The organism is Methylophaga sp. (genome assembly GCF_030651745.1).
In genome coordinates this window covers 1-56,743 of sequence record NZ_JAUSCC010000121.1, presented here as the reverse complement: position 1 = coordinate 56,743, position 56,743 = coordinate 1, and the positions used below count along the sequence as shown (strand labels likewise).

At 43.5% G+C, this 56,743-nt stretch carries 56 protein-coding genes; 33 read left to right on the top strand and 23 right to left on the bottom strand.

Annotated features, from left to right (window positions below):
• Positions 1-264: 264 nt before the first annotated feature.
• Both Q7V21_RS13995 and Q7V21_RS13990 read right to left on the bottom strand, forming a co-directional pair.
• Positions 265-1,293 (bottom strand): acyltransferase, encoded by a 1,029-nt coding sequence (locus Q7V21_RS13995; protein WP_304917881.1) that lies wholly within the window; start codon positions 1,291-1,293, stop codon positions 265-267.
• A gap of 102 nt (positions 1,294-1,395) precedes the next feature.
• Entirely contained in the window at positions 1,396-2,403 is a 1,008-nt protein-coding gene (locus tag Q7V21_RS13990; RefSeq protein ID WP_304917880.1) for a sensor domain-containing diguanylate cyclase, read from the bottom strand.
• Between the two features lie 206 nt (positions 2,404-2,609).
• Here Q7V21_RS13990 and Q7V21_RS13985 point away from each other — a divergent pair, with 206 nt between their 5' ends.
• A complete protein-coding gene (locus Q7V21_RS13985) occupies positions 2,610-3,575 on the top strand; it encodes a DUF3080 family protein (RefSeq protein WP_304917879.1) in 966 nt (321 codons plus the stop codon).
• A 50-nt stretch (positions 3,576-3,625) separates the two neighbouring features.
• Here Q7V21_RS13985 and Q7V21_RS13980 read toward each other — a convergent pair whose 3' ends face one another.
• The 4 genes from Q7V21_RS13980 to Q7V21_RS13965 all read right to left on the bottom strand — a co-directional run bounded on the left by Q7V21_RS13980 (position 3,626) and on the right by Q7V21_RS13965 (position 6,992).
• Positions 3,626-5,239 (bottom strand): methyl-accepting chemotaxis protein, encoded by a 1,614-nt coding sequence (locus tag Q7V21_RS13980; RefSeq protein WP_304917878.1) that lies wholly within the window; start codon positions 5,237-5,239, stop codon positions 3,626-3,628.
• A 343-nt stretch (positions 5,240-5,582) separates the two neighbouring features.
• Complete coding sequence (locus Q7V21_RS13975) at positions 5,583-5,984, bottom strand: helix-turn-helix domain-containing protein (protein WP_304917877.1); 402 nt, start codon at positions 5,982-5,984, stop codon at positions 5,583-5,585.
• Between the two features lie 84 nt (positions 5,985-6,068).
• Entirely contained in the window at positions 6,069-6,599 is a 531-nt protein-coding gene (locus Q7V21_RS13970; RefSeq protein ID WP_304917876.1) for an NADPH-dependent FMN reductase, read from the bottom strand.
• A 117-nt stretch (positions 6,600-6,716) separates the two neighbouring features.
• On the bottom strand, positions 6,717-6,992 hold the full coding sequence (locus tag Q7V21_RS13965) for a cupin domain-containing protein (protein WP_304917875.1): 276 nt from the start codon (positions 6,990-6,992) through the stop codon (positions 6,717-6,719).
• 263 nt (positions 6,993-7,255) lie between these two features.
• On the opposite strand from Q7V21_RS13965, the gene Q7V21_RS13960 reads away from it, so the two are divergent.
• Positions 7,256-9,475: a TonB-dependent siderophore receptor gene (locus tag Q7V21_RS13960; protein ID WP_304917874.1), complete on the top strand. Its 2,220-nt coding sequence runs from the start codon at positions 7,256-7,258 to the stop codon at positions 9,473-9,475.
• A 68-nt stretch (positions 9,476-9,543) separates the two neighbouring features.
• Here the strand turns inward: Q7V21_RS13960 and Q7V21_RS13955 are convergent, their stop codons facing one another.
• The gene (locus Q7V21_RS13955; RefSeq protein ID WP_304917873.1) at positions 9,544-11,226 is read right to left on the bottom strand and encodes an NAD-dependent malic enzyme; all 1,683 of its coding nucleotides are present in this window, start codon (positions 11,224-11,226) and stop codon (positions 9,544-9,546) included.
• Between the two features lie 234 nt (positions 11,227-11,460).
• Between Q7V21_RS13955 and Q7V21_RS13950 the strand changes: the two genes are divergently transcribed.
• The 5 genes from Q7V21_RS13950 (at position 11,461) to Q7V21_RS13930 (ending at position 17,473) form a co-directional block, all read left to right on the top strand.
• Positions 11,461-11,802 (top strand): DUF2845 domain-containing protein, encoded by a 342-nt coding sequence (locus Q7V21_RS13950; RefSeq protein WP_304917872.1) that lies wholly within the window; start codon positions 11,461-11,463, stop codon positions 11,800-11,802.
• A gap of 135 nt (positions 11,803-11,937) precedes the next feature.
• Positions 11,938-12,246, top strand: a complete 309-nt coding sequence (locus tag Q7V21_RS13945) for a hypothetical protein (RefSeq protein ID WP_304917871.1) — start codon at positions 11,938-11,940, stop codon at positions 12,244-12,246.
• Positions 12,247-12,496: 250 nt separating this feature from the next.
• Positions 12,497-13,570, top strand: coding sequence for an HlyD family secretion protein (locus tag Q7V21_RS13940; RefSeq protein WP_304917870.1), 1,074 nt, complete (start codon positions 12,497-12,499; stop codon positions 13,568-13,570).
• Entirely contained in the window at positions 13,570-16,350 is a 2,781-nt protein-coding gene (gene rbbA, locus Q7V21_RS13935; protein ID WP_370654070.1) for a ribosome-associated ATPase/putative transporter RbbA, read from the top strand. Before Q7V21_RS13940 ends, rbbA begins: the two co-directional genes overlap by 1 nt.
• A 1-nt stretch (position 16,351) precedes the next feature.
• Positions 16,352-17,473 (top strand): ABC transporter permease, encoded by a 1,122-nt coding sequence (locus Q7V21_RS13930; RefSeq protein ID WP_304917869.1) that lies wholly within the window; start codon positions 16,352-16,354, stop codon positions 17,471-17,473.
• Positions 17,474-17,505: 32 nt separating this feature from the next.
• On the opposite strand, the gene Q7V21_RS13925 is transcribed toward Q7V21_RS13930, so the two are convergent.
• Together Q7V21_RS13925 and Q7V21_RS13920 are read right to left on the bottom strand one after the other, a co-directional pair.
• Positions 17,506-18,168 carry an HAD family phosphatase gene (locus Q7V21_RS13925; RefSeq protein ID WP_304917868.1) on the bottom strand — a complete coding sequence of 221 codons (663 nt, stop codon included), beginning with the start codon at positions 18,166-18,168 and terminating at the stop codon, positions 17,506-17,508.
• A 112-nt stretch (positions 18,169-18,280) separates the two neighbouring features.
• A complete protein-coding gene (locus Q7V21_RS13920) occupies positions 18,281-18,922 on the bottom strand; it encodes an arylesterase (RefSeq protein WP_304917867.1) in 642 nt (213 codons plus the stop codon).
• Between the two features lie 28 nt (positions 18,923-18,950).
• Here Q7V21_RS13920 and Q7V21_RS13915 point away from each other — a divergent pair, with 28 nt between their 5' ends.
• Entirely contained in the window at positions 18,951-19,682 is a 732-nt protein-coding gene (locus Q7V21_RS13915) for an ABC transporter ATP-binding protein (protein ID WP_370654069.1), read from the top strand.
• Positions 19,679-22,162, top strand: coding sequence for an ABC transporter permease (locus tag Q7V21_RS13910; RefSeq protein ID WP_304917866.1), 2,484 nt, complete (start codon positions 19,679-19,681; stop codon positions 22,160-22,162). Before Q7V21_RS13915 ends, Q7V21_RS13910 begins: the two co-directional genes overlap by 4 nt.
• 11 nt (positions 22,163-22,173) lie before the next feature.
• Here Q7V21_RS13910 and Q7V21_RS13905 read toward each other — a convergent pair whose 3' ends face one another.
• The gene (locus Q7V21_RS13905) at positions 22,174-23,835 is read right to left on the bottom strand and encodes a SulP family inorganic anion transporter (RefSeq protein ID WP_304917865.1); all 1,662 of its coding nucleotides are present in this window, start codon (positions 23,833-23,835) and stop codon (positions 22,174-22,176) included.
• 188 nt (positions 23,836-24,023) lie between these two features.
• On the opposite strand from Q7V21_RS13905, the gene mtgA reads away from it, so the two are divergent.
• The 3 genes from mtgA to Q7V21_RS13890 all read left to right on the top strand — a co-directional run bounded on the left by mtgA (position 24,024) and on the right by Q7V21_RS13890 (position 25,458).
• On the top strand, positions 24,024-24,725 hold the full coding sequence (gene mtgA / locus Q7V21_RS13900) for a monofunctional biosynthetic peptidoglycan transglycosylase (RefSeq protein ID WP_304917864.1): 702 nt from the start codon (positions 24,024-24,026) through the stop codon (positions 24,723-24,725).
• 164 nt (positions 24,726-24,889) lie between these two features.
• Positions 24,890-25,057, top strand: coding sequence for a hypothetical protein (locus Q7V21_RS13895; protein ID WP_304917863.1), 168 nt, complete (start codon positions 24,890-24,892; stop codon positions 25,055-25,057).
• 170 nt (positions 25,058-25,227) lie between these two features.
• Positions 25,228-25,458: a DUF2789 domain-containing protein gene (locus Q7V21_RS13890; protein WP_304917862.1), complete on the top strand. Its 231-nt coding sequence runs from the start codon at positions 25,228-25,230 to the stop codon at positions 25,456-25,458.
• A 9-nt stretch (positions 25,459-25,467) separates the two neighbouring features.
• Here the strand turns inward: Q7V21_RS13890 and Q7V21_RS13885 are convergent, their stop codons facing one another.
• Positions 25,468-25,854: a YkvA family protein gene (locus tag Q7V21_RS13885; RefSeq protein WP_304917861.1), complete on the bottom strand. Its 387-nt coding sequence runs from the start codon at positions 25,852-25,854 to the stop codon at positions 25,468-25,470.
• 219 nt (positions 25,855-26,073) lie between these two features.
• On the opposite strand from Q7V21_RS13885, the gene Q7V21_RS13880 reads away from it, so the two are divergent.
• From Q7V21_RS13880 to Q7V21_RS13870, 3 genes are all read left to right on the top strand, one after another.
• Positions 26,074-27,369 carry a methyl-accepting chemotaxis protein gene (locus Q7V21_RS13880; RefSeq protein ID WP_370654071.1) on the top strand — a complete coding sequence of 432 codons (1,296 nt, stop codon included), beginning with the start codon at positions 26,074-26,076 and terminating at the stop codon, positions 27,367-27,369.
• A 103-nt stretch (positions 27,370-27,472) separates the two neighbouring features.
• Positions 27,473-28,504 (top strand): ABC transporter substrate-binding protein, encoded by a 1,032-nt coding sequence (locus tag Q7V21_RS13875; RefSeq protein WP_304917859.1) that lies wholly within the window; start codon positions 27,473-27,475, stop codon positions 28,502-28,504.
• Positions 28,501-30,789, top strand: coding sequence for an ATP-binding protein (locus Q7V21_RS13870; RefSeq protein WP_304917858.1), 2,289 nt, complete (start codon positions 28,501-28,503; stop codon positions 30,787-30,789). The genes Q7V21_RS13875 and Q7V21_RS13870 overlap by 4 nt, the downstream gene beginning before the upstream one ends.
• A gap of 17 nt (positions 30,790-30,806) precedes the next feature.
• Here the strand turns inward: Q7V21_RS13870 and Q7V21_RS13865 are convergent, their stop codons facing one another.
• On the bottom strand, positions 30,807-31,286 hold the full coding sequence (locus tag Q7V21_RS13865; RefSeq protein ID WP_304917857.1) for a phosphate-starvation-inducible PsiE family protein: 480 nt from the start codon (positions 31,284-31,286) through the stop codon (positions 30,807-30,809).
• Between the two features lie 432 nt (positions 31,287-31,718).
• On the opposite strand from Q7V21_RS13865, the gene Q7V21_RS13860 reads away from it, so the two are divergent.
• Positions 31,719-31,967, top strand: a complete 249-nt coding sequence (locus tag Q7V21_RS13860) for a hypothetical protein (RefSeq protein WP_304917856.1) — start codon at positions 31,719-31,721, stop codon at positions 31,965-31,967.
• A 305-nt stretch (positions 31,968-32,272) separates the two neighbouring features.
• On the opposite strand, the gene Q7V21_RS13855 is transcribed toward Q7V21_RS13860, so the two are convergent.
• The 3 genes from Q7V21_RS13855 to Q7V21_RS13845 are packed head-to-tail and all read right to left on the bottom strand — an operon-like array spanning position 32,273 to position 33,497.
• On the bottom strand, positions 32,273-32,731 hold the full coding sequence (locus Q7V21_RS13855) for a hypothetical protein (protein WP_304917855.1): 459 nt from the start codon (positions 32,729-32,731) through the stop codon (positions 32,273-32,275).
• Between the two features lie 34 nt (positions 32,732-32,765).
• Complete coding sequence (locus Q7V21_RS13850) at positions 32,766-33,122, bottom strand: hypothetical protein (protein ID WP_304917854.1); 357 nt, start codon at positions 33,120-33,122, stop codon at positions 32,766-32,768.
• Positions 33,123-33,158: 36 nt separating this feature from the next.
• On the bottom strand, positions 33,159-33,497 hold the full coding sequence (locus Q7V21_RS13845) for a hypothetical protein (protein ID WP_304917853.1): 339 nt from the start codon (positions 33,495-33,497) through the stop codon (positions 33,159-33,161).
• Between the two features lie 88 nt (positions 33,498-33,585).
• On the opposite strand from Q7V21_RS13845, the gene Q7V21_RS13840 reads away from it, so the two are divergent.
• Complete coding sequence (locus tag Q7V21_RS13840) at positions 33,586-33,858, top strand: hypothetical protein (RefSeq protein WP_304917852.1); 273 nt, start codon at positions 33,586-33,588, stop codon at positions 33,856-33,858.
• Positions 33,859-33,939: 81 nt separating this feature from the next.
• Complete coding sequence (locus tag Q7V21_RS13835) at positions 33,940-34,218, top strand: hypothetical protein (protein ID WP_304917851.1); 279 nt, start codon at positions 33,940-33,942, stop codon at positions 34,216-34,218.
• A 77-nt stretch (positions 34,219-34,295) separates the two neighbouring features.
• Here the strand turns inward: Q7V21_RS13835 and Q7V21_RS13830 are convergent, their stop codons facing one another.
• Complete coding sequence (locus Q7V21_RS13830; protein WP_304917850.1) at positions 34,296-34,451, bottom strand: hypothetical protein; 156 nt, start codon at positions 34,449-34,451, stop codon at positions 34,296-34,298.
• A gap of 196 nt (positions 34,452-34,647) precedes the next feature.
• Here Q7V21_RS13830 and Q7V21_RS13825 point away from each other — a divergent pair, with 196 nt between their 5' ends.
• Both Q7V21_RS13825 and fae read left to right on the top strand, forming a co-directional pair.
• Positions 34,648-35,556, top strand: a complete 909-nt coding sequence (locus Q7V21_RS13825) for a neutral zinc metallopeptidase (protein ID WP_304917849.1) — start codon at positions 34,648-34,650, stop codon at positions 35,554-35,556.
• Positions 35,557-35,701: 145 nt separating this feature from the next.
• Entirely contained in the window at positions 35,702-36,253 is a 552-nt protein-coding gene (fae, locus tag Q7V21_RS13820) for a formaldehyde-activating enzyme (protein WP_304917848.1), read from the top strand.
• Between the two features lie 51 nt (positions 36,254-36,304).
• Here fae and Q7V21_RS13815 read toward each other — a convergent pair whose 3' ends face one another.
• The 4 genes from Q7V21_RS13815 to Q7V21_RS13800 all read right to left on the bottom strand — a co-directional run bounded on the left by Q7V21_RS13815 (position 36,305) and on the right by Q7V21_RS13800 (position 40,001).
• On the bottom strand, positions 36,305-37,162 hold the full coding sequence (locus tag Q7V21_RS13815; protein WP_304917847.1) for an SdiA-regulated domain-containing protein: 858 nt from the start codon (positions 37,160-37,162) through the stop codon (positions 36,305-36,307).
• A gap of 15 nt (positions 37,163-37,177) precedes the next feature.
• On the bottom strand, positions 37,178-37,957 hold the full coding sequence (locus Q7V21_RS13810) for a hypothetical protein (protein ID WP_304917846.1): 780 nt from the start codon (positions 37,955-37,957) through the stop codon (positions 37,178-37,180).
• 142 nt (positions 37,958-38,099) lie between these two features.
• A complete protein-coding gene (dacB, locus tag Q7V21_RS13805) occupies positions 38,100-39,506 on the bottom strand; it encodes a D-alanyl-D-alanine carboxypeptidase/D-alanyl-D-alanine-endopeptidase (RefSeq protein WP_304917845.1) in 1,407 nt (468 codons plus the stop codon).
• A gap of 123 nt (positions 39,507-39,629) precedes the next feature.
• The gene (locus Q7V21_RS13800) at positions 39,630-40,001 is read right to left on the bottom strand and encodes a hypothetical protein (RefSeq protein WP_304917844.1); all 372 of its coding nucleotides are present in this window, start codon (positions 39,999-40,001) and stop codon (positions 39,630-39,632) included.
• A gap of 858 nt (positions 40,002-40,859) precedes the next feature.
• Between Q7V21_RS13800 and gnd the strand changes: the two genes are divergently transcribed.
• Positions 40,860-42,320, top strand: a complete 1,461-nt coding sequence (gene gnd / locus Q7V21_RS13795) for a decarboxylating NADP(+)-dependent phosphogluconate dehydrogenase (protein WP_304917843.1) — start codon at positions 40,860-40,862, stop codon at positions 42,318-42,320.
• Between the two features lie 78 nt (positions 42,321-42,398).
• On the opposite strand, the gene Q7V21_RS13790 is transcribed toward gnd, so the two are convergent.
• Entirely contained in the window at positions 42,399-43,076 is a 678-nt protein-coding gene (locus tag Q7V21_RS13790) for a response regulator (protein WP_304917842.1), read from the bottom strand.
• 10 nt (positions 43,077-43,086) lie between these two features.
• Positions 43,087-44,583, bottom strand: coding sequence for an ATP-binding protein (locus tag Q7V21_RS13785; RefSeq protein WP_304917841.1), 1,497 nt, complete (start codon positions 44,581-44,583; stop codon positions 43,087-43,089).
• A 244-nt stretch (positions 44,584-44,827) separates the two neighbouring features.
• Here Q7V21_RS13785 and Q7V21_RS13780 point away from each other — a divergent pair, with 244 nt between their 5' ends.
• From Q7V21_RS13780 to Q7V21_RS13725, 12 genes are all read left to right on the top strand, one after another.
• Positions 44,828-46,273: a TrkH family potassium uptake protein gene (locus tag Q7V21_RS13780; protein WP_304917840.1), complete on the top strand. Its 1,446-nt coding sequence runs from the start codon at positions 44,828-44,830 to the stop codon at positions 46,271-46,273.
• Positions 46,274-46,289: 16 nt separating this feature from the next.
• The gene (trkA, locus tag Q7V21_RS13775) at positions 46,290-47,663 is read left to right on the top strand and encodes a Trk system potassium transporter TrkA (RefSeq protein WP_304917839.1); all 1,374 of its coding nucleotides are present in this window, start codon (positions 46,290-46,292) and stop codon (positions 47,661-47,663) included.
• Between the two features lie 60 nt (positions 47,664-47,723).
• A complete protein-coding gene (locus Q7V21_RS13770; RefSeq protein ID WP_304917838.1) occupies positions 47,724-48,056 on the top strand; it encodes a LysE family translocator in 333 nt (110 codons plus the stop codon).
• A 99-nt stretch (positions 48,057-48,155) separates the two neighbouring features.
• Positions 48,156-48,935, top strand: a complete 780-nt coding sequence (locus tag Q7V21_RS13765; RefSeq protein ID WP_304917837.1) for a hypothetical protein — start codon at positions 48,156-48,158, stop codon at positions 48,933-48,935.
• A gap of 9 nt (positions 48,936-48,944) precedes the next feature.
• Positions 48,945-51,059, top strand: coding sequence for a TonB-dependent receptor (locus tag Q7V21_RS13760; protein ID WP_304917836.1), 2,115 nt, complete (start codon positions 48,945-48,947; stop codon positions 51,057-51,059).
• A 1-nt stretch (position 51,060) separates the two neighbouring features.
• Positions 51,061-52,032, top strand: a complete 972-nt coding sequence (locus tag Q7V21_RS13755; RefSeq protein WP_304917835.1) for an ABC transporter substrate-binding protein — start codon at positions 51,061-51,063, stop codon at positions 52,030-52,032.
• Complete coding sequence (locus Q7V21_RS13750; RefSeq protein ID WP_304917834.1) at positions 52,032-53,054, top strand: iron ABC transporter permease; 1,023 nt, start codon at positions 52,032-52,034, stop codon at positions 53,052-53,054. The genes Q7V21_RS13755 and Q7V21_RS13750 overlap by 1 nt, the downstream gene beginning before the upstream one ends.
• Positions 53,051-53,833, top strand: coding sequence for an ABC transporter ATP-binding protein (locus tag Q7V21_RS13745; protein WP_304917833.1), 783 nt, complete (start codon positions 53,051-53,053; stop codon positions 53,831-53,833). The genes Q7V21_RS13750 and Q7V21_RS13745 overlap by 4 nt, the downstream gene beginning before the upstream one ends.
• A gap of 118 nt (positions 53,834-53,951) precedes the next feature.
• Complete coding sequence (locus Q7V21_RS13740) at positions 53,952-54,392, top strand: hypothetical protein (RefSeq protein ID WP_304917832.1); 441 nt, start codon at positions 53,952-53,954, stop codon at positions 54,390-54,392.
• Between the two features lie 7 nt (positions 54,393-54,399).
• Positions 54,400-54,585, top strand: coding sequence for a DUF1289 domain-containing protein (locus tag Q7V21_RS13735; protein ID WP_304917831.1), 186 nt, complete (start codon positions 54,400-54,402; stop codon positions 54,583-54,585).
• Positions 54,586-54,664: 79 nt separating this feature from the next.
• Entirely contained in the window at positions 54,665-55,072 is a 408-nt protein-coding gene (hisI, locus tag Q7V21_RS13730) for a phosphoribosyl-AMP cyclohydrolase (RefSeq protein WP_304917830.1), read from the top strand.
• Between the two features lie 24 nt (positions 55,073-55,096).
• Positions 55,097-56,104: a GTP-binding protein gene (locus Q7V21_RS13725; protein ID WP_304917829.1), complete on the top strand. Its 1,008-nt coding sequence runs from the start codon at positions 55,097-55,099 to the stop codon at positions 56,102-56,104.
• Between the two features lie 77 nt (positions 56,105-56,181).
• Here Q7V21_RS13725 and Q7V21_RS13720 read toward each other — a convergent pair.
• Positions 56,182-56,743 (bottom strand): His/Gly/Thr/Pro-type tRNA ligase C-terminal domain-containing protein (locus Q7V21_RS13720; protein ID WP_304917828.1); only part of this gene is annotated, 562 nt, incomplete at its 5' end.

The window sequence follows — 56,743 nt, the reverse complement described above, 5'->3', positions numbered from 1 at the left end:
ATCTAAAAATGCCCTAAATCGGGCGGGTATGCTGTAAGTGGAGCGGGTATTTTGAAAACAGGACGAGTACTCTTTGGATCTAACATTAAAGCGGAAACATCGAACTTGAAAACAAATATCTGTCGTACTTGCAAGCACAATCGACTATATAGAGATTATTTGTAAACGTCAAAGCTTATTTTAGTAATAATCACAATATTACCCTCAATAGCAAAGCTATCAGGCTTAAATTAAGCATTAACAAGCATTTTCAAAACGATCTGCTTAATTTGTAGCAGGCAATGGTGGTGATTTTTGACGTCTTTCACGAAACCATCGTAATGCCGGTTTTTCGACATAATAATGCATCAATGTTGCCAATATAAAAGACGCTGCAAGCGCAATAACAACCCCGGTCAAACCAGATAAACCATAAGCATAACTGTGGTCTATGATGCCGTAACCGATATTTTGATGTACCAGATACAAGGAATACGACAGGCTGCCCAGCCACAAAGTGGCTTTGTTGACGATAAAGTTCAGGTAGCCGCTTATTGCCAACCCAAATACGGCATAACAGCTTAAAACAAAGATATTAAAAGGAGCCGGGTAGGCGATAATCGCGTGACTCATCGATAACGCAAGGAAGAAAACTTCGACTGCAGCCAAACTACCAATCTTATGCCAGCGATATAACAATATTCCGCTGATAAATAATGGAGCATAACTGGTAAATAATAAGTCCGTGGCAATAAACGAAAGTGCAGGGGATAAACTTTCCAGATTAATCACACCTATATAACTCAAGATTATCCAGCCAAATAACACTGTGCGTAATTGTTGCCAGTTTTTTAATGTATAAAACAGGATAGCCATCCAGGCGTAAAACGTCACCTCAATCACCAAACTCCAATAAGCACCATCAACATGCGCATGATTAAGGTAACTATGTAACAAGGTAAAGTTTAATAATGCCGAACTTAAAGGCACGGCTCGGTCATCTGGGCCCAGTGCCTGCACAGAGAGGAAGGTAAGAATAATGCCAACCCACAACGCGGGTAATAGACGAAACGCACGTGCTAATGCGAACTTGGCTGCATTTTCAGTACGTTCCAATGTCATGAAAATAACAAAACCACTTAGCATAAAGAATAGATGTACCCCGTAACGACCAAATTCGAGAAAACCTGGCGGGGTAAAGCCATGACCGTATAGTTCGTTGTAATAAGGTAGATAATGAAAAAGAACTACGCCTAAAGCTGCTATGCCTCTTAATGCATCAAGTGCTTGAAGCCGGTTTGTGGCCGGTGTCATACATCGCTCCTGCTGTAAAAGTGCTAACGAGTATAACGCCTGATAATTAACTCAGTCTTAACATAGGCTATAAAAACAGGAATTAGTATTGTTTGAGAAAAATTAGGCAACAACACAGTTTTTGCCTTTATGTTTGGCAATGTAAAGATTTCTATCGGCGCGACTGAGCAGAGCAAAAATACCATCATCTTGTTCACAATATTCCGTCAGCCCGATGCTGACAGTAAATTTAACGTTCTCACCACTGACCAGCGGCAGTGATAGTGTTTCAACACACTCACGCATACGCTCCGCTAAGGTCAAGGCAGAAGCCAATTCAGTTTCCGGTAAAATCATGGCGAATTCTTCACCACCGATTCGACCAAAAATATCGTAAGAGCGCTTAGACTGCATAATGCATTCGCTGAATAATTTGATAGCTTCATCGCCTGTATTATGACCATGTAAGTCATTTATCCGTTTAAAGTCATCAATATCAAACATCAGCAGACACAAGGTTCGATTATGACGTGATGTGCGTTGTAGCTCGGTTTCTGCCTGGGCAATAAATGCCCGGCGATTCCACAGACCGGTTAAGTCATCGGTATTGGCTAAATATTCCAGTGTTTTTGCTACTTCTTCCAATTCGAAATTCTTTTCCAGAATATCCAGGTTGGCTTCAAAGATATTGCGTAGCTGCACCATCATCTTAATTTGCAGTTCACTGTAATAATGGGTTTTGGTATCCAGCACGCATAATGTTCCAAATGGGTCTCCATTCGGCCAGATAACAGGTACACCGAGATAATTGACCATACCTAAACTGTGATCGTATTTATCTTTCCATTGTGGATTTTCATTTGCATTGGCGACAAACAGCGTTTGTTGCTGACGAATAACATATTCGCAATAGGTATCTGAATCCGTAAGTTGAAATTGTTGATTAATTTGATAAGGATTTTCTGTTGAACGGTTTTTAACCATTACTGCGAGTTCGTCACTTTCATTCACATGCGTCAGCAACACGACAGGCACTTCCATAAATTCAGCAAACAGATCAATCAGATCCTGCCATTGCTGAAAGTAATCATTGCTGACGATTGGATGGGACATATCCGCTCTATTTTTCAAGGAGTTGATCCTTATTGTGAAACTGCCTACGAGCATACAATAAATTTAAAACGAGTCCTCAACCTATTTATAGTGTCTCAAGCCCATGTGACATATTAAAGGTTATCAATCCACACAAAATGCTAATACGTTATCGAATTATTTTTCTAATACATTTCGTGTTTTTGCTGAGCGCTTGCGACCCATTGGCTAAACCGGAAACGTTAATGGATGAATATGTGAAACGTTTAGCCAATGTACTTGATGTTGAAGCAAATTATTCTGGCTTGGTTGCCATAGAGAGAATACCAAGAGCGCGTGAGCGCAGCTTATCCATCCCCGAATCTGATATAAATATGCTCGATTTTTTAAAACTGTATGGCTGTGAACTGCAATTTGTGGTGGGCGAAAAAAATGCAATTTTAGGGCGAGTTATGCAGCCATTAAACAGCTTGCGATATGAGGTACGTTTTATCGAAGCTGCCCGGGAATGTTTACCTGAAATTGATAATGACTCATTACGACAAAAAGTTGCCAAAGCCATTGAAGAAAAACAGCAAAATTTACCAAGGGTTATCTGGAATGCCACCTGGGGAACAGATGAAATAGCCCAGCTTATGAGCCTTTCAAACGGGCTTTATCAGCCCGAACAAAGCCAACACGAAATATCAAAATACAGTACTGATATTGACTACTTGAACGATGTTATTGGAAAAATATTAACCGGTGATTATTCTGCAGATCTGTCCTATCTCGGAGAGATTCAGCAACGCTGGCAATATGGAAGTCGGGCAGGTCAATTACATAATAGCGCAAGGTTGCTGGTCACCCGTCTTGATGATGCCACACAGATCTTGCTGCAGCGGATTCAGCAGCAACCTTTATGTTCACAAGGCAAACCCAATAACCAGGCGAGGATTGTCGAGTCGATGTTCTTTAGTGTTTATATTGGAAAAGTTCAGCCGTATATAGCTCAAGTCAATCGTGCCAGCGGGCAGTTATTTGAACCGTTATCTGAATTGGCGCAAATTCAGCAGCAAGTTATGCCGGAATCATTTCAGCCCTATTATTCACAAAGTCTTCAAACCACTAGCGAGACGAGTCTCTGGGGCATGTATCAACAGCGGGTCAAAGAACACACAGAGGCCTGGCAAGATTTGCTCGAACAATGTGGTCTGCGACCCGCTGCTTGATTGAAGTGATTTCAGTCATAACAAAGGCGGCTATGAAAGATAAATAGACCCTAAACTTTAAAGCGGCCCATCATTTGTTTCATGTTGTCAGAAAAGTGTCTGATTTCCTGCGCTAACTCTTCACCGGTTTCAGCAACTTCACTGGCGGATTCTGTCTGTTGATTTAAACCATGCAGGTTTTTACTGATTTCTTCGGCAACACAGGTTTGCTCTTCTGTGGCTTGCGCCGTTTGTGTCGCCATATCATTTACGCGAGTTGAAGACTGTTGAATTTCATTAAATACGGCATCCGCCTCAACAAATGTATTGGCGGTTTCATCGGCATTTACTTTTCCTTCTGAAATAGCTTTGGAAGAAGAGGTGACCGATAACTGTAATTTTTGGATGATCTTATCTATGTCATTGGTGCTTTGTTGAGTTCGAGTCGCCAAGGTTCTGACTTCATCGGCAACCACAGCAAAACCACGACCATGTTCACCGGCACGTGCTGCTTCAATAGCGGCATTTAAGGCTAGCAAATTGGTTTGCTCCGCCACACCACGAATAACTTCCAGCACTGAAACGATGTTGTTTGAGTTGGCTTCCAGTTCTTGAGATGAATTCAATACCAAATCCATATTGCGTATTAAAGCAGAAATTTTTTCATTAGAACTTCTGACAACTGCCATACCACGATCAGCCAAACCTGCTGTTTTATCAGCCTCGGAAGCAGAGTTGGTTGCTACCTGAGCCATTTCTTTATTAGCCAGTGTCATTTCATGAACAGCACTGACAATCGACTCAGTGGATAAATTTAGATTTTGATTGATGCTTTTGGTGTGAACTGAAGCATCAGACAAGCTGGCAGTGAGATTACCTAGGTTCGCAACCTGGGCGAGAATATTTTTAATCAGATCCTGCAAATTGGTGACAAACACATTAAATGCCATTGCTAGGTTACCGAATTCATCTTTTGATGAAACATCAATTCTGGCGGTTAAGTCGCCATCACCGGAGGCAATTTCGTTTATCCGTTTTACTAAATAATTAATATCATCTGTGAGTTTTTTGGGGATGAGATAACTGAACGCAATGGCTATTAGCAACACAATACCAACAGCAATAAATGTAATCGTCATCTTGGTACGAATTTCAGCAGCTAGTTGTTCTTCAATTACTTCAAAGCCTGTAATAACTGCTTCACCAGACTTATCCAAAATATCCCGTAATTCAGCGAACTCCTGGTCTTCTATGGATTCAAGGCTGCTCAATGATTGATTCTTATGGAAAGCATCAACTAAGGCATTAGAAGATGTTACCCATTCTTGATAAGCCTTATCGAATATAGCAGAATCGCCAATTATTTCTGGATAGGCTTTCAAATACTCTCGATACTCAGCATAACGATCAGCAACTTGCTGGATATTTTCCAGACGATCTGCTTCTTGTTTTGCACTATCAGAGCGTTCAGAAATAATATTGAGCTGAGCTAATTTTGCCTGGTAAAGATCACGATCAGCATTGAGAATAACTTCACTGGCCGGCATAAAATTTCGTGCCTGAACCTCGATAAGACGATCCTGTAACGACATCATCCACCAAAACATTGAGATGACAATGATAATGGTCAACCCCATGACCAATACCGGTAAAGAGCTTTTCGTGCGAATGCTATGTATATTCATCTTTAAATCATCCCAATGTAGCAAAGTTCAAGTTTTAGCTGCTTTTGTTAATAACAAAATCATCTTTACTGTTGTACAGCATGGTTGTCGACTGAATATAAAAAATCTTTAGCCGGAAATTTATGCTTTAGAAATTAAAACGCAAACAAATAGACATATTTTGAATATCTAAAATGATTGAGGTTAAAGAAAACTTAACTGATCGGGGAGAGTAAAGCGTGCCATTCCTGGCAATATAGGAAATGCAAGTTTTTAAATGTTCTTGGTGAATTCACCACTTAGCAAAATAATATCGAATGAATTTGCAAGTACCCAAAAACTAAGTGGGACTTATATTAAAAGCTCATTTTTTTGATTTGGATTTTTTTAGTTTTTTGGCCTTATCTTTCTTTTTATCGATCTTTTTAGCTTTGTCTTTTTTATCGGCCTTTTTAGCTTTGTCTTTTTTATCGGCCTTTTTGGCTTTTTTTGACTCGGATTTTTTGAGCTTGGTATTAGGTTTAGATTCAGCATCAATTTCATCAGGGAAACAATCGATACCTGTTGCCCGATAACGACCTAACCAGTATCGAACCTGCCCTAAACTCAATGTCGACTGTTCAGCCGCTTCATCCGGAGTTGTACCTTCAGATAAAAGCAACAGGGCCTTGGCTCGTGGACTATTCACCGAGGTTTGTTCGCTGATTTTACGAAGCTGTTTTTGGTCTTTTTTCTTTAATTCCAACACTGCTGCCGAGTCGTTCATGCGAGATCCTCAGAATAGATTAGCAATTATCTTATCGATAAATATTTCAACAATACTGCAACTATATTTCTAAATTGTGACAACTCAAGCTGAAGTCAATTGAACCATCGTTTGACGCAGTTGCTTGTCAAACTCAGTGTGGACAATACGCCCGCTATCAACATCAAAATTATCATAAAAAGAGGGAAGCGACATACTACCTTTTATTTCTGCTGCAAAGCGTGGCAGAGAATTGACTGCTATATCCATAACAGTTGCTCCGCCGCGTTCACCTGGCGAGGTCGAAAGCAAAATGGTCGGTTTTTTCTGGAAGATTTTTTGTTCGATCCGCGTACACCAGTCAAACAGATTCTTCCAAGCAGCGGAATAATTTCCATTATGCTCAGCAAAAGAGATAACCAATGCATCCGCACTACCCAATTTAGCCAGAAAAGCTTGAGCCAGAGCGGGCTGGCCGAGATCTTTTTCAATATCAACACTGAATAATGGCAATTCGTAATCATTTAAATCCAACACTTCTACATCAGCATCGTCGATCAGACTTGCCGCGTAGGTAACAAGTTGTTTGTTGATAGATTCTTTACTGCTGCTGGCTGCAAAGGCAATTACTTTCATATGGACTCCATTATTAGTGTGCACTGTAGTGAGAGACATGAACTATTGTTATAAAGTTGAGCATACTGAAAAAAAGTGAAAAAAAAAGGCATCCGAGGATGCCTTTTAATATGCTTACTAATCGTAGCTGTAGTGTTTTTTCAGCTGTTTAGTGACTTGCCACATGCTTTTTAAGCCTGTTGGGAAAATCACATAATCACCAGGAACGATAGTGACTGGTTGACCGCCATCTGGGGTGACAACAATTTCGCCTTCCAGAATGTAGGCTTTTTCAGTTTCATCAAAATCCAGACGGAATTCGGTGACTGGGCAATCCCAAATTTCCCAACCAGACACGCCTAATTCTTGCAAACGTGCTTGGCTCGGGTTTTTTTCAATAATAATCTCTGGCATAAAAATCCTGATGTTTAAAAGTATGGATCATGGTTGTCATGCGACAAACCGATTGCTTTTCTCGTCGACCATGCCCAATAACACAGCGACATGTCAGTATTTGACCGGCAAATAATAACAAACCTTAACAGTTAAATCTTGATTGTATTGGTTTGCTTTTTTGTGATGCGTGCTTAATCATCTAAATGAAAACGATTTGTATTTACTGTTGTATTTCCTCGGCGTAACATATCATTTTATTTATTTTGGGCTGGAGAAAATTCATGCGAACAAAATTATCACCATTAGCGATATCAATAAGTTTAGCGTTACTGGCAATACATTCGGTTAGTGCCGCTGAAATGGAAAATGATTCGGCAGAACTTGAATCAATTACGGTCACAGCCAGTGCAGATGCTTCTGCCGAAGGTTTATCTCCAGCACACAGTGGTGGTCAAGTCGCAGTGGGGGGCAGGGCTGGTATTCTGGGCACACTTGAGCATTTAGATAGCCCTTTCAGTATCACGGCTTATACCAATGAGTTTATTCAGGATCGTCAGGCACGAAGTGTAGGGGATGTTTTACAGAATGATCCTTCAGTGAGGGTGGCAAGAGGATTTGGAAACTTTCAGGAATCCTACTTTATTCGCGGCTTTATTCTGAGCTCTGACGATGTGGCTTATAACGGGTTATATTCGCTTTTGCCCCGACAATATATTGCAACAGAACTGTTTGAGCGCGTCGAAGTTTTACGTGGTGCTTCAGCATTTCTTAACGGTGCTGCGCCAAGTGGTGGTGGTATTGGTGGCAATATTAATTTATTGCCAAAACGTGCGCCTAATGAACCGCTAAATCGAATTACTGTGGGAACAGAACACGGCCAGCAAGGACTTGTTTCTGCAGATATTGCCAGACGTTTCGGTGAAGATAAGCAATTCGGGGTTAGGATGAATGCAGCTTATCGCGATGGTGGCACTGCCATCGATGATGAACAGGCAAAACTTGGTTTATTCTCAGTTGGTCTTGACTGGCGCGGAGAAAGAGCGCGCCTGTCAGCGGATATTGGTTATCAGAATAACCAGTTGGATGAAACGCGTACTAATGTCAGTTTGTCTGGTGTGAATAAGATTCCATCAGCCCCTGATTCCTCAAGTAACTGGGCACAACCGTGGTCTTATTCTAATGAAGAAGATTTGTTTGGAACTTTGCGAGGAGAATACGACCTGACCGAGACGACTACTGTCTGGGCTGCCTATGGTATTCGCCGTAGTGAGGAAAAAAACTCGCTGGCAAACCTCACAGTGAATAATGCCGACACAGGTTCTGGCACAGCTTATCGTTTTGATAATACTCGTGAAGACAGAGTTAATACCGGTGAAGTCGGTTTACGCGGATTTTTAAATACAGGTAGTGTTGGCCACGAATGGGTTGTTTCGGCTTCTTATTTTGAAGCGGAAAAGAAAAATGCCTACGTGATGGATTTCTTTAATAGCTTTAATACTAATCTGTATCACCCTGTTTCATACAGCCGACCAGCCATTAGTGGCAGCGCATTTGTGGGTAATGATTTATCGTCGCCTTCTTTAAATGGCCGGACTGAATTAACCAGTTTTGCAATTGGCGATACGCTATCGCTATTTAATGAACAGCTTTTGTTAACGCTTGGAATTCGACGTCAATCAATTGAAGTGACAGATATTGCATACAATACAGGAGTCAGAACTGGCTACGATAAAAGTGAAAATACGCCGGTTTTAGGTTTGGTTTACAGACTCACAGATAATTGGTCTATCTATGGCAACTACGTTGAAAATCTGCGCCAGGGTGATACTGCTCCATTAACCGTCAATATTGATGGTGCAACCGTTGATATAACAAACGGTGGTCAGCAACAAAGCCCATATGTTGCCGTGCAAAAAGAAATTGGTTTGAAATATGACTCTGATTACCTGGGCTATGGTTTGGCTTATTTCACTACGGATAAACCTCGTTCATATACTGATCTTTCAGATCCCTCAGCTCCTCGTTTCACCACATCAGGTGAAGATGAACATCAAGGTATTGAACTGACAGTATTTGGTTTAGCAACAGATGATATTAAATTAATCGGTGGTTTAACCTGGCTGGACACTGAACAGAAAAAAACCGGTAATAGCGCTATTGATGGTAATAGGGTTATTGGTGTTCCTGAGTTTCAGGCGAATATTGGTGCAGAATGGGAGCTGCCATATGTTGATGGTTTAGCTATTGATGGTCGTGTGGTCTACACAGGTTCAAGCTATGCCGATGCTGCAAATGAGTTGAAAGTCCCAAGTTGGACGCGTCTTGATATTGGAACACGCTATCTGATGCAGGTAAATGGTAAAGATCTGACATTGCGAGCCAGAATAAACAACGTATTTGATAGAGATTATTGGGCTTCAGTGGGCGGGTTTGAAGGTTCGGGATATCTGGTGGCCGGAGGACCAAGAACGGTCACATTAACCGCGACAATGGATTTCTAAATTTAAATACCAATTCGTAGAAACGGCTGGCAGTTTCTCACTGCCAGCCGTTTTTTTATGCGTGTTAATTAAACATTCACCCGTTGGTAATCACGGTAGCGTGGTTTCCAGAAGTTATCTTCAATAGCCTGAACAAGTGCTGCTTCGGTCATTTCCGGTGCTAATTGGTTTTGCTGAGCAAGTCTGGCAACGGCAAAGGCAATTTTTTTGCTGAGTTCGGCAGTTTCTGTCAGAGCCGGGAGAAGTTCCTGGTGACCAACTGTAGCCATTGGTGAGGCGCTTGCCAGTATTTCACTTGCTGCCATCAGCATATCATCGGTGATTCGTTCTATCTTGGCGGCTACAACTGCCAGGCCTAACCCGGGGAAGATATAACTGTTATTGCATTGCGCGATGGGATAAAGCTTTTGATTGTATACAACAGGCATAAATGGACTGCCGGTAGCGATAAGAGCATTTCCGTCTGTCCATTCAATGAGCTGTTGAGGATGAGCTTCTATTTGTTTAGATGGATTGCTCAACGGAAAAATGATGGGTTTCGGACAGTGTGAATACATCGATTTGATTATTGCTTCGGTAAAGATACCTGCCTGGCCGGAAACACCAATTAATACCGTTGGACGAGCATTTTCAATCACTTCCGCGAGATTGGCATTAATACCGGAAACCTTCCAGTCAGCACAAACCAGATCCAGTTGGGCTAGCTTTTGCTGAAACTCAGGTAATCCCGGTAATGATTGCGTCAGTAGACCTGGTCGATCAATCATAAAAATCCGTTGCCGGGCAGCGACTTCACTGGTGCCTTCTGTTATCATCTGGGCAACGATTTGTTCAGCAATACCACAACCCGCAGATCCGGCCCCGACAAATACAATGGTTTGCTCGGAAAGCGTTTGCTGTTTGGCACGACAGGCAGCCAATAATGAGCCGACAGTAACCGCCGCCGTTCCCTGAATATCATCATTAAAACAACAGAGTTCATCGCGATAACGGTTGAGTAACGGCAGTGCTTTGCGTTGTTCAAAATCTTCAAATTGCACTAGCGCATTGGGCCAGCGTTTTTTGATGGCGCTAATAAACAAGTCCATAAATTCATCGTATTGCTGAGCATCAATTCGAGGATGTTGCCAACCAATATATTGAGGATTGTTCAGTAGCTCGGCATTGTCTGTGCCGACATCCAGCATGATGGGCAGGGTATAAGCCGGACTGATGCCACCACAAACGGTATATAAAGATAATTTACCAATCGGTATACCCATACCACCGACGCCTTGATCACCCAAACCAAGGATTCGACTGCCATCCGTTATTACAATGACTTTGACATTGCGTTTGGTGGCATTGAGCAGAATTTCATCAATATGGTGCCTATCGGGATAAGAAATAAACAAGCCTCTGGCACGACGATAGATTTGTGAAAAACGTTCGCAGGCATCGCCTACTGTGGGGGTGTAAATGATCGGCATCATTTCCTGCAGATGATGCTCGAGCAGGTAATAAAACAAGGTTTCGTTGTTGTCCTGGATAGTCCGCAGATAGATGTGCTTGTTAATCGGTTCAATAAAACTGGAATATTGCTGATAGGCACGTTCTGCTTGTTGTTCAATGGTCTCAAAACGTTGAGGTATCAATCCTTTCAGATTAAATTGCTGTCGCTCGGACTCACTGAATGCTGTTCCTTTATTGAGTAACGAAGTTGCTAACAGTGCGGGGCCAGCATAAGGGATATATATAGGTCTGGACGACATTTCAATAACATTCCGAATTATGAAAAGTGATGACCAGTATAAACATCACTCAGCATCTAAATTCAAATGTTATTGGCCTATAAGCAGACGTATTGGCTTATACGCAGATCGAAATTTACTAATAAATCAAAAAAATTTGCCAATTTAAATACTTAGCTGTTGACGAACAGCCTGTTTAAGTCGCATATTGTCACGAATTTAACTGAGACCAGCGTCAACTTTGCGAGGAAAATCATGTCTTTAACATCTCTTATTTCAGTGTCAATGGCGACATTGCTAGTTTCTGCATCGGCTTTTGCCGGAAATTCTTCTTCGCACGAGAGCAGCATGGCCTGCGGTGCCAATAGCATTACCATTGGCATGAGTACTGATGATATTAAAGCTATTTGTGGACAATACTGGGAACCGGCATTTATCAGTGTGCATACTCGCCCCGTGCTGCGTAAAGTCGCTGATTCAGAGCAGGAAAATGATCAGTTTGAAAAATGGCTTTATCGTATTGTCGAAAAACAGGAAACCCACGTCATCATCAAGAATGACAAAATTGTAAAAATATTTAATACACCACAGCCATAAGCGTTACCAACAAATAAAAATAAACGGTCTTTACAGGCCGTTTTTTTGTTTGGATATCTGCATTAATGGCGGATTTTTACGGTTTAATTAATAGTCGTATGTTTGCTTGCACATACATAAATGCCAGAGATGCTGATGAAAACACAGATGATTTTGATATTAGCCGTATTAGCCTCATTGAGTCTGCCTGTTAGTGCAGAGGAGATGGAAAACAATAAACAGTGTGAGCTTATCGCCAATCTCACTGGTGATTATTATCATCACAAACAATCCGGAAAGTCCAAACAGGAAGTCGAGCAGACATTACGTCCTGAATTTGCTAATGCAGAGTTTTTACGGGTGGTCGATCTGGCGATTAATCTCGCCTATACCTTTCCAGATGATTTACCAGAAGAACTTGTTGAACAACAGGTTTTCGAAGGCTGTGAGCAACATCAACCCTGAGTGATCCCGTTTCAACGTTGCCATTTGATCTGAATCAAAAGCGACACGATAAAACGAATTCTACTCGTTTATTCCCGCGTTTATACCGTACACTGCACGTGTGTATATATAAAGCTTAATACGTGGAATTAATATTTTACTGATAGCTCTTCACATGTCTGGCTCATCGAGAGAAACGTCCATTAATCCCGTGTGTTAATCATTGGTTTTAAGCTGTTTAGCTGGTCTGATTTTATAAGGATTTATACGGATGCCAACCACCCGAAATACTCATTGGCTTCGTGCCGCAATTGTTCTGGTAATTATTGCTCTGTCGGTATTCTTACTGTGGCGTTTATATCTGGCTCCGGATCCCTATGCAGGTTTGGTTTACGGTAATGGCCGGATTGAAGCCACGGAGCTTGATGTGGCTGCCAAAACAGCTGGCCGTATCCAGGATATTCTGGTTGATGAAGGTGAGTTTGTAACCGCAGGTCAGGTAGTCGCCAGGATGGATACAGAAAACCTGATGGCTCAATTGCGGGAAGCACAGGCATTATTTCATCAGGCAGAAAGTTCTGTTGCCATTGCCAACAGTCAATTAGTACAACGAGAGGCTGAAAGGCAAGCCGCTTTAGCCCTGGTGGCCCAACGTGAAGCGGAACTCAATGTTGCTCGCAAGCGCTATGAACGATCATCTTCATTAGCGGGACGCGGGGCAACCTCACAGCAGGAATCGGATGATGATTTTGCCAGGCAGCAAAGCGCCATTGCTGCTGTCAGTGCCTCAAAAGCACAAGTTGCAGCAGCGGATGCAGCAATTGTGACTGCCAGAGCTCAAATGGCGGGAGCCGAATCGGCTTTATTAGGCGCACAGGCGAGCATTGATCGTATTCAGGCTGATATCACTGACAGCGAACTTAAAGCCGTTAGGGATGGCAGAGTTCAATATCGTATTGCTCAACCAGGCGAAGTGATTGCTGCTGGTGGGCGAGTTTTGAATCTGGTTGATTTGCGCGATGTGTATATGACCTTTTTCCTGCCCACAAGCAAAGCCGGTCGTTTAGCGTTAGGTACTGAGGTTAGAATTATTCTCGATGCAGCGCCCAATTATGTTTTTCCAGCTAACGTATCATTTGTTGCAGATGTCGCTCAGTTCACTCCAAAGACCGTTGAAACAGCCAGTGAACGGGAAAAACTGATGTTTCGAGTGCGGGCTCAAATTCCCAAAGATCTGCTGGATGCGAATATTCTCAGAGTAAAAACTGGCTTACCCGGCATGGCCTTTATTCTTGAAGATGTACAAGGAGATTGGCCAGAACATCTGGCGGTGAGGATCCCTTGATGTCTGTGGCACCATTGCCGGAGATTAGCATGCAGCACCCGGTCGCGATGCTAAACAATGTCAGTCTTCGTTATGGCAAAACCGTTGCGTTAAATAATCTGACCCTGACAGTTCCTGCCGGTGTGATGGTTGGCATCATCGGCCCCGATGGGGTCGGCAAATCCAGTTTGTTTTCACTGATATCTGGTGCTCATGCCATTCAACATGGCGATGTTGAAGTGCTGGGCGGTGATATGCGTAATAAGCAGCATCGTCAGACGGTTTGTCCACGGATTGCCTATATGCCACAAGGACTGGGCAAAAATCTTTATCACACACTTTCTGTTTTTGAAAATGTCGATTTTTTCGGGCGCTTATTTGGTCAGGATCGTGTGGAGCGTGAACAACGTATCAGCCAGTTACTCGATGCTACTGGTTTGACAGATTTTGCAGACCGGCCAGCAGGTAAATTATCCGGCGGGATGAAGCAAAAACTGGGGTTATGCTGTGCATTAATTCATGATCCGGATTTGTTGATTCTGGATGAACCAACTACCGGGGTGGACCCGTTATCGAGACGTCAATTCTGGACTTTAATTAATCGCATTCGCAGTGAAAATCCCACCATGAGCGTTTTAGTTGCCACAGCTTATATGGAAGAAGCGGCGGATTTTGACTGGTTGGTCGCCATCAATCAGGGACACGTATTAGCCACCGGCACGCCAGAACAGATTCTTCAACAGACATCAACCAATTCTCTGGAATCAGCGTTTATTGCCTTATTGCCGGAAGAACAGCGAGATCGCCATAAACCCGTAGTGATCCCACCACGTAATGTAACGACGCAAGATGAATTTGCCATTGAGGCCGATGGGCTGACAATGCGCTTTGGTCATTTCACTGCTGTAGATAAAGTGAGTTTTCGTATTCCACGGGGCGAGATTTTTGGCTTTCTGGGTTCCAACGGTTGCGGTAAAACCACGACGATGAAAATGCTGACCGGATTGTTAGCCGCCACGGAAGGTCAGGCTAAGTTATTTGGTAAGGCTATTGATCCGCATGATCTGAGTATTCGGCAACGGGTTGGTTATATGACGCAATCGTTCTCGTTGTATGGCGAACTCACGGTCAGACAGAATCTGGATCTGCATGCACGCTTATTCAAACTACCGGCAGAGAAAATTGCTGCCCGAATCCTGGAAATGGCTAAACGCTTTGAACTTGAAACTGTGCTGGATAGTTTGCCGGATGCGTTACCGTTAGGACAAAGACAGCGCTTATCCCTTGCTGTGGCGATGATTCATGGGCCGGAAATGCTTATTCTTGATGAACCGACTTCAGGAGTTGATCCGATTGCCCGCGATGCGTTCTGGCAGATCATGGTGGATTTAGCGCGACAGGATGGCGTGACCATTTTCATATCAACTCATTTTATGAATGAAGCAGAGCGTTGTGACCGGATTTCATTGATGCATGCGGGTCGGGTATTGGTGACCGATACCCCGGATAATTTAAAAAATTCCAAACAGACGGCTTCTCTGGAAGACGCGTTTGTCGAATATCTGCAGGAAGAAGTTTTACGTCACGAGATTCAGCAACCCATTACCGACGATGTGGTTGAAACGGCGGTGAGTGACTCCGTCAATAGCCATAAATCAGCCAGTCAAATCAATGGCTTCAGCCTGCGTCGTCTATACAGTTACAGTCGACGTGAAACGCTTGAATTACTGAGGGATCCAATACGCCTGACCTTAGCAATGATCGGCACATTATTGCTGATGTTTGTGGTGGGTTATGGCATCAATATGGACGTGGAAGATCTGAAATTTGCGGTATTGGATGCCGATCAATCTGCCACCAGCCGAGATTACAGATTAAATTTATCCGGATCCCGTTATTTTATCGAACAAGCTGAATTGTACAGTCATGCTGAAATAGAGCAGCGAATGCTGTCGGGTGAAATAAGTCTGGCAATTGAAATCCCTTATGGTTTTGCTCGGGATCTGGCGCGGGGACAAACGGTTGAGATTGGTGCCTGGATTGATGGTTCGATGCCGACTCGTGGTGAGAATATTCGCGGCTATGTGCAGGGAATGCACAGTCATTGGCTTACCACCAAATCGAGAGAAATACTTGGCTCAGCTGTTATTGCCCAACCTGCCACCATAGAAACACGCTTCCGTTATAACCCGGATGTAAAAAGTCTGGTGGCAATCGTACCGGCGATGATTCCATTATTACTGATGCTGATTTTATCAATGTTGACGGCGCTTTCAGTGGTACGTGAAAAAGAGCTGGGTTCGATTGTGAATCTGTATGTCACGCCAGTCAGTCGGTTGGAATTTCTGCTGGGTAAACAACTCCCGTATATTGCACTGGGAATGTTAAATTTTGTGTTGCTGGTGCTGTTCGCGGTGTTGATATTTCAGGTACCGTTTACCGGCAGTTTTCTCACTCTAGCGTTTGCTGCATTGCTGTATGTTTTTTGTGCGACTTCACTGGGTTTATTGATTTCAGCGTTTACCCGCAGTCAGATTGCGGCTTTATTTGGCACAGCACTTTTAACACTGGTCCCGGCGGTGCAGTTTTCTGGCATGATTGATCCGGTGTCTTCAATGCAAGGCGTAGGAAGATGGATCGGTGAGGTTTATCCCGCTACGCATTTTTTGACGATTTCGCGTGGGGTTTTTTCCAAAGGGTTGTCTTATGCTGAATTACAGCCGGCCTTTAATGCGTTGTTTATTGCTGCCCCAGTGTTACTGGTTATCGGTGTGATGCTGTTAAAAAAGCAGGATAGCTGAGATGGCCATCACCAATATTCTGCATCTGGGGATTAAAGAGCTGCGCAGTCTGTGGCGTGATCCGGTGTTAATGATTTTTATTGTTTATGCATTCAGTTTGTCGGTTTATACCGCTGCGACAGCGATGATTGATTCGTTGAATAATGCACCGATAGCGATTGTTGATGATGATCGATCGCCGTTATCGATGCGCATCGTGGATGCTTTTTATCCGCCGTATTTCAAACCACCGGAGCTGATTGATCAACATGAAGTTGATGCACGCATGGATATGGGCATTGATACCTTTGCTTTGCATATTCCGTCCAATTTCCAGCGAGATCTACTGGCCGGACATCAACCCGTTATTCAATTGAATATCGATGCCACCCGGATGGGGCAGGCTTTTACCGGTAACAGCTATGTACAATCAATAGTCAGTGGTGAAATCACGGCGTTTGTTGAACGTCATCGCCAAGCCAGCGTAACCCCGGTGGATTTGGTATTACGGGCTAAATTTAATACTGAACTGAATAGTCAGTGGTTCGGGGCTGTTATGCAGGTCATCAATAACATCACCATGTTGTCGATTATTTTGACCGGTGCAGCGCTTATCAGAGAGCGTGAACATGGCACCGTTGAACATTTGCTGGTTATGCCGGTCACACCGTTTGAAATTATGGCCAGCAAAGTCTGGTCGATGGCATTAGTGGTCTTGGTCGCTACGGCATTATCGTTATGGTTGGTGGTGCAAGTCTGGTTGGCGGTGCCGCTGCATGGTTCAGTATGGCTGTTTTTGTTTGGGACATTGCTGCATTTGTTTGCCACAACGTCCTTAGGTATTTTTCTCGGTACCATCGCCCGATCAATGCCACAATTCGGTTTGTTAATGGTACTGATTCTGTTGCCTTTGCAAGTGTTATCCGGCGGCACCACACCCCGCGAAAGCATGCCGGATATTATTCAGCACATTATGTTATTGGCTCCCAATACCCACTTTGTGATGCTGGCCCAATCGATTCTTTATCGTGGTGCCGGGATAAGTGAAGTTTGGCCACAATTTCTCAGTTTAATTCTGCTGGGTGCTGTGTTGTTCGGTTTATCGTTAAGTCGCTTCCGAAAAACTATTGCTTCCATGGCCTAGGGTTTGTTGATCACCAGGCTGATAAATCGTATTTACTGGCACAATGATAAAGACTCAATTTCATCAATATTAAATTGCATGAGCGATTGAAAAGTGGTTCTTGTCATAGTGTTGATTACATAATCAGCAGCCCGGATCGGATTAACGTAAATAACGTGCATACCTGCAGCATGCGCCGCTCTAACGCCAGTTGGTGAGTCTTCAAACACCAGACAGTGCTCTGGTGCTACCTGTAAATTATCAGCACTTTTTAAATAAATTTCCGGATGTGGTTTGGTGTTTGTTACGTCATCGGCAGTTTGAATTGAGGTGAAATAAGCTTCGATTTCCAGGCATTGCAACACAGTATGACAAACTGGTTTGGGTGCATTGGTGGCAAGACCAATAGGAAAATCCATGCCATGGATCTGCTGGAGAAGATTCAGAGCACCTTGCATGGCTAGAGGGCGTTTTTGAATCTGTTGGCAAACTTGCTGAATAACTTGCTGTTCAGCTGCTTCAAGGGAGAAAGGGTTTTGAGCTTTCAGTGACCAGTACTCTGATACCTGCCGCATGTTCATATTACGTGTATTCAGTTGATCCGCTTCGGTAATATCAATACCGTAACTGGAAAAAACATGTTTTTCTGCGTCATCCCAGATTTGCTCGGAATCGACAATCACACCGTCCATATCAAAAATCACAGCTTTAATCATGGGCTTGGCAATCAACATTTTTAAAAAGGAGAAGAGACATATTTAAATCAGTCATCAGGCAACATTTTAACAATAAAAGAGTCAGATAAACGTTTGGTAGCAGAGCATTGCGTTACTGTTCGAGCAGCGTTAATAACTCCGACCAGATATTGTCTAGTAATTGAGGTTGGGCCTTTGCTGTCGGGTGAATTCCATCTGCCTGCATCATTGCCTCGCCATCATAAACTTCGGCAAGGAAAAAAGGCAGGAATGCGAGATTATATTGTTCGGCCAGACTTGAATAAACATTAGCAAACGCAGTGGTATAACGTGGACCATAGTTGGGTGGAATTTCAATGCCAACCAGTAATACTTCTGCCTTATGCTGTTGTGATAATTCAATCATTCTGGCTAAATTGTTGCGAATAACATCGGGTGGAAAACCACGTAAACCATCATTACCGCCTAATTCAATGACGACAATGGCAGGATCATGTTTTTCCAGTAACTCGGGTAATCTGCGTAAACCACCGTCGGTTGTTTCACCACTGATACTGGCATTGGCAACATTCCAGGTTCCGGGTGTTTCCTGTTCAAGACGATCTTTTAGTAATTCAACCCAGGCGGCATCACTGTCGATGCCATAGGCAGCACTGAGGCTGTCGCCGACAATTAACAGGTTTTTCCGTTGTGGTTCGGCCGCTTGCAGCTGAAAGCTGAACAGAACAAACAACAAATAAATGAATAATGTCTTTGTAGCTAATAAGGTTTTCATAACCGCCAATTAATTTTGTGAGGGAAACATGCCCACTGATAGACAACCAAATCCATCAAACGACTTCATGATTCAGGTACAAAATCTGTCGCATTCTGTTGATTTGGGCACTGATTCTCTGTCGATTCTACAGCAGGTCAATCTCAATATTGTTAAAGGAGAGTCAGCAGCCATCGTTGGTCGTTCCGGTTCCGGTAAAACGACTTTACTGGGTTTGCTGGCCGGACTGGATTTACCCACCAGTGGCAGTGTGCATCTTGATGGACATCTTATCAGTGCGTTATCGGAAGATGAACGTGCCAGTTTGCGATCACAGCGGGTTGGTTTTGTGTTTCAATCTTTTCAGTTATTACCGACATTGTCAGCGATTGAAAATGTCATGCTCCCCATAGAGTTAGCAGGCTTACCTGATGCAAAAACTAAAGCTGAAAGCTTGCTTGAGCGAGTTGGCCTGGGAGAGCGGATGCACCATACACCGCGGCAATTATCAGGAGGCGAACAGCAACGTGTCGCCATTGCCAGAGCTTTTGCGGTGGATCCACAGGTGTTATTTGCCGATGAACCTACCGGAAATCTGGATACCCGCACCGGCGAGGCTATCACCGAGTTATTAATGACGTTGAATCGTGAGCAGGGCACAACACTGGTGATGGTTACACATGATCAACAACTTGCAGATCGTTGTCAGCGTCATTTTATTATCGAAGCTGGCGTATTACAGGAGAAACAATCTGACAATTTAACGGTGACATCTGTATGAGTGTGACCAGCAAAGTGATTTCGTTCAGCCAGGATTTACGCGAGCGAAACGTTAAAGTGATGTTGGTGGCGATGATTATTGCTGTTGCTACAGTAGCAACGATTAATGCTTTTGCCGATCATTTGCAGCGCACATTAACGACATCGGCCAGTGGCTTTTTGGCGGCGGATCGCCAGTTAAACAGCCGAACTAACGAAGCTATTCCGGAAGCCTGGTATGCAGAAGCCATTAATCAGGGCCTGGAAGTGGGGCGAATGGTGGAATTCGGCACCATGGTCTCTAATGAAACACAGTTTCAGCTGGTGGCAATTAAAGCGGTTGATAATACCTATCCATTACGTGGTGAGCTTGAATGGCAGGCCGATTTGGATAAACCCCGACAAACCATCACCTCCGGTCCAAAACCAGGAGAAGTCTGGCTAAATCCACGCTTAATGCGTTTATTGGATCTGCATCCCGGTGACCCACTGGAAGTGGGGGCAACCACACTTACTGTCGCGGGTGTTATTGTGCGCGAACCTGATGGTGGCTTCCGGCTGTCTGATCTCGCGCCCAGGGTGATGATGCATGTTGATGATGTTGCAGCAACTGAAGTTATCCAGCCGGGTAGTCGGGTTCGCCATCGCGGACTGTTTGCCGGAAATTCCTCTGCAATAGCAGATTTTGAAGCCTGGTTAGAACCGCAGTTAACCGAAAATTATCGTTGGATAAATGTCCGGCAAGGGGAAACCCTGGGTGAGTCGCTGGATAAAGCCGAAGGTTTCCTGTTACTTGGAGGCAGTCTTGCCGTATTACTGGCCGTAGTGGCGATTGCGGTTGCCAGCAGACAATATGCCCTCAGTCAGCGAGATCGTGTGGCCTTATTGAAAACCATGGGATTAACCGGTAAATGCATTCGCAAACTCTATATATCGCGACTGGTTGTTTGGGGGCTGATTTCTACGTTGATAGGCTTAATGCTTGCTATACCAGCAGCTTTTTTATTGGCCTCTATGACTGCACAATTGATGGACCAGCCGCTGCAGTTTGAAGTGGATTTCTGGCAACTTTGGCCTGCCATTTTAACCGCATTAGTCGCCTTATTTGCTTTTGCCTATCCGCCCATCAATCGTTTACGCAATACCCCAGCAATGCGGGTTTTCCGCAGTCTGCCAACCAACGATACCTCAGCTTTAGTTAAGGATTTGCTGTTGGCAGTGTTGGTGATTTTTGGTTTGTTATGGGTATACGTCAGCGATATCAAACTGGTGCTGGCATTGCTTGCAGCAGTTATCGTACTGGTTGTTTCATTAGCGATTGCAGGGGCCGGGCTTATCTGGTTATTACGCAGATTTCCGGCAGGCAGGGGCAGTTGGCGATTGGCGGTAATTGCCTTGTACCGACATCGCAATGCCACTTTATCGCAGATGTCCGTTTTTGCCATGACCATTATGTTGGCCGCCACATTAATTTTGGTGCGCTCGTCCTTGTTAGCTGACTGGCAGGATCAACTGCCTGAAGATGCACCAAACCATTTTCTATTAAATATCGCACCCGAATCGGTGGATGAGGTTGAGGCATTTTTTGACCAACATCAGATAAACCGTAGTCCGTTATATCCGATTATCCGAGGCAGGCTAACCGAGATAAATAGCCAGCCAGCAGTCGAAGTGGCTTTAAACAAAGATGATGATGAACTGCGCCGCGAATTGAACCTGACGATTTCCGATTCCTATCCAGAGGACAATCAAATTGTTGCCGGTCAATGGTTTGAAACGGGAGAGACAAAAGGCCTCTCGATTGAGCAGTCATTAGCCGAGTCTTTGGGTGTTGGAGTGGGAGATGAACTGGGCTTTACGGTAGGGGCTGAAAAAGTCACCGCCACCATCACCAGTATTCGCAGTGTGCAATGGGACAGTATGCGACCCAACTTTTTCCTTATCTTTCCACCTAATGGCGCGATAGATGGGCTTCCCAGTACTTCACTAACCAGCTTTTATCTTGCTGAGCAGGATAAACCGTTACTCAATGATTTTGTACGGCAGTTCCCCACCATTTCCGTGCTGGAAATCGATCATATTATCGAACGTATTCAGCAAATTATCCGCCAGGTAACTCAGGCTGTTGAAGCAATATTGTTGATGATTTTATTGGCGGCGATTGCGGTAATGGTGGCAGTTGTCAGTGCCACGATGTCAGAGCGTCAACGTGAGGGTGCATTATTACGAACTCTGGGAGGCCAGCAACGATTACTGGTTAGCGCAACAATGTGGGAATTTGCCTTGATTGGCTTTTTAGCAGGAATTCTGGGTGTGTTAGCCGCCGAAATGGCAGTATGGGCTTTGCAATATCGTATGTTTGACGGCGAATTCCGCTGGCATTGGCCTGTAATATTAAGCATGCCTTTTATCAGCGCCGTTATTCTGGCCATATTAGGACGCTGGCAATTAACGCCGGTGTTAACCGTTTCTCCGATGTTGTTGCTTCGAAGGTTGGAATAAAACAATCGTTTTTAGGATGGGTTCATTTTGGCTAAGTCATTCCGGCACTGTTGATAGGCCTCACTGAAGTTGCTGAAAAAGTTGTGCTCACCAATCAATGCGATGATGCCTGCTTTTTTCAGCTTGCCTGTGACTTTAGCGTTAGCACCGGTGATAACGACTCGAACCTGACGTTTGTGCAGCTCTTTAATCATTTGCTCTAACGTTTGTAAGCCCGTGAAATCAATAAACGGTACCCAGCCCAGTCTAATAATCAGTATTTTTGGAGTTGTCACGGAACCGGCTAAAGCACGTTCAAAATTTTCAACAGCGCCAAAAAAGAATGGACCTTCCACCGAATAAACCCGTATTTCAGCAGGTAGAATAGCTTGATCTTGTTGTGAGAGTTCTTTGGATAATTCTTGGTCGGTGGTTTGACGGACTTCAACACTGCCTGCCATACGACGCAAAAAGTGCAAGGTTGCCAATATCACGCCGATATTCACGGCAACCACCAGATCAACAAATATTGTCAGTGTAAAAGTCACTAATAAAATTGCTACATCTGCCCGTGGTGCATTTTTAATAATACGGCTGAAATGCTTTATTTCACCCATATTCCAAGCCACGACAAACAAGATGGCAGCCATAACTGCTAAAGGTACATTCACCGCCAGAGGGGCGAGCAGCAGGATAATAAGAATCAACGTAACTGAATGAATAATGCCGGCTAGAGGACTGGTTCCGCCATTGCGGATATTTGTGGCGGTTCTTGCGATGGCTCCAGTTGCAGCAAAGCCACCAAATAACGGTGTGGCAATGTTGGCAATACCCTGGCCGATTAATTCCTGATTCGAGTCATGGCGGTTACCAGACATGCTGTCAGCAACCACGGCAGACAATAAGGATTCGATGGCACCCAGCATCGCGATAGTAAACGCAGGACCAATCAGTGTAATGACCTGGGTTATCGTAATCGCGGGCACCTCAAAACTCGGTAAACCCAAAGGGATCCCGCCAAAAGTATTGCCAATGGTTTTGACACCATCAAACTCAAAAACCGTTTGTAAAATAGTGGCAACAAATAATGCTGTTAGAGGGGCTGGGATCTTTTTTAAACCGGGGATGCGGATCGAATAGAGCAATATGGCTAATGAAAGCAAGGCTATCAACGTTGTGGTCAGGTGAAATTGTGGTAATAAGTGAATTAAGGCCCAGACTTTTTCATGAAAATGCACGGCCTCAACAGCTGGTAAACCAAAAAAATCTTTCCATTGACTGACCCAAATGATGACTGCAATACCACTGGTAAAGCCAACGATAACGGGGGCAGGAATATATTTGATAATAGAGCCCATTCGAGCGAGCCCTAGAAGCAATAAAATCACTCCCGCCATCATGGTAGCAATTTGCAAACCGACATAGCCGTATTCAGCTGTGATCCCCGCCAGAATGACGATAAATGCCCCTGTGGGACCGGCAATCTGTTGCCGGGTGCCGCCAAACACCGATACTAATAAACCTGCAACAATCGCGGTATAGATACCTTGTTCCGGCTTGGCACCTGAGGCAATAGCAAATGCCATGGCCAATGGTAATGCGACTACGCCGACAATGACACCCGAGATAATATTGGAAAGCCAGTGATTTCGCCCCAACAAACCTGCTCGATAGGCATTAAATAGAGCACCCAAACCTGTTCTCCTTGTTATCGAGCAGAAATAAGAGAGTCAAAGCTGTATTTATCAATCAACAACCTCGAACTTGGTTTTCGTTTTAGCTTGCAAGCTAAGATTAAACAACTGATTATGTGGCGCTTGTTATCATAAGCCTTAAAAGCTTTGAGAAGTCCGAATTTAAGTATTTTAGTGAGATCCTTGCTGTGCGCCGATTGTTTCGTTTTATTTTCCGCGTTTTGCTGCTGACAATATTGGCTTTTGTGCTGTTGAGTTTGTTGCTGGTAGTCCCATTTCGTTGGGTGAATCCTCCCATTACCATGGTTATGGCGGATAGATGGATACAGTCTTCTGCAGATTTTCAATTGAAAAAGAGCTGGCTAAGTTGGGATGAGATCCCAAAACATGCGGCTTTAGCCGTTGTCGCTTCTGAAGATCAGAAATTCCCTTTGCATAAAGGCTTTGATGTTGATGCGATACAGCAGGCATTAAAAGAACGTGAACGTCGCGGTGGATTGCGTGGTGCCAGCACCATTAGTCAGCAAGTGGCGAAGAATATGTATCTATGGACTGGCCGCAGCTGGTTCAGAAAGGGCCTGGAAGTCTGGTTTACCTTATTGATTGAATTGAGCTGGAGTAAACAGCGGATTCTAGAGGTATATCTGAATATCGCCGAGTGGGGACCTGGCGTGTTTGGTTTGGAAGCCGCCAGTCAACATCATTTTTCTCGATCAGCTGCCAATCTCACACCGATGCAGGCAGCATTACTGGCATCAGCATTACCCAGCCCTTTAAATTACAATCCCGCCAGACCTGCAGAACATCTTCGGAAACGTGCTGAATGGAATTTGCAGCAACAACGTAGACTTGGCGGTGTACGGTGGTTGGCACCTTTAGATGATGAATAATATCGGTTGCATTTACCTAGTATTAATGTGAGCCGTTTCACATATCTACTATAGGGCATTGATTCTTCACATTAAATAGACACCTCCTTCCTAGAATAGGCTCATCAGTTATTAATTAAATCTATTGACCGATTTTCCATAATAGAAGGACTAACAGGATGAGAATGAATCGAATAGCTTTGGATCTTGAAACATGGGTTCGTCATTACGCAGATGAAAATGTTTTCGAACACAATGGTGAAATTATTGATAGTGAAAAAGCATTTTGCTCTGCTGGATTGCACACCCAAGCCAAACCTGATTACTGTGAATGGCTTGCCTCTAAATCTTAAAGAATCTCAGAATGTTATAAACTTAATGCCATGTATTTGTAATTGAGCTTCAGATTTCGATAATCATTTTCAAGCTTGTTTTAGTTATTCCTTATGAATCCATAACCGACAAGAGTAGTTTAAAGATTTGTACGGTCTATCAATAAATACAGAAATTGAGGAAAACAGTTATGGATATGTCACAGCACACAATGGAAAATTTGTTTCTCCAGCTTGGACTGGATAACAGTGAACAAGCCATAGAGCAGTTTATCAAACAGCATGAGCTGGCTGAAAACGTCAAATTAGAAAATGCCTATTTTTGGTCGCCAGCACAAGCTGCGTTTATAAAAGAATGTCTGGCGTTAGATTCAGACTGGGCTGAAGTGGTGGATCAATTAAACGTCCAGTTGCGACAATAACTTTTCAGTTTATTTTATAGCCCAATACCAAAAGGCATAACCGCAGGCCGCTGCCAGAATAATCCAGCAGATAATTATTACAATTGCTGCGTAACGGTTTTCAGGTAAATGAATTTGCTGGGTTTTTGCCTGTGCCAGGCTTTTGCTCCACAGTTCATCAGGTATCAGTTTCACCGCAATATAAATCCCTAGTGGCAAGATAAGCAATTCATCTAAATAGCCAATAATTGGAATAAAGTCTGGAATTAAATCAATCGGACTTAATGCATAGGCAACTACTCCTACAATCAGCCACTTCACTTGCTTGGGTAGCATGGGATCTTTACTGGCGATATATAAAGCCGACAGCTGTAGCGTCATCGTTTTAGCAAATTTTTTAATTACCTCAAACGCCATTAATTCGTATCTTTTTAATGTTAATAGTTTTTATTAATAAATGAGAAGATTTTTTGTTTGTAATTGAAGTTTTAAAAAAGCCTAATGGTTTGAGAAGATTGACAAAAAATTCACATAACCTCTTTTCTAATATCCTAATAATTATTATTGATTTATTCATAAAAACGCGTATTAATTAAGCAAAATAAAAAATAAAAACGTTCTGGAGAGGGAATGTCTATGTTTAACAAGTCACTCAAAGCAGAGTTAGCTGAACTTCGGTATCAATATGACGAAGTTGAAAGTCTGATTCATTCAATTGACGCTTCGGTTGCCACCATACGATTTAGTCCCGACGGCATTGTTGAGGCTGTCAACGACAATTTTCTAGCGGTTATAGGCTATGAAAAATCAGAAGTGATCGGTCAGCATCATAAACTTTTCTGTGATGCCGAGTATGTCAAATCTTCAGAATATAAAGGATTCTGGGAAGATCTTCGTCAGGGCAAGAAAAAAGCTGGCACTTTTAAACGTCTTACTAAAACTCATAAAACACTTTGGTTAGAAGCAACGTATTTTCCAGTTATTAATAAAGACAACAAAGTAACTGCTGTTTTTAAAATAGCTTCTGACGTTACCAATATGGATAACAAAATACGTGATCTTGAAGCTGCTTTCAGTGCATTAAACCGTTCCATGGCCATCATTGAGTTCACGCCAGATGGTCATATTTTAAATGCTAATGAAAACTTTCTGTCGACAGTTGGCTATTCTCTAAATGATATAGTGGGCAAACATCACCGCATGTTCTGTTTTGATCAATTTTATGAGGAAAACCCCAACTTCTGGTCACAAATCAGTTCGGGACATTTCTTTACCGGTCAATATGAGCGAAAACATGCCTCAGGTCAGACCATATGGTTAGAGGCGTCTTACAATCCGGTATTAGACGATACAGGTAAGGTGGTAAAAGTGATCAAGTTTGCCAGCGATATTACCAGCAAAATTGAGTTAAACCATAAAGTAATGCGTGCGGCGGAAATGTCATTTTCTACCGCTGAAGAAACGGCACAAATTGCCAAAAATGGTGCTGAGTTACTAACAACCTCGGTAGAGATGTCCAATATCATTTTGCAGCATGTGTCGGAGACTTCAGGAAATATTGAACAATTAAATGCTGAATCGAAAAATATCGAAAACATTGTCTCAACAATCAATGATATAGCCGAGCAAACCAATTTGTTGGCTTTAAATGCAGCTATAGAAGCTGCTCGTGCAGGTGATCAGGGACGTGGTTTTGCGGTAGTGGCTGATGAGGTTAGGAAACTGGCCTCAAGAACCAGTACCTCAACTGATGAGATTAAAGAAGTCGTCAGAAAAAACCGTAAGTTGACCCATGATGTGACACAAAAAATGGACAGTGTTAAAGATCGTGCTTTGGCCAGTAACGATCAACTAAATGCGGTATCGTCGGTAATGAATGAAATATTACAAGGGGCAGAAGATGTTTCTCGAACCGTTTCATCATTGTTATAGGTATAAGAATGGTGTCTTTCGGATTAATGTCTGGAATGTGTTTGTGGAATAATTAAAGTATCGATGTTTTGGTACGCCATAAAGACTATATTCATTCCAACCAATGATGGAAGAAATGATGGGCCTGAAAACATTATCGATACTTCTCATTTTTTTCATTACAGCGTGTACGTCTGAAAATGCTGAAGAAAAAGCCTTAAAACTCGCCGGGGTAAATTATCTCGGTGATTTACCTACCTTCGTTGCCAGCAAAAATAATCTTTTTGAAAAACATCATTTAACAATTGATGTTTCTTTCAGCGATTCCGGTAAGCAAAATCTGGAAGATTTGCGTGCTGGTAAAGTTGATTTTGCTTTAATGTCTTCCACTCCGTTTATCATGGACAAATTAGCCAATGCTGCTAACGAGGCGCAGGGCGATGAGCCGGTTATTCTGGCTAATCTGCTGCACTCAACCCGATTGAATCAGATATTGACGACACAAGGTAGAAACATCCAGACAGTAACTGATTTGAAAGGCGGCAAGATTGGATTAACTAAAGGTACTAACGCTGAATACCTGTGGTGGCTGTATTCTGTCTTTTATCAAGTGCCGTCAGGCAGTGTAGAGATCATTGATCTCCCAGTGGCTGAGTTAGGAGAGGCTTTGATAAATGGCAAAGTTGATGCCATTGTTGTCTGGCAGCCGTGGACCGACCGATTTATTACGCAGTATGACGGACAGTTGGAACAGGTTGAAGGCAGTCATGTATACAGTGCTAAATGGTTACTGGTTACCACCAGGAAAATGGTGCGGGAAAATCCGCATTATTGTCAGCAGGTTTTAAAAGCCTATGCAGAAGCAATCACCCTGATTCAGTCTGACACTGAAAAAGTGATGCAGACTTATACTGATACCGCCAATAAAGGCCATATTGTTGTAAACGATTACCAACCGGGTTTACATCAGCTTAATCTTAATTGGGCATTAATTGCTGAGCTGCATCAAGGCATTCAATGGGCCAAGCTTCAACAAATTCCAGGCTCAGATAAACCAACCGATGTAATCTCCTGGTTTGCACCAGAGCCGTTACAAGCAATAAAGCCGTTTCTAGTTAAAATTCCTCAGGCAAATTCTGCAGAGAATCTGCCATGAAGCTGGTTCGGACCTCTATTGTATTTATCACCACATGTGTGTTGGGACTGCTGTTTTTGATCGTTTTAGCTGCGTGGAGCTACAAACAGGTTGAATTAAAACGCGAAGAGCTGAGTGATCTAGGCAGTATTAAACATAAAATCGATGCACTCTCTGTTGGCAGTGATAATTTATTAATTTTTCGTGCTGATGACAGATTGTGGCAGGTTTTTTTGAGTGATGCGCAGACGATAAAGTCGCAACTTGCCACATTGGAAAAGGGTAAGTTCAATGCTCAACGGGCGATTCGTCATATCGACCAGTTAATTAAATCAATGGAAGATGCTTACCAAACCCCTCCTGAACAAAGTGAGCTGATCAATAACGATTTACGGCTGAATCCGCTAGCCTTACCGTTAAGATCCCGGTTGCTTATCAATCAGGTTGCTGATCATGGCATTGCCATCGAAAGTGCTATTGACCAGTTAATGGAAGAAAACCAACAAATTACTGAAAGTCATATCAACCGTATTTTGTTTGTCTTTATGCTCTCCACACTGGTGTTCGGTCTGTTGTGTGTGACGGCATTCAGCATGATGTACCAGCGTATTGCTGTGCCGACCCGCAATCTTATCAATACAATCAACAGAATTTCTGCCAACGATGAAACGGCCAGAGCTGAAGTAATTGGTAAAGATGAAATGGCCGAGCTTGCCTATGCATTTAATGCCCTTCTCGATCAAAAAGACCGTTCCAATCAACACATTCTTCAACAGCAGGCCGAGTTGAGTCAGCAAGCCAGTTTATTGGAGATTGCCGGCAGAATTACGCGCTTTGGCGGTTGGTATGCTGATATGCAGACCAAGCAAGTCAAATGGTCTGACATGGTGGCAAAAATTCACGGTAAACCGGTAGGTTTCTCTCCGACACTTGAAGAGGCATTTTCTTTTTACACTCCCGAGCATCAGGATCGGATTAGAGAACTCTTTAATGCTTGTTACGAACACGGCACCCCTTATGATGCTGAATTACAAATTATTAACTCAGCGGGAGAGCCAGTTTGGATTTGTACATCGGCCGAAGCAGTTCGTAACAACGAAGGAAAAATTATCGGGGTCCACGGGGCTTTTCAGGATATATCCGAGCGTATTGAGCTGGAAAACCGGCTGCGTCAATCGCAAAAACTGGAAGCGGTCGGCCAATTAACTGGTGGGGTAGCACATGATTTTAATAATCTGCTAACGGTGGTTATCGGTAACTCACAGATCATTAACGAAACGCTTGATGAGTCAAACAAACTTAAACCTTTAGCCGAGATGATTTTGCAGGCTGGTTATCGTGGAGCGGAGTTAACCCGCAGCTTATTAGCGTTTGCCCGTAAACAACCGCTTGAGCCAAAACCGATAAACATTAAAGCACTGATCCAGCACATTTGGCCCTTATTGGAACGTGCATTGGGTGCAGACATTTCCATTCAATTAGTAGTCGATGATAATTTGCAACTGGTGATGGTTGATCCGGGGCAGTTTGAAAATGCATTACTCAATCTTGTGTTGAATGCTAAAGATGCTATGCCGAAAGGCGGACGTATTGTGATTGAAGCACAGAACACGCATTTACCGGATAAGTATGCTGAGAATCATCAAATTGATGCTGGTGAATATGTTGTTCTTGCCATTTCTGATTCGGGCTGTGGCATTTCAGCCGATAAACTCCACAGGGTATTTGAACCGTTTTACACCACCAAACCTAAAGATAAAGGAACGGGGTTGGGATTGGCCATGGTTTATGGCTTTATTAAACAAAGTAATGGCCATGTGAATATTTATTCAGAGCCGGAACAGGGCACCACCGTCAGACTGTATTTACCCGTTGCGAACAACATAGATCCGGCAGCCAGTAAATTGGAAGCCAAAACAAAAGACTTGCATTCTGGACATGAGCATATTCTTGTCGTCGAAGATGATCCTCTGGTCCGTGAGTATGTTGTTTCACAACTTACCCATTTCGGCTATCAGATTATCTCTGCTGCCGATGGCAAACAGGCAATGCAAATACTGGAATCTGATCAACACGTCGATTTATTGTTAACCGATGTGGTGTTGCCAGAAGGATTAAATGGCCGACAGATTGCAGAGCAGGCGATCAAATTACGGCCCACGCTCCGGGTGTTATATACCTCGGGTTATACGGAAAATTCTATTGTTCACCATGGCCGTCTTGATCCTGGTGTACTGCTGTTATCAAAACCCTACAATCGCGAAGAGTTGGCAAATAAAGTCAGATTGGCATTGAGTAGCAAGTAGTGATTAGACGTTCTGCGCTATGACGATTCTCCTAGCCGGTCATCCCGTTCTCTGAGCAACCAATAGACAATTCCCATTGCCACAGCGGCACCTGCAAGTGCAGCAATTTTAGCGGGACCAGTTTCATCTGGATCCAAAATCACGAATTTGCGTGATAAGGCTATCAGGGCAATTAACACAACGGTTTTAACTTGAATAATACTGTCCTGTCGCAAGGCGACTTTGACGATAGAGTGTTTGAATTCCATCGCAATGAGCAAGGTCATAATCATTCCAAACACGGTCTGGAAGACGTGGTGTTCAAGCGGGTTGAAAGCATTAACTAATAATAAATCAAACACAGTACGTATCAGCTGATATAACGAAATAAGAATTATCACCGAAATGACCACCGATAAAATAACGGCAATAATCTGCTCGAACCGCTCATAGTAATTCATTACAGCCCAATGCTTTTTAAATTGATTCAACTGCTTTGTTGGTTGATCTAAAGGCATATGGTCACCTCCTAGCTGTACCCGAATAACACAGGACAAATAGGTGTTTTTCAAACAAATTCAAGTCAATTACGGTTTTGAAAAATGCAAATAGCTCATTCTGTCTGTTATCTAAAACCTGAACTTCAGTGCCTGAAAGTTTTCCGTCCAACTTGTAAAAATTACATGATTTATTCCTATCAATAATGTGAATACTGCATTGCTTATGCGTTTGCAAACACTTAAGAGGTTTAAGATTGTTTGCCTTTATCCTGTTGTTATTTAACGGTTATTTCTGTCTTTTCTCTTGGGGTAATCGTTAAGTACGTGATGTGGCACAAGGATTGCGATAACTCCATTACAAGGGAAGCATCTTCGGCACTTTCTTTGAAAACGTTTAGCTTCTAGATTTAGCTATAACCATAATGCCGAAAATCAAACGAGGAGAATGAAATGTTTAAACAACTATTTCTTTCAACTGCACTGGCTACAGCATTTATTGCAACACCTGTATTAGCAGGTGATCATGACAAGCATGATGCACAAGGCGACACCCAAACCTATGACAAAGTCGATAGAGATGGAAAAAAAGTGACGCCAGATAAAAAAGCATATGACAAAGATAAATCCAAAGATCGCAACGCGGAACACCCAGCACATAAAATGGGCGAAGGTGATCCAGCAAGAGAACAAGGCCAATAGCTAACTCAGCTTTAAAGATTCCAGGGTTAATGGAAGCGTAGCGTTTTTAACGGAGTAAGAATTCTCAGGTCGATTTCTCAGTGTCGATTTGAATAATTACTTAGGGAAAGTAACGCTACGTTTTCATTTTTCTGCAGTTCCTAACGATGAATTCTGACTACCTGCTCATCCCAATAAGGCTTTAGGCAAGCCCCAATCTCGGGAGAATATTATGCTTAAGCATTTATGCAGAACCACTGAGAATGATGCTGATTCAACTTCGACTGACTCCGAATAATACTCAACACCGTTTTATTTAAAGCTGGCTATAACTGTTTAAGAATCTGACAGGCATTTCGCCCATCGCTTAATAAAATAATGTTTTTATGAATACAGGCATCCGTCCAACCGAACACATTATCAGGAGCGGCATGTTTAGAGAAAAACTCCAGATCAACAGTTCTGGTATTGGCAAATTGATATAACTCAATGTGTTCGCTGTTCCAACGTCCAACCCAGCCATCTTGAGCATTATGTATCAATGTTTGCCGTGGATAATGTTTTTCAAAACCTGCAGCTTCCACATCGGCTATTTGAAGCAAATGTTCATTGGTGTTAATCCGATAGAGCAATATCATGGCCACCAGAAAAATGACAACACTGATGCAATGGAGAAGATTATCGGTAACGGTTAAACCAGGATTTTTGGTATAACATTGCAGGCAGGTTTTGGCCGTACGAGCCACTTGATATTCACAGGCTTTGCATTTAACCAGTTTAGCCATAAAAAAATTCCCTTTTTATATACGATGTTGAGAATCAGCTGGCGAGTTTTCGATAGTTATCAATTATCCAGTGGACTCTCTCGCAGGCTTGAATATATTCAAGGATCATTGAAAGAGGAGGGGATTGAATGGTTTCAATACTGAGTCTGGTGTATTCCAAGCTGTGGATCAGATTGCCCAGCCGGGGATCCAGAACAGTGATTTTGCCCATTTTGATTTTGCCACGCATAATCGATACGGCATTAACTTTATTGGTCGTTGTGGACAAGCTGAAGATTTCTTTTTCCAAAACATCCCATGCTTTGCGCATGGAATAAATCGGAAAAAAAGTAGCCTCTTTTTTGAGTGAAGCCCATTCCGCTGAGGCTTTATTGGCATGATTGGTATCCATAAATCACCACTCTTCAATAATGCAACTGTTGTCGTGTTAACAACGACTCAGTTGCAGTTTACGCTCAATGAGCTTTTCACCGAGCAATAACAAGTCGAGTTTACTTTTTTTCATTAATGGAAACATTTCTATTTCTTCTTCATTTACATGCTGCTCGATATATTCGGGCAGTACTTTGACTTTGGCATCAAAGAGTTTTTCCACTAACTGCGAGTGCAAGATCAGCTCGGCACAAATCTTATCCGCCGACTTCTGTTTACCGACGTGAGCGTATAGACCCAACTCTTCATATTGGGCAAATGCTGCTTCAACATTGCGATGTTCCTTTTTCAACAATGTTATGGCATCGGTATGTTTCATTTTTGAGTCCGTCATATTGTTATCCCTATTAATTTGGTTCTGTTTTTCTATTTTCTTTAGTAGCAATTACTGTACCTAGCGAGCCAAATTGCGGGAAAAGTCTTTGCAAGCCTCAACACGGGAATTTCTTAAAGTTGATAAGGTTAATTTTTGGACCAGCAATATCGGTAAAAATTACTGCAGTGATAGAAATATTTATAGGGAGATGGCTATTACTTGGGGTGATTTGATGATGCTTAAGCTTGCTGATAGCAGCTTGCAGGGCGCTATTAGGCTGAATGGCATAATGGTTGCTGAAGGAGTTTTAGCCATTTTTATTAAATCAATTTCACTTAATGGTTCGGCAGAAGCGTGCTATGAGCAGTTATCTCATTGATATAAATCTTCAATAAGGTTCACGAATGTTGATTTAACGACATTTTGCAGCTTGTTTGTAAGTAATTTGTAAGGAGTAACCATGTTCAAAACAATAGTGTTTACCGTGTCACTTGCTTTCACATCCGTGATGTTGTCAGGATGTTCCGATGAACAAGATAATCAAGTAGGACAACAGGTTAATCCCGAATGGAGTGAAAACCCCTATGGTGACGATGAAGGGCGTGGTGTGGAAAACCCTGAGCCCACCGATGAAATAAATCGTAACCCTGAGGGAGATGGACTTGATGAAAACAATACTGACAGTGATGAAATGGGTTTAGATGAGGCGACTGACCAGGGTATTGGTCAACAGTATTGATCTGATTTATCTAAACCGATTTATCGATAATGCTATTAAGACTAACCCAATAAACCAACAGGGTTTATTGGGTTTTTTTAATGAAGTTTCACGCCAGTTGGTGCCGTAGGCTGTTGTCGCCAGGGCTTACCTTCACAGAATGCATAGTTTTTGCAGTGAGTCGTGCAGCCCCGGCAGGGTAAACGTTGTTTTTTGACGTTGTTGTCGGTTTGCTCAGGTTTATCGTCACTCATTACGTCATCTCTCCAATGTAATATGGTGAGATTACGATTCTTCGAGTGAACGCCGTGTGAAAAGTCTCACTGTGTTTACTCAGTAAGCATTTTTAGTCGTTTAATATCGCGAAATAAGCTTATGCTATCCAGCATAAATAATTGAAAAAACATCATTATCCAATGAGTTTTCAGTGGGTTTTTAAAGGAATGATCTATGCGCTGGAAAGGTAGACCCAAAAGCAGCAATATTGAGGATAGACGGTCAATGCGTCATTCAGCTGCGGGAGGGGTTGGTGGTGGTGGTTTAAGATTATTACCTCTCTTGTTTCGGTTTCTAGGCTTTAAAGGGACATTACTGTTAATCGCCGCCGTTTTGGCCTATGGCCTGTTTACCGGAAGCCTTGGCAGCATGTTGTATGCGCTTGGATTAGGGGGCAATCCTCCCACCACGGTGACAACAACCGCGTTAAATGAATCACCGGAAGAAAAGCAATTAGTTGAGTTTGTGTCTGTCGTATTGGCCGATACGGAGCAGACTTGGAGCACGATATTTGAAGAGAACGGTCAGCGATATCAAGAACCTCGCTTAGTGTTTTATCGTGGTGTCGTTCGGTCAGCCTGTGGTACCGCACAATCGGCGGTTGGTCCGTTTTATTGTCCTGGCGATCAACAGATTTATCTGGATTTGAATTTTTTTGATGAACTTGCCAATCGGTTTGCAGCACCGGGAGATTTTGCTCAAGCTTATGTTATCGCCCATGAAGTGGGGCATCATATTCAAACCTTGATGGGAATATCGGCTGAAGTTCACGCTGCACGAAGCAAATTAAGCACAGTTGAAGCCAATAAACTTTCGGTAAAACAAGAGCTTCAAGCAGATTGCTTTGCTGGGATTTGGGCTAACCATGCCAACGATAAACGACAATTATTGGAAATTGGCGACATCGAAGAGGGACTTCAGGCTGCCAGTGCAATAGGTGATGACACTTTGCAAAAGCAATCCCAAGGTTATGTCAGCCCGGATTCATTTACCCATGGCAGTTCACAACAGCGTATGCAATGGTTTACCACGGGTTTTGAGACAGGGGATATAACAAGTTGTAATACCTTTGCAGCGAATTAAAAGTTGCTGTGTATTGGTTTAATTTATCAACGTGCCTGCTCATATTCACGATGGGGATTACGCCTTAAGGATTATTGCTTGCGGGCTGAGTTACCATCAACATAGAATGGCGCGTTTTTTTCTTGTAATTATTTGGAGTTTAACTATGTCAGAACCAGTTTGGTTTAGAACCGCTGAAGCCACTGTCTTTGCCAGTGAAGATCAAGGTACCGATGCAATGCCGGAAATTTTAATCGGCAGCACTAAAGGGCCAGCTGGCCAGGCATTTGCCAATTTGATGGGCCAAACGGAAGGTCATACACGCATGTTTGCTATCCGTGCCACCAACCAACAAGTTAAACCTGCCACCATGATTGTGCCAAAAGTCACCATTAAATCAGGCAGTTATGTTGCATTGTTTGGTGGCCCAGTCCAATCTGCAATAGCAGATGCTGTGTTGGATAGCGTTATTGAAGGTGTGATACCAAAAGAACATGCCGATGACTTATGTATTGTCGCCATGATCTGGATCTCACCAGATGCGGCAGCTAATCCGGATGTAGATCGCAAAGATTTATACCGTACTAACTATGAAGCGATGAAATTGGCCATTAAACGCGCGATGTCAGGTTCACCGACCATTGATGAATTGATTGCTAACCGCAATAAGATCCATCATGAAATGTATGATCCAGAAACTGGCGAATCTGCCTGGTAAGTTATTTTAAACATCCCCGGCTTTGAAATTTTTTCAAAGCCGGGGAGTGGTTTACTGCCGCTTAAGAGCGAGAAACTGATTCGCCTCTCCGACAATATAAATAACTCCCTCATCATCTACTGCAACGCCTTCAGGCTGCCAAAACCAGCCAATCAAACCAAATGGGTCGCTACGTAAACTTAAGCGTGATAATTCATTGCCTTGCATATCTACCACATGCAGGCTATCTGATGATTCGCTTAAGATAAGCAATTTATCGACTTTGCCCGGCAATACTTCCATTCCAGCAAAATCCCGCACGTTCAAGCGAACCTGACTCAATGCTTTTAGCGTATTCGAGAAATCGTGGGTTTCCGTTGGCTGATAAATAATCAGTGGTGGTTTTTCCTGAACGGCAAATAAACCAAATTGTTGTGACCAGCCAACACCTTCCAGCCCATGATTATCATTGTGTCCGATATCAATATGATAAATAGTGGCATCGGCATAATTTACCGTATCGACATTGTCTGGCACTTCGATTTTAACCAGATTCTGACGTTGCTCTTCAGCAATGAAAAAATAATTATCGTAGGCGTAAGCAATGGATTCGGTATCGCGGAAACCTTCCAGCTTAATGCTTCTGACCAATTCGCCGGTTTTTGTCAGAATGTGGATCTGCCGGGGTTTATTGGTCACAGCATATAAATGTCCGGAAGGCGGGTGGTAGGTTAACCCCGAGAGGTTATCTTCAATTCCCTCAATACGAGTGGTTTTTCCAACAGGACGGTATTGTGTTAAATCCCATTCGGTTTCAATACCACTTAATGGAGAGTTATCCGGAAAGTGCCAGGAAACCCAGCTTAATAATAAAACCAACGCTAAAAACAGCCATATCAAACGTTTTTTCTGACGTCTGGATTTACTCATGAGGACTTAACCTTATCAAACGATTTTTCTAAAGAAATACAGGGCTTTATAGGTTTGACGTACATCATTGCCAGCAAAGTGTCGACTGATGTTACTCAGCCAGAATAACCAGGTCATGCTTTTCGCCAACTGTATTGCAGACTGACTGATCTCTTCAGCAGCGTTTTCACAATAACTATGCCATACCGCCAAAACCACCGGGTTATCTACTTCATAAAAACGTACAACACTGTGCATAAACAGAAAGATATCCCTGCTCATACATTGGACAGGCGTAAGGTGGTTTATCGGGTTTTCTTCAAAATCAATTAACGTGACTTTTTCACCATCCCACAGCATATCTTTTAACGCAGGACGGCCATGCCATGCATTGATGTTATGCAGATTCGCTAATGCGATAGCGGCCTGTTGCAGAATATGTTGCAGTTGTTGTTCGTTCAGTTCAGAGCGTTTAAATAATTTCTGCAGAGTCGTGCCATGATCGGCTGTGGCAAACCAATTATCGCCGGAAGCAATAATTTGGGGGACCGATGCACCTTGATCATTCAACTGATTAATTCGTTGAATTTCGCCTGTTAATGCGGAGTATCCATCTCTGGTTACAGTTGGTGTGAATAATGGGTTATCAGTCAATTTGGCGATAAGAGCACTAAACAAATGCCAAATTGTAGAGCTGCTGGCTTCTGCCTGCTTTATCCAAAATCGGGAGCCTTGCCAATTGACATCAAAAACACGCTCATCATTTTGCTGAATTTGTTGGGAGATTAACTTTGTAAGAGTTGTGTTTTTCATCATCAACACCAGAGTTATTATTTCTAGAACTGGATGGAGCTGCCAGGTAAACAATAGATCAGCAGCGGTTTAAAACTGCTGATCATCAGCTTAACCCTAGTGATAGCAAATCTCCTACGAGATTTGCTTTAGTCGCCGTTGGGTATCAATGGTTGTTGTATAACTTTTCGTAGAAACTGCGTTCAAAATCTCTGAGCGGTTTACGAGCAATATTCCGGTTATCACTTTCAGGATGATAGTTGGAGAGTAACTGGACAAAATAAAGTGTTTTACCTGATTTGGTATTGATTTTACCGGCCAGATTATAGACACCGTAAATCGAGCCGGTTTTAGCTGAAACTTGTCCGATCAACGGTGCGTTGACCAGGCTGCTGCGATATTGCAGTGTTCCTGATTGGCCTGATACCGGCATGGTTTCAATCAATCCCAGTTCTTTATGACCAAAAATATACTGTACAACCTGAATTAACTGTTTTGCTGTCACACGGTTATTACGTGATAAACCTGAACCATCCATGATAATGGCGCGTGATAAATCGATATTGGCTTTTTCCTTTAATACCGCTTTGGCTGCGGCGGCACCATTTTCATAACTGCCTGGTTGTTTGTAATAAACCCGGCCGACGGTTTTAAGCAGGTTATCGGCAATCAGGTTATCAGAGCGTTTCATCATGATATCGATCAGTTTCATCAATGGTTCAGATTGATGCAATGCTATAACGGTACCGGTCGCTTTATCATTACGCATGATTTTGCCGTTTAACTGTATTCCGGCGCGGTCCAACTCTTCCTGCAGAATTTTACTTAAATACAGCGTGGTATTTTGTACAGCCAGATGAAAATTGACGGGTAAGCGATTGGAAGCCACGCAACCATCCAGCGAATAACGATTGTTGTTATCGGCAGTGAGTTTCAGATCACAATCGATATTCTGGTTTTCCAGACCTTGTCGAATAATGATGTCACCGGCACTGATGTTTATATAAGGAGAGCCACTGGCTTTAAGCGCTTTGACGGGGGCTTCAGTGGTTCCCTCGATTTTTCCGTAGATGCAGTTACCATTCATAGTAATGCTGCTGGAAGGGGCGCTATAACACACACCCATAATATCCCATGGCACGCCGACAGCACGTTCTGAGGTATCAAAAGCGCCGCCATTCAAATAGAGATTTCCCTGAATCGTGGTTTGTTTGAGTTTGAGTTTTTCAACCAGCGTACGCAAGTGAGTACGGGTAAAGGTAGGATCACCAGTGAAATTGATGATGACATCTCTATCAGTTGTTTCAACCGTGGTTTCAAAGCGAAAATCTTTATCAAGGACTAATCGAGCCGCCAGACCGGTAATGATTTTTTGCAGGCTGGCAGGTTGCTGGAATTGCTCTGCGCGCTCTGAATATAATTCTTTGCCGTTGGATGCATCCAACACATACAACGCAATATCGGCACCTTCAGGTGTCGGATTACCATTCAGACCGGGGTTGGTGAAAACTTGTGTAGCAAAGCTTGGAACACTAGTAAAAAGCAGTAGCGAGAGAGCAAGATATTTGGTCATACAATCCAGTAGTACATAAGGTTAAGGTAAAAGGACTGCAAAGCCTAACATGAAAAACGACGTTTTATTTAAAACAAAGTGTCCTTGTTTTAACCCATCCCTCAACGCTACTGAATTTAGCGATTACCGATGTTTATACATGGGTTTGTTGTCCACAACATTTATCCAGCCTTTTGCGATTCGATAGATGACCCAGATGGCATTTGCCAGCAGAATAAAATAGCCAATCACCACCGCACTTAAAAAGGCACCAAGCAAACCCCACAAAAGGCAAAACCAGAAGGTGCGGATCTGCCAGCGGAAATGGGATTCTAGCCAGCTACCACGAACATCATCACGTTTAATGTAGTTAATAATTACAGCTACTAAAAACGTCAAACCAACAAGAAATGACATCGCCTGTAAAGCATATATGATGATTGTCAGCGTTCTTGTCTGGTGCAGCTTGTCGCTGGTGTGCTGCTGCGGATTTGTAATAAAACGTGGATCTGACATATTAAATCCTTTGATAATGTCGCCCGAATAGCATAATGCCATCCGGGCAGATACTAAAATTTCATCTCAGGAAATAAAAAAGGAATTAATTTAACGAGAGCGGTCCACTGCGATTGATTTTAGTGTGGCGTGGAGTCTGAGCAATGAGAACATTCACTGATGAGGTGGGCATGGTTATAAAATTTTCTTCTGGCTACATGAATTGCCGTTTTGCAATCTGGTAGATCTCCCAGTTCAATCCGCTCAATCATTGGCGGTAAATTGGGACAGGTTTCCGGGCAGACATGATGAATATCACACCCATTATTGGGTAGATTAGGATTTGAATCTAAATAGTAACTCGCCATAATGATATCTCCCTGATTTTAACAACGTATTAGTATTTCCGTTAAGCCAATATGATTAGATTAACGGGTAAGTTGCATGCTTATTATTACTACGGTTACGTGAGTTACTGTAAATGAATAATTCCTGTTTTAGCTGGAAAATCTTCCCCATAATCCCTAAGAAAAAGTCGAAAGTCTTTTATTTACAATGATTTGTAGCGACGAATTTGGCTGCTTTGTATCGAAATAAGTCGAATAAACAAAGCTGTTAAGTCTAAAAATGTTAACTGCTTCACAAAATTTGCGACAAAACATGGCAAATATTCCAATTAATGTTAACTGCGTCACATAAAAATCAGAGCAGATATGGATGCGTTTAGTGCTGAATTCTGAATGACAGCAGCAAATGATTATGTCAAATCGCTTTATACGATTATATTTACATAAATTACCTGTTTTACAGATTAACCCTTGTTAAGTATTGTGGCAGTCATAAAGACAAAAACTTCCCATTAATTAAGGTTTTAATCGTATGAAAATCGTCACTCAAATGGCTGACATTGGTATTGTTGGACTGGCCGTTATGGGCCAGAATCTCGCCTTAAACATCCATGATAAAGGCTTCAAAGTCGCCGTTTACAACCGTACCACCGCGAAAGTGGATGAGTTTATGGACGGCCCGGCTAAAGACAGTCAGATTATCGCTTGCCATGATTTAAAAACATTTACCGAAACGTTGATCAAACCTCGCCGAGTTATGTTGATGGTAAAGGCGGGTGAGGTGGTCGATAGTTTTATCGAGCAACTGTTACCGTATCTTGAGAAAGGCGACATCATCATAGATGGCGGTAACTCATTATTTAACGACAGTGACCGACGGACTCAGCAGCTTCATCAGAAAGGCATCCTGTTTATTGGCAGTGGTGTCTCTGGCGGCGAAGAGGGGGCACGCCAGGGACCATCTTTGATGCCCGGTGGTAACAAGGCTGCCTGGCCAGCAATTAAAGATATTTTCCAATCCATCTCTGCACAGGTTGATGGTGAACCATGTTGTGACTGGGTAGGTAATGATGGTGCAGGCCATTATGTAAAGATGGTGCACAACGGTATTGAATACGGGGATATGCAGCTTATCTGTGAAGCCTATCAAATGATGCGTGAAGGTATGGGCCTGACTGGCGATGAAATTCAACAAGTGTTTGCTGAATGGAATGAAGGGGTGTTGGACTCGTACCTGATTGAAATTACCCGTGACATACTGAAAGTCAAAGAGCCTGATGGCAGTTTATTGATCGACCATATTCTGGATACAGCAGGCCAAAAGGGCACGGGTAAATGGACAGGCATGAATGCCCTTGATCTGGGAACACCACTGACCTTGATTGGTGAAGCTGTCTTTGCTCGTTGTTTGTCGGCTCTGAAAGATGAGCGGGTATCGGCATCCCAGGTATTACCATCACAGGCTATTCCTTTTAACGGGGATAAACGGGAAATGATTGATGCAATCCGGGATGCGCTTTATGCCTCCAAAATCATCTCCTATGCACAAGGTTATATGTTGATGCGTGAAGCCGCGGCAACCTATGGCTGGGAATTGAACTATGGTGGCATTGCGATGATGTGGCGCGGAGGCTGTATTATTCGCAGTCAGTTTTTATCCAAAATCCGTGATGCGTTTGAACGTAATCCAACATTGCAGAATTTGTTACTGGATGAATTCTTTATAGAAGCCATCACCGAAGCATTGCCCGGCTGGCGAAAAGCCGTGGTTAAAGCCATTGAAATCGGTGTACCGGTACCCACGTTCAGCAGCGCCTTATCATTTTACGATGGCTATCGAAGTAAACGTCTGCCAGCAAACCTGTTACAGGCACAACGCGATTATTTCGGTGCACACACCTATGAGCGTCTGGACAAACCCAGAGGTGAGTTTTTTCACACCAACTGGACGGGGCGGGGTGGGGATGTATCCGCCAGTAACTACGACGTTTAAATTTTTCTGATACCCCAGCGATATGATCTTCTTTCATACCGCTGGGGGGGATATTCAATGTTTATTGGATTGATAACGTCAAACTTTAAAGCGGTAACCCACACCTTGAACGGTTTCAATAAATCTTGGTTGAATGGTTTTTTCACCTAGTTTATGACGAAGTTGACGTACTAAAACCCGAAGATAATGCGTTTCATCAACAAAACTTTCGCCCCAGATGGCTTGAGTTAGATAACGATGCGTCAGAATATGACCGGGCTGCTCTGTAAGTAAACGAAGTAGCTCAAATTCCTTGCGCGATAAATGGATCAGGTGATTATCCAGTTTAACCTGATATTCGGCGAGATCGATAAACAGTCCATTTAGCTCGCGCTTACTGCTTGAAGTTATAGTGTTGTCATTGATCCTCAGTAATGCTCTCACACGAGCCATCAGCTCACTGATGCCAAAAGGTTTAGTGACATAATCATTGGCACCAGCATCTAATGCCTGAACCTTTTCTTCTTCGCTAGATCGAACCGATAGAACAATAATTGGGATCTGAGACCACTTCCGTAGGGCTTTAATGACATCTTGGCCATCCATATCCGGCAACCCTAGATCGAGAATAAGTAAATCAATCTGCTGCTCAACTAACATGGCTAAACCTTGTTCACCCAATCTGGTTTCAAGCACCTGATAATCATGTGCTTCAAGACTGATTCTTAAAAACTTCTTAATCTGGGCTTCGTCTTCGATGACTAATATGGTTGCCATTGAGGAGTGCTTAATTCGTAACACTGTTCAAAGCTGTAATTGGCAGTTTGATCTGCATCATTGTGCCCCGGCCAGAGGGGTTGTCTAATGCCATAACCTGACCTCCGTGAGCTTCAACCATGCCCCGACATATTGCTAGTCCCATGCCTGTTCCCTTGCTATCGGATTTATGACGATCCCCCTGTGTGAGACTGTAAAACATATTAAATATTTTCTCTTTTTCAGACAGAGGAATACCAGGGCCGTTATCGATAATATCCAGCGAGATCCATTCGTTATCATGATATACGTTTATACTTATTTTCAGCTCTGCAGAATGATGTTGAATAGCATTATCCAGCAGATTAAAAATAGCTTGTTCGATAAAGAGCCCCTGCACATATAGCATTGGAGTATCTTCGGTTAAATTGAGCTCCAGCTCGACATCATCCAACAAATGTCCCAAGCGATTTATCGCGCCGTTAACCAGATCATCAATATCTATCCACTCCTTGTTCAGGTTAAGCTTTCCCTGACTCAAACGCGTCATATCCAGTAGATTTTGAATGTGACGGTCAAGGCGATGTGCTTCATCTTCAATGGTCTGTAGCAATAATTGATGATCATCGATTGATAATTGCTGGGAGTATTCGCGTAAAGATGAGCTTGCACCAATAATAGAGGAGAGTGGTGTACGTAAATCGTGCGAGACCGAAGATAGTAATGTGGCTCTTAATTGTTCGGTCTCTGCGATTAATTTGGTCTTTGCTAATTCATCTACCAGATTAGTTCGTTGTAAAGCTACCGCGGTAAGTTGGCAGAAAGTTTGAATTGCAGCCATTTGTTTTTCATTGATCCGTTCATTAATTGCTACCAGACCAAGCTGCTTGTCATCCGAACTCAAGGGGAAAAATAACCAGCCTTTATGCCAAAACTCTGTTTTTAACTGTTTGGAAAACATATGTTTAAACATCTCTTCACCAGGATGACCGGTGGTAAATTGTTGTGAGTGCATAATCAATTGCGAATCATGCAGGGTGGCAATTTCTACCTGACCATCGTTAGATAAAACACGGTGTAAAGCCTGCTTTAGAATTTCGATAGAAGATTCCGTATTAGTCGCCGACGATAGGGTTTGGCTGAAGTCATAGAAATGAGATAGACGGTTTAACGCGGCTTCTTGTTTTGCAATTGCTTCACGCATTTGCGTAGCTAAATGCGCCGTCATCAGTGCAACCATCAGAAAGATAACTAACGTGGCAACATCAACTTTATGCAGCATATTAAAGCTGTGATAAGGCTCGGTGAAAAAATAATTGAAACTTAGAAAGCTTAATATGCTGCTTAATAATGCAGGACCAATACTGGTTTTAGCCGATACCAATAAAACACCTGCCAGAAACAGTAACAAAAGACTGGTATAGGGCAGATAACGATTTAGCACTTGAGCAAACAGCACGATGACTATAATCAACCCAATGGCCAGCAGATACTGTTTGATAGAAATGTTAGTTGATAAATAACGCATAGCGACTTCGCTCTAAGGTGTTATATCTGATACCAGTGTTAACAATAATTCGCCATTAAAAAAGTAAAATTTATATAAAATTTTTATCTTTTTTTTAGCTGACTTTGAACTACATGACACGAATAATCCTTCCACGATAAATGTTTTGGATGGAAAGTTTGATGCCGTGTTTTGATTGTGTGTTCGAAAAACATATTACACCTTGGCGCTATCAGCAGATATGTTCTCTTGAGGCCAATTTCTAATGCATTGGCGCGCCATTATTCGACTGTTTGGTTTGTTGCTAATGTTTTACAGTCTCAGTTTTCTGCCATCTTTAGTCGTCTCTTGGATCTATAACGATGCACAGTGGATGACCTTTATCGGTTCCAGTCTGATTGTGTTTTTGGTTGGATTGATTTTGTGGTTAGGTAATTACCATCAACGGCAAGAGCTGTCAGTTCGAGATGGTTTTTTGGTGGTTACGTTATTCTGGTTTTTACTTGGGTTGGTGGGCGCGTTACCGTTTTATCTTAGTTTGCACCTTGATTTCACGGATGCTGTGTTTGAATCCATTTCCGGCTTTACCACTACAGGTGCGACTGTCATCGTTGGTTTGGATCAATTACCTCAATCCATTCTCTATCATCGTCAGCAAATCCAATGGTTGGGCGGGATGGGTATTATCGTTTTGGCTGTTGCGATTCTGCCTTTATTGGGAGTAGGTGGGATGCAGCTGTATCGCGCGGAAACCTCAGGTGTGGCTAAAAATGAAAAATTAACCCCACGTATTGCCGAAACTGCACGATCTCTATGGCTAATTTATGTGTTGCTCACGGTAAGTTGTGCATTAGCTTACTGGTTCGCAGGTATGAGTCTGTTTGATGCGATTGGTCACGCCTTTACCACCGTGGCAACAGGTGGCTTTTCTACTCATGATGATAGCATCGCTTATTTTAACAGCCCTTTGATTGAGGCGATTGCCATCGTATTTATGTTGGCCGGAGGGGTCAATTTTGCTGTGCATTTTCTGGTGTTGAGACATCGATTAATGACACCTTACGCAGAAGATCCTGAAGTGAAAACCTTTGGTTTGTTATTTGTTTTCGCCAGTGTATTTATCGCGATCAGCCTGTATTTTTCCGGTGCTTATGCGGGGGGATGGGAAGCTTTTCGTTATGCTGCATTCCAGGTAGCTTCCATTATGACCAGTACCGGCTTTGGTACCGCTGTTTTTGCCGAGTGGCCATTACATATCCCGTTAATTTTGGTCATTTTGTCATTTATCGGTGGCTGCGCCGGATCCACATCTGGTGGCATCAAAGTTATGCGAGTGATGTTGTTAGCGAAACTTGGTTTACGGCAACTTGAGTTGTTGGTCCATCCCCGAGCGGTTTCGGTGGTCAAGTTGGGCAAGCGCCCGGTATCTGAGACAGTATTGTTTGCGATTTGGGGTTTTTACGTACTTTATATTGTCACAGCACTACTGCTTACCGTAGCGATGATGGCTGCGGGTTTGGATTTGGTTTCAGCGTTTGGGGCAGTGGTCGCAACGATTAATTTATTGGGACCGGGTTTAGGGGAGGTGGCATCGAATTTTGCTACTGTTGATGCTACGGTGAAATGGCTGGGGATATTTGCCATGCTGGTCGGCCGCCTGGAAGTATTCACCTTATTGATCTTATTTCTGCCAGCCTATTGGCGTAACTAACAAAGAGGTTTAGCAGATGAAAATAATTATTCTGGGAGCTGGACAAGTAGGCGGTTCCACAGCTGAAAGTTTGGCCAATGAAGGCAATGATGTAACAGTAATTGATCAAAATCCTGCGTTGCTGGAACGTCTTCAAGAGCATCTGGATATTCGCACAGTGGTGGGGCATGCCGCTCATCCGAGCACATTGCTAAGGGCTGGTATTAAAGATACCGATATGCTGATAGCGGTGACGCATAATGATGAGATCAACATGATTGCCTGCCAGATTGCCAGCTCATTATTTAATACACCCAAAAAACTGGCACGTATTCGAGCCACAGATTATCTGGAATATCCGGCGTTATTTGCCCTAGATGCCGTGCCAATTGATGTCATTATCAGCCCAGAACAATTAGTGACTGATTACATTACCCACCTGATTGAACAACCTGAAGTTTTGCAGGTTTTGACATTTTTCGGTGATCGCGCGCGCTTGGTCGCTGTCAAAGTGGATGCTGAAAGCATTATGGATGGTAAAGCCATTCATGATCTGTTGGACATATTGCCCAAAGTACAAATGCGTATCGCTGCTATCTTTCGTGATGAGAGTGCGATTCCACCGGGAGGAAAAATTACCCTTCAAGCAGATGATGAAGTGTTTTTTCTGGCCGAAAAACATCAAATCAGTGAGCTGGTAAAAGTATTCAAAAAAGATTATCAACCTTATCAACGTATTTTTATTGCCGGAGGTGGGCAGATAGGTAAGCAACTGGCACAACGGTTGGAAAAATCACATAACGTTAAAATTATTGAACATAATGAAACTCGTGCACGGATTATTGCTGAAGATCTGCATAAAACTCTTGTATTGCACGGTGATGTCGGCGATGCCAATTTGCTTAAAGAAGAAAATATTCATAAAACCGATGTGTTTTGTGCAGTCACCAATGATGATGAAGCCAACATTCTTTCAGCGATGCTCGCCAAGCGTTTGGGGGCGCGTAAAACCTTTTCGATTATCAGCAAAGCCAGTCATGTTGAGCTGGTAGAAGGCACCAGTATTGATATAGCCGTATCACCAGCACAAATCACCATTGGTACCTTATTAACTCATATCCGCCGTGGCGATGTAATCACTGTGCATTCGTTAAGACAAGGAGCTGCAGAAGCCATTGAGATTGTGGCCCACGGCGATAAACAAACATCTAAGGTGGTCGGCAGAACCCTGGCAGAATTGAAATTGCCTAAAAGCGCTACTGTCGGGGCAATATTACGTAAAGAACAGATTTTATTTGCCGAAAAAAATATCGAGATTGAAAGTGGCGATCATCTTGTCATCTTTCTAACTGAGCAACACGATGTCGACGAGGTAGAAAAACTGTTTCAAGTTGGATTTGAGTTTCTGTAAATCAGGTTTTTCTAATTTGCTCTTTCTGACGCGGCAGATTTTTAAGGGCAACCATCAACCATGTCAGAAGAAGGTGTGGTGGTAAGTGATAAAGCGTTATATCTGCGCGGCATTATTATGAATATCAGCAATCCAAAAGTTAGTATTTTCTTCCTGGCGTTTCTGCCGCAATTTGCCGATCCGGAATATGGCGCGATCACCCCGCAAATTATCTTATTGAGAGCTACTTTCGGTGTTATTTCGTTCATTATTTTCAGCAGTGTTGCCGTTATAGCGGGACAGCTGGGGCAGTGGCTGAGGCAAAAAACCAACGCCTATGTTTATCTAAGTCGTCTTACAGCACTGGTTTTTGTGTTACTGACAATGAATTTATTACTGGAGAGTGCTACTTAACGCACTACCGCAACTGCGACAATCATTGCGAGTAAGTGGTTGTTGATAAATAAATGATATGATATATCATGTCTAAATTATCCAGATCTGAAGAATTCCATGACAGCACAAAAAACAGTTCAATCACCATTAGCTTCAATATGGAATGACCAGCAAGCCGCGTTATATCTTAAAGGTATTGAGCAGTCAGATTATGCAAATAATGTTGGAGCACGACTGCTTGAGTTAATTGGTCCGCAGACACAATTACTCGATATAGGCGCCGGAGTTGGCACTATAAGCCGGGAGATACTCGCTGAAAATGCAAGCTGGACCGCCATAGAACCCAATGCTTTTCTCGTTGACCAGCTGAAAATGCATGCCACGTCATTGCCTTACCAACTTAGTGTATTGCCTTATTGCTGGCAGCAGTTGAATAAGCATGAGCTTGAAATACATGACGTCAGTCTGGCAGCCAATACCAGCGGTCCGGTGTATGACACTAAAACCTTTTGGCGATGGCAACGCAGCTTGACCGGGCGGCTGATGATATGGATAGTACCGGCGCAGAATGGCCCACATGGCAAATGTTTAAGTGGTTTTTTACCGGAGCATTTACATGGTGAAACAATTGGGTCGTCTCTGGATACCATTCTGGAACATCTTGGCCCTGCCATGCAGCCAGATACCATCACCATGATGGATTGGACTTTCCGGCAGAGTTTTGCCGATTACCATCAGGCTAATGACTATTTTCAGAATACATTCAATCCATCTGCCGAGCCTCGGCTCGCGGAAGCGCTTTCAAAATATTTAGACGAATTTCTTCAATCTGATGGCAATGCTTTTTACGCAACGGCTGCGAAAAAAAGTGCTGTTCTCATCTGGCAATTTAATTAGGGAGTAACAATGAAACCAGGCCGTTTAGCACCTGTTTTTTATCTGTCCGTTGGAATCATGACATTGCACAGTCCATTACTGATGGCTCAGCGAGATGCTGCTGTGATGACTCTGGATGAAATGATCGTAACAACATCAGGACGCAGTGAAACACTTGATAAGGTAGCTACTACCATTCAAGTCATTTCGGAAGAGAAGATAAGACGTTCCTCAGCCCGTTCGATAACCGACTTACTGGCCGAAAATGCAGTGGGATTTTTCAGTGAATGGACACCTGCTCAAACCTCCATCAATATCCGTGGCGGGGCAACCGATGGCCAGGGTCGTGATTTTCGCAGCCAAACGCTGGTATTAGTGAACGGCAGACGAGCAGGGACGGCAAATATATCCAAACTCAGTTTAAGTGATGTATCACGCATTGAAATTATAAGAGGACCGGCATCAGTCGCCTATGGCAGTCAGGCAATGGGCGGAGTAATCAATATTATTACCCGTAATGGCAGTAATACTTCAGGCAGCAGCATTAACCTTTCCGGTGGTTCCTGGTCATTAAAACAAGGCCATGCGCATACAGCATATCAGGGTGAAAACGCCGATTTCTATTTTGGTATTGGTGCCAGTGAGCGTGATGATTATGACTCCGGTAGAGGAAGCAGAGAATCCATGCATAACACAGCATGGGAAAGACGCAGTGCCTTAGTGGCCGGTGGATTGGATTTGAATGATTTTCACCGGTTTGATTTAACAATGCGAACTGACGGCATCTACAACGCTGGATTTCGTGGTTCAAGCTGGGCACCAGAGGGCGATGAAGATCGGAAGAATCATTCGATAGATTTCAGCTACGACGGACAAAACCCAACGGGTGATTTGGCCTGGAATGCGCATGCCTATCTTGTCAGGGATGTCGATCATTTTAACTGGGAAAACCGGACGTTTCTTAAACTGGATAACGAACGGGTGCTGGATATTTATGGTTTACGCTTGCTGACGGAATGGAATGCCACACAATCAACTGAACTGAGGATCGGTGCCGATCTTGAATACAGTGAACTGAGAAATGATCGGTTTAATACATCAAGAAATACAGGTGAGAAGGTCAGAGCAGCACCATATGATAACGATCAAGATGAACGCGTGGGGGCCGTTTGGGGTGAAGTTATCCAGACGGTGCTCAATGATCGGCTGACATTACGAGCCGGAGGACGTTATACCGATGGTAAAACCACTTTGCAGCCAACCAAAGGACTTGAGCTCATCAAGCGATCAGAAAACTATGATGAATTTACCCATAGTTTGGGGGCCGCTTATCGGCTCACCGATCAGATAAAACTCAGAACCGGATATGCCACTGGTTTCAGAGCACCAACCGCCACCGAACTCGCTGCTGATTTTGAAACCTTTGGTGGTTCGCAAATTATCGGTAATCCAAATCTGGACAATGAAACCAATCATCAGATTGAAGTCGGCATGTCATTTTCCAACGAGTGGTTGTTCAGCGATATTGCCGTTTTTGATAATCGTATCAGTGACCGTATTACCACCCGTCCCAATGCGGATGGACGCAGTATCTATGAAAATAATGACGATGATATTGAGCTGAAAGGTGTTGATCTGCAATTAGAAGCCAACTTGTCTTCTTTGTTGCAGACGGATGTGAACTGGCGGGTGTTTGCCAATGGCAGTTACCATTTTCATATGCGTGACAAGGGCGCGCCTGACACGCTCAACACCGATCGGATCCAGCGTATTTACAAGTATCAGGCCGGTATTGGTACCGTATTGAGTCAGAACCGCTGGGAGCTGAACCTGACCGGTATATTAAGAGGCCCAGTCTGGTATGACACGGAAGAACGCTTGCTAACTCCTCTGGCGGAATCCTCACGTGACTACGTGCATAAAAAATCAGCATTCTGGGTGTTTAATCTTCGCGGCAGTTATCAGGCCACTTCAAACCTGCAATTATTCGCCGGCATAAATAATCTGTTCGATAAAAACGAGCACCCATTATTTATTGCCTTGAATAAAACGCCTTATATTTCGGATCCTGCTTTTTCCAGTGGCGGACGCGGTAACAGCATGCCAGGACGGGAATTGTACGCCGGGTTAAAGCTGGATTTTTAAGGTGCTCAAGTTGCCCAACCATCACGCAACGAGTTCTTTTGATGTCTCCCGCCGGCATTGCCTCAAAGCGGCAATGCTGGCGCTGACATTGATGCCGATGATGGCTAAAAGTGCTGGTGATTCTGCTTCATCCGGGATAACGGTCACGGATGCACTGGGGCGGCAAATTCACATTGCTCAACCACCTCAGCGTATTGTGTCGATTTTTGCCAGTAATACCGAATTACTGCATGCTTTGGGAGCCACCGACCGAATTGTTGGCATTGAAGATTTCACCCGTTTTCCACCGGATATTCGAGAGGGACGAACCATTATCGGTGGACGCCTTGGTTTTTCAGTTGAAGCCATCGCCCGGTTAGAGCCGGATTTAATAGTGATGACACCGGCACGGCAAGCGGTTAATACCTTGCTAAAACCCATGGAAACTATTGGTGTGCCGGTTGTGGTGTTGTTACATCGTGATTTGCAAGAAATCTTCAGCAACCTGAATTTGCTCGGCCAGGTGCTGGGCAATGAAAAACATGCGGATCAGGTCGTTGCACAATTACAGCGTCGGTTAAGCATGATCGACAGGCAATTAGATGGTGTTCAACGTCCGAGAGTGTATTTTGAAACCGGCCAGAATGATCGCGGTAATTTTACGACGATCCGCAAAGGCCATTACACCTTCGACGCGTTATTACAGGCAGGGGCAGAATCGATATTTGCTGATCTTGATCATATCAATCAGGTCAGCGGCGAAGCCATTATTGCCGCCAACCCTGATGTTATTTTGGTTGCCCGTAATGAGGGCAGTGTAGAAACTATTAAGAAACGTCCCGGCTGGCAGAATATCCAAGCGATTCGTGATGATCGGGTTTTTATGGTGCCCCGTGAGTTATTTTTAATTCCGGGTCCTCGAATCATTGATGGTGTGGAGTATCTGGCGCCATTACTGCACCCTCAAATATTTTCCGACAGGGCAAACGTTTGATGGACGTGCAAGTTTTACAACCTGTGTCACGATTCAGCACCCATTTTCCTGCAGTGACCATCAGTATCGGCGTTGTTTTGTGTTTTGTTTTTTCTGCCTGGTTAGGTTCTGAATTATTGAGCCCGATGGAACTTTGGCAAACACTTAGTAATCGCGATTCAGTAATGCGAACACTGATTTTGGAATGGCGTATCCCACGTGTTTTAACAGCATTCTGTGTTGGCGCCTGTCTGGGAATGGCGGGGGGGATCTTTCAGGGTGTGTTTCGTAATCCGCTTGCCGAACCACATCTGTTAGGCAGTGCCAGTGGTGCTTCGGTTGGCGCCGCCATTGCTCTGATGTTACCGATGTTATTACCGGGTCCGTTTTTATTACCTTTATTAGCCTTTGCCGGAGCATGGTTAACCACGCTGCTGGTGGTAAGTCTGGCCCGATTAGCGAGAGTTGAAAGTGGTTTTGGTTTGATATTGGCGGGCGTGGCAATTGCAGCATTACTAACGGCGATTCGTGGTTTGATCATGCTGACATTGTCAGACGATGCCGTCAGTTTACAAGTGATTCTGAGCTGGACATTGGGCGCTATTCAAACACCAACCTGGCGGGAATTCTTTGTATTTATGTTGCTGACGGTGGCTGGATTTATCTGCTGTCTGCGGCTGGCCAGAGGCTTGGATATTCTTGGTTTGGGCTCAGATGCCGCAAAAAGCATGGGGCTTGATGTCTCAAAATTTATGCATCGAGCGGTATTGGTGGCGGCTGCAGTAACTGCATTGGCCGTCGTCTGGGGCGGCCTGATTGGTTTTATCGGTTTGGTTATTCCGCACATGATGCGTTGGTGGTTGGGACCTCGTCATCATCGATTGATGATCTTCAGTGCGCTGGGTTCCGGTGCGGCTCTGATGGTATTTGATGGCATCGCCCGTTCAATAATGCCACCAGCCGAAATCCCTCTGGGTCTGCTAACAGCGTTGTTAGGTGCGCCATTCTTTTTATTTATCCTGATTCGGGAAGCACGTCGATGAGTGAGTTTACGATTCAAGCAGAAGGCATAAAAGTGAAAGTGGGTCAAAAGTCCCTGTTGCACAATATCAATCTCGCTATACCCACAGGCCAATTTGTAGCGTTGGTTGGCCCCAATGGCGCTGGAAAATCCACTTTGCTTAAACTGCTTTCAGGGTTAAACAGACCGGAAAAAGGTGACATCAAACTGGCTGGTCGTTTGCTTAAAAAAATGACTTCAGCGGAAATTGCCGAGCAGCTTTCCTATCTGCCGCAACGTTCTGAAATTTATTGGGATTATCGGGTTAGCGATATTCTTGAGTTGCATGCCGATTCGAGTGTTTTTGCAGCTGCTTTTCTACAGGAGTTTGATATCGAAAACCTGCTGGATCGTCAATTCAAAACACTTTCAGGCGGGGAGCAGGCAAGAGTATTGCTGGCGGCATCATTAATTTCACATCCCGCTATTTTGCTTGCAGATGAACCTGCTGCGGCGCTGGATGTTGCTCATCAATTACAGCTGTTAAAGCGAATCAAGGATCGAACTGCCGAAGGACTGACGGCGATTGTGGTGATGCATGATCTGAATCTTGCGACCCGTTTTGCTGATCGTATTGTTGTTTTGAATAACGGTGAGATCCAATTAGATGACGCTACACAGAGTGTCATTATGTCGCCGGCACTGGATCTGCATTTTGATGTGTATTTTCAACGGCTGACGATGGACCTGCAGACCATATTGATCCCGCATTTTCATTCTGAAAAACCAGCAAGGGAAAATGCTTTTTTAAAAGCGGTTTAACTCTCCATGTAAATCATCGTCGCTTGAAGACGACGGAAGAGAAAGATCAACAAGTCCTAGGGTGAAGAATCAAAAATATTTCCATGACCATGCGTTTTATAAGGATTAAAAAAAGGTAATGAAAGATATAAAAAAGTTATTTCGTAACCTTGAGCAAAATTTAAGGCAATCCAGTTGGTTTGACGATGGCTGGGATATTTATAACCGAGGTCCTTATCTCCAGCTCTATAAAGAGAACTGGTATAACCAGAACCAGGGCGGAATCCATTTTGAAACCTATATTGAAGCACCTCAGCTGCAAAAAAAAGAATTCCCTGTTCATATGCATGCAGAAGAAGACTGCCTACAACAGCAGCGCTTTATTCAAGCATTTCTAGCGCTGGAGGCAGACCGAATAAGAAATTGGAAGGGCTATAGCGTGATCGGTGAGGGATATAACATCTGTTCGCGAACACTGCCCCTTAATTTCAAAAATCTAGAGCAACGTCTTTTCGAAGAGTTCAACAGGCTACGGCAGCTCGAAGCGAGTATCGATGCGGCATTAAATAAAGTTGCGTGATGGCCTCATGATAAAACCAAACAGCCCTTGTATTGATATCTGTGAATTCGTCGGACCCAAAGGGTGGTGCGCTGGGTGTGGTCGAACACGAGAAGAATGCCAGCAATGGAAAAAGATGAAACCGTACACCAAAAATTTGCTGCAAAACTCCCTTAAAAAAAGAATGAGTCAAATGAAGGTTGATAAAAAGTAAGGGACTTTGCCTTAGGCAAATCTGTTATTTGTGATAGATTTGATATATCGTATCAATATGATCTGAGGGACAAATAGCCATGATCGAAACACTTGAAAAATCGGCGATGGGAACTTCATTGGATCTCAAAGAGGTTATTGCAACGCTTCCCTGGAACAACCAGGGATTAATCAATGCCATTGCCCAGCAACATGACACTGGTGAGGTGTTGATGTTGGCCTGGATGAACCGCGAGGCATTACTGGAGACCATTGAGACCGGCAGAGTCTGTTATTGGTCACGCTCCAGACAATGTCTCTGGCGCAAAGGCGAAACATCAGGGCATCAGCAAAAAGTGAAGCAAATTCGACTGGATTGTGATGGTGATGCGGTACTGGTGTTTGTAGAACAAACCGGGGGAGCTTGTCATACCGGCAGGAAAAGTTGCTTTTACAACCAGATAGTCGGAGACCGAGTGGTCGTCGTCAGCGAGCCGGTTACCGAATAACCGTAGTTAAATTAAGGAACACTTATGTCACAAACAGCAACTAACCAAACCCCGTCACAAATCCCGGTCACCATTCTGACTGGCTATCTGGGCAGTGGCAAAACCACTTTGATCAACCATATTCTCAGTGTTCAGCATGGACACCGTATTGCCGTCATAGAGAACGAGTTTGGTGAAGAGGGCATTGATAACGAACTGTTAGTTCAGGACCGTGATGAGCAGATCATCGAAATGAACAATGGTTGTATTTGCTGTACGGTCCGTGGCGATTTGGTTCGAATTCTGAATGAGCTGTCTGCCAAAAAAGCTGATGGACGGATAACGTTTGACCGGGTCATTATTGAAACTACCGGTCTCGCTGATCCTGCACCAGTGGCACAGACATTTTTTGTCGATGATGACATCCGGCAGAACTTTATATTGGATGCCATCGTGACGACAGTCGATGCCAAACACGCTCCGGATCAACTTGATCAACATCATGAGGCGCAAGAGCAGGTTGGCTTTGCTGATCGTATTTTACTGACTAAATCTGACTTGGTCAGTGAACAGCAGCTGCAGGACCTGCGGGCGAGACTGACTAAAATCAATCCAAAAGCCGGCATTTTGCAAGCCAAGCATGGTGAGACAGATATTGATCATATTCTGGATATTCAGGGCTTTAATCTCAACGCCATTCTGGAGATCGAGCCTGATTTTCTTGATGAAGACGCGCATGCGCATTCACATGATGATCATATTGCCTCTTTTGTCTTTTCAGAGCAGCGCGCTTTGGATCCGGATCGTCTTGAAGAAGTGCTGGCGGTTATCGTGGAAAAATTCGGCACACAATTACTGCGTTATAAAGGGGTATTAAACGTGGATGGCATGCCGCACCGCATTATCGTGCAAGGTGTGCATATGTTGGTGGGCAGTGCTGCAGGCAGTGCCTGGAGGAAAGATGAAACACGCCAGAGCAAATTCGTGTTTATCGGTCGTGATTTACCCAAGGACGTTATTCTGGCTGGATTACAGTCATGTATTGTTGAATAAATGCTGTAACGACTCAGGATACTGATGAAAACCACCAAGAGAAGCCTCTCTTGGTGGTTTTTTTGCACGTTTTGGTATTACTCAGCTGCTAAAGGCGCAACCCGTCTGGACTGCAGCTGTTTAAAAAGTCTTTCCTTCTCAATTTCACCAGCGGCAGCATCCGGTGCTTTTGCAGCTGAACTGAAAAAGTCCATCGCCTGTTCAATATCCATGACACCGAGATTTTCACCTTCACGATTACGTATAGCCACACTGGCATTGGCCATTTCCTGATCGCCAATAACACACATGAATGGAATTCGTTGTAGCGTATGCTCACGTATTTTATAGCCGATTTTCTCATTGCGAATATCGGCTTCAGCACGGATCCCTGAACGACAAAAAAAGCTGGCCAGATCATTGACATAAGCGGCGTGTGCATCACTTATGGAGAGTAGTTTTACCTGAACCGGTGCCAGCCACAGCGGTAATTTGCCAGCATGATGCTCAAGCAAAATGCCAATAAAGCGTTCCAGTGAACCAAATAAAGCTCGATGCAACATGACCGGACGTTTACGCTGACCATCATCTGCTACATATTCCAGATTGAAACGTTCTGGCAGGTTCATATCCACTTGCAAGGTGCCACATTGCCAATCA

Coding starts and splice junctions, on each gene's coding strand:
- Q7V21_RS13885 (WP_304917861.1), bottom strand. CDS start 25,854: ATGGCGTTTGAGGTAATTAAAAAATTTGCTAAAACGATGACGCTACAG.
- Q7V21_RS13725 (WP_304917829.1), top strand. CDS start 55,097: ATGTCACAAACAGCAACTAACCAAACCCCGTCACAAATCCCGGTCACC.
- Q7V21_RS13830 (WP_304917850.1), bottom strand. CDS start 34,451: ATGAGTGACGATAAACCTGAGCAAACCGACAACAACGTCAAAAAACAA.
- Q7V21_RS13850 (WP_304917854.1), bottom strand. CDS start 33,122: ATGGATACCAATCATGCCAATAAAGCCTCAGCGGAATGGGCTTCACTC.
- Q7V21_RS13740 (WP_304917832.1), top strand. CDS start 53,952: ATGAAAGATATAAAAAAGTTATTTCGTAACCTTGAGCAAAATTTAAGG.
- Q7V21_RS13780 (WP_304917840.1), top strand. CDS start 44,828: ATGCATTGGCGCGCCATTATTCGACTGTTTGGTTTGTTGCTAATGTTT.
- Q7V21_RS13835 (WP_304917851.1), top strand. CDS start 33,940: ATGTTCAAAACAATAGTGTTTACCGTGTCACTTGCTTTCACATCCGTG.
- Q7V21_RS13925 (WP_304917868.1), bottom strand. CDS start 18,168: ATGATTAAAGCTGTGATTTTTGATATGGACGGTGTGATTGTCGATTCC.
- rbbA (WP_370654070.1), top strand. CDS start 13,570: ATGTCTGTGGCACCATTGCCGGAGATTAGCATGCAGCACCCGGTCGCG.
- Q7V21_RS13980 (WP_304917878.1), bottom strand. CDS start 5,239: ATGAATATACATAGCATTCGCACGAAAAGCTCTTTACCGGTATTGGTC.
- Q7V21_RS13865 (WP_304917857.1), bottom strand. CDS start 31,286: ATGCCTTTAGATCAACCAACAAAGCAGTTGAATCAATTTAAAAAGCAT.
- Q7V21_RS13945 (WP_304917871.1), top strand. CDS start 11,938: ATGAAAACACAGATGATTTTGATATTAGCCGTATTAGCCTCATTGAGT.
- Q7V21_RS13965 (WP_304917875.1), bottom strand. CDS start 6,992: ATGCCAGAGATTATTATTGAAAAAAACCCGAGCCAAGCACGTTTGCAA.
- Q7V21_RS13915 (WP_370654069.1), top strand. CDS start 18,951: ATGCCCACTGATAGACAACCAAATCCATCAAACGACTTCATGATTCAG.
- Q7V21_RS13770 (WP_304917838.1), top strand. CDS start 47,724: ATGTCAGAAGAAGGTGTGGTGGTAAGTGATAAAGCGTTATATCTGCGC.
- fae (WP_304917848.1), top strand. CDS start 35,702: ATGTCAGAACCAGTTTGGTTTAGAACCGCTGAAGCCACTGTCTTTGCC.
- gnd (WP_304917843.1), top strand. CDS start 40,860: ATGAAAATCGTCACTCAAATGGCTGACATTGGTATTGTTGGACTGGCC.
- Q7V21_RS13975 (WP_304917877.1), bottom strand. CDS start 5,984: ATGAACGACTCGGCAGCAGTGTTGGAATTAAAGAAAAAAGACCAAAAA.
- Q7V21_RS13750 (WP_304917834.1), top strand. CDS start 52,032: ATGGACGTGCAAGTTTTACAACCTGTGTCACGATTCAGCACCCATTTT.
- Q7V21_RS13815 (WP_304917847.1), bottom strand. CDS start 37,162: ATGAGTAAATCCAGACGTCAGAAAAAACGTTTGATATGGCTGTTTTTA.
- Q7V21_RS13875 (WP_304917859.1), top strand. CDS start 27,473: ATGATGGAAGAAATGATGGGCCTGAAAACATTATCGATACTTCTCATT.
- Q7V21_RS13810 (WP_304917846.1), bottom strand. CDS start 37,957: ATGATGAAAAACACAACTCTTACAAAGTTAATCTCCCAACAAATTCAG.
- Q7V21_RS13970 (WP_304917876.1), bottom strand. CDS start 6,599: ATGAAAGTAATTGCCTTTGCAGCCAGCAGCAGTAAAGAATCTATCAAC.
- Q7V21_RS13825 (WP_304917849.1), top strand. CDS start 34,648: ATGCGCTGGAAAGGTAGACCCAAAAGCAGCAATATTGAGGATAGACGG.
- Q7V21_RS13985 (WP_304917879.1), top strand. CDS start 2,610: ATGGATGAATATGTGAAACGTTTAGCCAATGTACTTGATGTTGAAGCA.
- Q7V21_RS13745 (WP_304917833.1), top strand. CDS start 53,051: ATGAGTGAGTTTACGATTCAAGCAGAAGGCATAAAAGTGAAAGTGGGT.
- Q7V21_RS13790 (WP_304917842.1), bottom strand. CDS start 43,076: ATGGCAACCATATTAGTCATCGAAGACGAAGCCCAGATTAAGAAGTTT.
- Q7V21_RS13800 (WP_304917844.1), bottom strand. CDS start 40,001: ATGTCAGATCCACGTTTTATTACAAATCCGCAGCAGCACACCAGCGAC.
- Q7V21_RS13860 (WP_304917856.1), top strand. CDS start 31,719: ATGTTTAAACAACTATTTCTTTCAACTGCACTGGCTACAGCATTTATT.
- Q7V21_RS13765 (WP_304917837.1), top strand. CDS start 48,156: ATGACAGCACAAAAAACAGTTCAATCACCATTAGCTTCAATATGGAAT.
- Q7V21_RS13880 (WP_370654071.1), top strand. CDS start 26,074: ATGTTTAACAAGTCACTCAAAGCAGAGTTAGCTGAACTTCGGTATCAA.
- Q7V21_RS13920 (WP_304917867.1), bottom strand. CDS start 18,922: ATGAAAACCTTATTAGCTACAAAGACATTATTCATTTATTTGTTGTTT.
- dacB (WP_304917845.1), bottom strand. CDS start 39,506: ATGACCAAATATCTTGCTCTCTCGCTACTGCTTTTTACTAGTGTTCCA.
- Q7V21_RS13995 (WP_304917881.1), bottom strand. CDS start 1,293: ATGACACCGGCCACAAACCGGCTTCAAGCACTTGATGCATTAAGAGGC.
- Q7V21_RS13955 (WP_304917873.1), bottom strand. CDS start 11,226: ATGTCGTCCAGACCTATATATATCCCTTATGCTGGCCCCGCACTGTTA.
- Q7V21_RS13760 (WP_304917836.1), top strand. CDS start 48,945: ATGAAACCAGGCCGTTTAGCACCTGTTTTTTATCTGTCCGTTGGAATC.
- Q7V21_RS13940 (WP_304917870.1), top strand. CDS start 12,497: ATGCCAACCACCCGAAATACTCATTGGCTTCGTGCCGCAATTGTTCTG.
- Q7V21_RS13895 (WP_304917863.1), top strand. CDS start 24,890: ATGAATCGAATAGCTTTGGATCTTGAAACATGGGTTCGTCATTACGCA.
- Q7V21_RS13855 (WP_304917855.1), bottom strand. CDS start 32,731: ATGGCTAAACTGGTTAAATGCAAAGCCTGTGAATATCAAGTGGCTCGT.
- Q7V21_RS13785 (WP_304917841.1), bottom strand. CDS start 44,583: ATGCGTTATTTATCAACTAACATTTCTATCAAACAGTATCTGCTGGCC.
- Q7V21_RS13930 (WP_304917869.1), top strand. CDS start 16,352: ATGGCCATCACCAATATTCTGCATCTGGGGATTAAAGAGCTGCGCAGT.
- Q7V21_RS13870 (WP_304917858.1), top strand. CDS start 28,501: ATGAAGCTGGTTCGGACCTCTATTGTATTTATCACCACATGTGTGTTG.
- Q7V21_RS13950 (WP_304917872.1), top strand. CDS start 11,461: ATGTCTTTAACATCTCTTATTTCAGTGTCAATGGCGACATTGCTAGTT.
- Q7V21_RS13735 (WP_304917831.1), top strand. CDS start 54,400: ATGATAAAACCAAACAGCCCTTGTATTGATATCTGTGAATTCGTCGGA.
- Q7V21_RS13890 (WP_304917862.1), top strand. CDS start 25,228: ATGGATATGTCACAGCACACAATGGAAAATTTGTTTCTCCAGCTTGGA.
- Q7V21_RS13910 (WP_304917866.1), top strand. CDS start 19,679: ATGAGTGTGACCAGCAAAGTGATTTCGTTCAGCCAGGATTTACGCGAG.
- Q7V21_RS13960 (WP_304917874.1), top strand. CDS start 7,256: ATGCGAACAAAATTATCACCATTAGCGATATCAATAAGTTTAGCGTTA.
- trkA (WP_304917839.1), top strand. CDS start 46,290: ATGAAAATAATTATTCTGGGAGCTGGACAAGTAGGCGGTTCCACAGCT.
- hisI (WP_304917830.1), top strand. CDS start 54,665: ATGATCGAAACACTTGAAAAATCGGCGATGGGAACTTCATTGGATCTC.
- Q7V21_RS13845 (WP_304917853.1), bottom strand. CDS start 33,497: ATGACGGACTCAAAAATGAAACATACCGATGCCATAACATTGTTGAAA.